Consider the following 57,671-nt stretch of genomic DNA (forward strand, 5'->3'; position numbering starts at 1 on the left):
AACTGCTTGGTTAAAAGAAGCTACTAGAAGCATTTAATAAAGTTACAATTTACAAACTGATTTTAATTTGTTATTTTTTATGTGTAAATAGACATTTTAAAATTTAATTTTATAAAATAGTTAATACTGTAACGGACTGTATATATTTTTGTGTAGAACAAACTTGTATACAGTCCGTTTTATCATAGAAGTAATAAAGGGTGTTACAAATCATAAGATAAAAAATGAGCTATCCCCCTTAAAAATTATTTTCTAAGATAGCATAGTCTATTTTATATTAAGGCACATTCAAAAAAATAACAAGTCAGTATAATAGTATATTTTACTTGTTATTTTCTTTCATGTGCCTAAAATAAATTTTAGTTTATTTTAATGTAAATTTATTTAATCCTTCTCTTACATTATGTGAGACATCCTGAAGATTGTTGGAAAGTTTACTCATATCTGTTATTACATTTTCAAGCTCACTTGCTAAGGAAACTATTTCTTCAGAAGATGCTGATACTTCTTCTGAAACAGCAGATACTTCCTCAACCATTCTAAATATTTCGCTATTTTTATTTTCTATGTCATTGATTTCTACATTTATTGTATCAATTTTGGGAAGTACTGAATTTAAATTATTATTTATTTTCAAAAACATATCAGCACCCTTATTCATATCAGTAATTTGATATTCTATTGTAGAATTAACATCCTCAGACTCTACTGAAATATTTTTCATTAATATCACATTTTCATTTACGATTTTTTCTATTTCATTTGAAGCATTTCTGCTTTCCTCTGCTAACTTTCTAACCTCTTCTGCTACAACTGCAAAGCCTTTTCCTGCTTCTCCTGCTCTAGCCGCCTCTATAGATGCATTTAAAGCTAGAAGATTTGTCTGTTCTGTTATCCCATTTATAAGCTCTATTATTTCTGCAATCTTTAAAATACTTTGTCCTAATGTATTAATCTTAACATTAAAACCTTGCATTTTTAAAGTTACATCATCTGAACTTGAAACTATTCCTTCCATTATTTTTTTATTCTCATCATTGACAGACTTTATTTCTACTGTATCATTATTTAATTCACTTATGTTGTCTACAACTTTGCTAATTCCTTCACTGAAATTACTTAATAATGCATTTATATTCATTAAATTATTCGCCTGCATTCCAGCCCCTTTTGCAACATCCTCTACTGAAATTAAAACTCTATTTGAAGAATCACTAACCACTGAAGATACATTGTTTATGTTCTTAATTTCATCTTCTAAAGTATATGTACTTTCTTTTAACCTATATATCATTCCACTTATTGACTCTTTTGTTTTATATGCACTTTTTGCTATGTCTCCGATCTCATCATTTCTATTTAATAAAGTGTCATCTATATTTACATTTAAATTACCATTACCCATTTCCTCTAAAACATATGTAATACTTAATATTACTTTCTTTATTTTCTTCCCTACAAATCTCCATATAAATATTAATACTAAAGTTGCAATAATAGTTATTAAAGATATTATTAAAATAGTTTTCTTTGCTCCTTGGAACATCTCTTTTTTATTTATCATAGAAACAATTGTAATTGGAAAATTGTTTTTATCAACTTTTTTACTCAATGTTTCATATTTTTCACCATTTCTTGAAATTTGCAAACTACCTGATAAAAGCTTTTCTATGTCTATATCTTTTAAGTCAGTTTCATCTAATTTTTTACTTGTATCATTATTTGAACTGTCTGCTATAATATATCCTTCTTTGCTTATTATAAATACTTCTCCACTGTTTCCTGTTTTATAATCCTCTGCAATTGACACTATTGAATCTAAGGATATTCCTAAATTAAAAACTCCTATTACTTCTCCATTTATCTTAAATGCTTTTGTTGCAGCTAATGATAAACTTCCATTTGTTGTGGTAAATATATTATAAACTACATCACCAGAATTCAAAGCATTTTTATACCAATCTCTAGTTCTTGGATCATAATTATCTTTTCTATCCTCTGATGGATATTGAACATATCCCCCATTTTTTTCTGATGCAAAACTTATAGTTTTTATTGATAGATTAGCTTCTTCAAATGCCTTAAAATAATTATATAAAGAAGCTTCAAATTCTCCATTACTCTCTGGAGTCATTTTAATGGAACCATTCTCCCCTGTTTTATCTACATATGTGGTAATACTATTATCTTTAAGATCTAAAGCATTTTTTGACGGTGTAAGTACATTTAAACTTCCTTCTATAGTCTTAAAGTATTCATTTAAATATGATGACAAATTAGTGCTGTATTTATTTGCATTTTCTGAAAAATTAACATAATTGTCTTTTAAAATCATATAAAAAATTGATACTGCTAGCACACACATACATACTAAAGTTATACCTATGGATAATATTCCTGTCTTTTTTACAACTGATGTATTGTTTTTTTTCATTGTAACACCTCTTCTGCATATACTTTCTGTTCATTAAATATATCGTTACAATTCATAAATTCTTAACATTTTTCTGTAACGATTACATCCTCTATATTTTTAATGCTATATCCTCAAATATAAGCTGTATATATTATACAATCAATATTAGGATATAAATAGAAACTTTTATGAGGTAGATAAACATACTAGCCCTGATAATCCTTTAAATTTAAAAAATTTCCCTACTACAAAATTTAAAACCATGAAATTATTTAAAAATAAATTAATTTCATGATTTTAAAATTTTTAATAGCTATTCTTTTACCCAATATTTACTACAATCATTAGCTCTTTCTAAAAAACCATATTCCACCATAGCTCTTCTTAGAGTAGCATAATCACTATATATTCTTTCTAAAATCCTATTTATTTCTTTTTCAGAATAAGACTTACCTCTTGCGAAATTCTTTGTTATTTCTTCTAAAACTATAATTTTTCTCTTTTCTTTTGATGGATAAGTTTTCAACCCACCATTTTCATCCATATAATTGCTTATAATAGTTTCTTTTTCCTTATCAGTTATATTAAACCTATCGTCTAATGTTGTAGCAGTTTTATGAGCATCACATATTACTTCTTTATCCATTTTATTTATATTCTTCTTTGTACCTTTTGAAAGAAGTTCCATCATGGTTAGAAACAACTTAGCTTGCTTTTCTTTTTCTCTTAATTTATATCTATGGTTTCTTATTGTGGATTGAGCGAGCCCCAACTTACTAGCAATTTCCTTATCACTTATACCATGAGAAAAAAGTGTTATAAGCTGCCTCTGCACATCAGAAACCCCAGTAAAGCTTGAATTCATACTTAGTAAATATTCAAGGATTGAACCATGTTTTTCTTCAATATGGATTTTTGTAGCCATTTTAGCATCATATAAAACTGAATCAGCTTCATATATTTTTCCTATTATAAATTTCTCTTTACATATAAGACACTGAATACATTCCTCATCCTCTATATATCCTTTTTTCACTTCTTCTATAGATGCATCCCAAAACAATTCATTTGATTTACCTTCCATTAATATACCCCTTTCTTTCTATAAATTGCAAAACTCACAAAATCATTTCCATATTCTTATTATATAATCAAATATAATTTTTGTCTATATATACATAAACATATATATTAAAAATCTATATCATCCATAACGCTATATAGATATAACTATTTCACAACTACTACAATATCTTTGTTTTTAATTTAATTGTTTTACATTATTCAATTATTGAACATTATAGGTGTACAATCCCACCTATAATTTTTTTAGGCTATATTCCAACACTATTCTAAAACATATCCTTATTAAAAAATAAAAGCTATGAAATATAGGGCTTTATTCCCTTAATTCCATAGCTTTGTAACTTTATATCCTATTTAATTTTATAGACTAAACCTTTGTATAGCCCTTTTATTTATGCTAGAACTTTTTTTCTCATATACAATCTAAAACTAATTTCTTCAACAAGAGTAAATAAACTGCTTGTTATTTTCTTTCATGTTCTAATCCTTATACTAATTAAAATATTATTTATTTTCTAACTCAGCTTTAATATCTATAATTCTTTTATTAAGTACTGGATGCATTAAATATGGTGATATATTGCTTAATGGCTCAAGCACAAACATTCTTTCCTGAATTCTTGGATGTGGTATTATGGTTTTCTCTGAACCTATAATTAAATCATCATAAAATAATATATCTAAATCTATAGTTCTAGGACCCCATTTTATAATTCTTTCTCTTTTTAAATCTTTCTCACACTGAAGTAAAAAATCCATAAGCTCATCTGGAGTTAAAATTGTTTTAACCATGCAAACTGAATTTAAAAATTCATCTTGATCTGTATAACCCCAAGGTTCTGTTTTTAAAAATGGTGCTACTTTAATAACCTTAGTATGTTCACAATTTATCATTTCTAATGCATTGTTTAAATTTTCTTCTTTATTTCCCATATTAGAACCTAGTGCTATATATGATATATGCCAAGCTCTTTCAATACATACCTCTACATAGTCTAGAGGTCTTCCAATAGGTGCCCAAGGTTTTTTAATTGATACTTTAACTTTATCTATAAAATCATATTCTTTTAATATAAATTCTGCTAAAGCTTCAGTAGCTTCCTCTATTAAATCATAACTTTTCTTTTTAAACTCTTCTTCTACTTTATGACTTAGCTCTCCATAGTGTACTGATTTCGTTAAATCTCCAGTCTTTCCAGCTTCTCTAAGAGATAAAAATAATTCCATAGTTATTAAAAATTTTTGTCCTAATACCTTTTCTTCTTTGAAAACTCCATGATTTGCATATACTTCTAAATCTTTTACTAATATTCTATCTATACCTGCCATTTCTTATCTCCTTACCATAGCATCAGTCATTAAACATACTCTTTTGTTTTCCTTTACATCATGAACCCTTACAAAATCGCACCCCTTCATTATTCCAAGGGTTGTTGTTGCTAAAGTTCCCTCACCCCTTTCCTTAGGTGGTAAATTTAATGTAGTACCTATCATTGATTTTCTTGAGGTTCCAAGAAGCCATGAATAGCCTAGTTCATTTAATTTTTCTAGTTTATTCATTGTCTCTAGATTTTCTTCATAATCTTTTGCAAAACCAATACCTGGATCTAATATAATATTTTCATTTCTAACTCCAGCATTCTTTGCAATTTCTATACTTTCTCTAAGATCATTTAATATATCTTCCATTAAATTCTTATAATTTCTATCTTCTCTATTATGCATTATGCAACAAGGCACATCATATTCAGCTGCAATTTTTGCAATATCCTTATCTTTTTTAAATCCCCAAACATCATTTATCATATTTGCCCCTGCTTCAATTGCTTTTTTTGCAACTTCTGCTTTGTATGTATCTATAGATATTGGTATATGAGGAAACTCTTTTCTTAATGCTTTTATTACAGGCACAACTCTTTTTAATTCTTCTTCCTCATCAACTGGAGTATGAGTAGGTCTTGTAGATTCCCCCCCAACATCTATTATGTCAACGCCCTCATCTATCATTTCCCCTGCATGTTTTACTGCTCTATCTATATTATCAAAATCCCCTCCATCTGAGAATGAATCTGGGGTTACATTTAATATTCCCATGACATAAGTTCTTTCACCTAATATAAACTCTTTTTCCCCTATGTTTAATAATATTTTATCTCTAAACATTTAATCACTCCTAATTAATAAGTTATATAAACATTCTTTTTCTCATCATCCCAATTACATTTTTTAATTGCCTTACAACTAAAACATCCTCTTGACATTTTGTCGCTTCTATAAATTATATTTTCAATAGACGATTCATCTGATATAAAATTTCTATGATTTAATATACCTCTTAATATAATTTCAATTTCCTCTTTATTAAATCCACTTTGTTCTAATATAGGAATAGCTAATTCACAACTTGCCTTATGATGAGGTATACCCTCTTTGTATTGTTTAAACCTTCCTATATCGTGCAATAAACCTATAGCATATATTACGTCCTTGCTATAAGATAATTTTTTTTCTAATGAGATTATATATGCTATCCTAGCAACATCTAAGAAATGTTTAAGGTCATGTGTACAAAACTCTCTATCTTTTTCACAATCCTCTATTTCCTTTAGATAACTTATATAATCTTTATTATTTAATATTAAATTTATTTTGTCCTGTACTTTCATAGACTTTAACTCCCATCCTTATAAAAAAAGCTACGACCTTTTTTAATTGACAATTGAGAATTTAAAATTGACGATTCAGGTTGAAAATCACAGATTTTCTTTAATTACATTTTTTAATTTTAGAAATCTTACTGAGAAGACTTCATCCTTCATTCTCAATTCTTAATCGTCAATTGTAAATTCATTTAAATCTTCCTGAGAAGATTTATCCGCAACTTGTCACTTGCAACTTGTAACTGATTAAAACTCTCTTTAATCCTAGACTTTATCAGTATTTTAAGATTAAATTTTTTATACTCTCCTGTACATTAACAATATGTACAAGTATCATATACCTTACAAAGTCATAAGTTTATATACCTCATCTCGTAAGTCCTTATCCTTTTCAAACTCACCTTTATAACAAAGTGTAACAGTTCTACTTCCAGGTTTTTTTATTCCTCTCATTGTCATACATAGATGTTCCCCTTGTACCATAACCATAACACCTTTAGCATCCAGATGTTCCATTAAAGCCTCTGCTATATCAGTAGTCATCTTTTCTTGAAGTTGAGGCCTTTTAGCATACACATCCACACATCTTGCAAGTTTACTAAGTCCAGCAACTTTACCATTAGGTATGTATGCTATGTGAGCTTTACCAAAGAACGGTAAGAAATGATGTTCACACATTGAATAATAAGTTATATCTTTTTCTATTACAAGATTATCTTCCTTTACCTCAAACGTCTTACTTAAATGAGTTGAAACATCTTCATATAGCCCACTAAAAACCTCTGAGTACATTCTAGCTATTCTATCTGGAGTTTCTTTTAATCCTTCTCTATTTGGATTTTCTCCTATGCCTTCTATTATTAGCTTTACGCCTTCTCTTATTTTATTTTCGTCTATCATAAAAATCCCTACCTCTCTTCAAAGTCTAAATAGGTTTTTAATATTTCATAGGTTTTTTCATACTTTAAATTCAAATCATAGCCTTCTATTTTATTAACTTTCATAATTCCCATCAAAGAGTTTGTTAAAAATATTTCATGGCTAGATTTTAAATCTTCTAATGTATATAATCCTTCATGAACCTTAAAATTATCTATAACCCATTGTCTTAATATTCCATTTAACAAGCCACTACATATTTTAGGTGTATAAATTTCATTATTCTTAATAAAAAATATGTTGGTTGTTGCTCCTTCGGTTATTTCATATCTCTCATTTAAAAATAATGGTTCATCAAATCCTAGTGTAAATGCATTTCTCTTTTCTAGTATATTTTCACCATAATTTAATGTTTTGTGATATGTTAATAGTGATTTTGAATTTCTTCTATACTCACTAAAATATACATTAAATCCTCTTTTATAGTAGTCACTAGTATATGGTATAGATCTAGTAGAAAAAACTATATTTTCACTAGTTACCAAAATTTTAAAAGCAATATTTTTTAAGTTGTTACTAGTTATATATTTATATATTTTGTCTACTGAAATCTCTTTCTTTATATTTAAAGCATTTAAAGTATTTTTTAATCTTTCTATATGTTCTTCCAAAAGTATTGCTTTTCCACCATTAGAAATTTTAATGGTTTCAAATGCACCTAATCCAAAATTCAATCCGTCATCTAATACTAATTCCCCAGTGTTAGACTCATTTATTAATATCATGCGATCATATCCTTATTGCAAAACTTTTATTAAAGCTTTAGCCTTATGAAGTGTTTCTTCGTATTCATCTTCTTTATTGGATTCAAAGGTTATTCCTCCTCCAACTCCAAAATAGGCTGTATCATCTTCTTTAAGTATAGTCCTTATAACAATATTAAAGTCTGAATTTCCTCTATAATCAAAATATCCTATAGCTCCTGTATATATGTTTCTTCTTAGCTCTTCAACTTCTTCTATAACTTCCATAGCCCTTATTTTTGGAGCTCCTGTTATAGATCCACCTGGATAACACTGTTTAATACACTCTATGCTTGATACGTCATCTCTAAGTGTTCCTTCAATTGTAGATACTAAGTGAAATACAGTTGCATATTTTTCTATTACAAACAACTCTGTTACTTTAACTGAGTTATTTTTGCATACTTTACTTAAATCGTTTCTCTCTAAATCAACTATCATTAGAAGCTCAGATTTATCTTTTTCTGAATTTATAAGCTCAATCTTATTTTTTTCATCCTCTAATTTATCTTTTCCTCTTGGTCTTGTCCCTTTTATAGGTCTAGTTTCAACTTTTCTATTATATATCTTCATAAATCTTTCAGGAGAAGAACTTATAACTTCAAAACCCTCAAGTTCCATAAATGCTGCAAAAGGTGCCTTGTTTATAATTCTTAAATCTTTATATATTTCATAAGAAGGCTTATTACAATTACATGAAAATCTCTGTGTTAAATTAGATATATAAATATCTCCACTTCTTATATATTCCCTAAAAGTTTCCACTGCACCCAAATAACTATTTTTAGAAAAATTAGATTTTAAGCACTTTTCTGTTTTATTAATTATTTCTTCATAAACGACCTGTTTACCTTCTTTAATTCTTTGTAATATGTTACAAATCGATTGTTTTTTCGGTTCTTTTACACCTAATGCAGTTACATAATTTTTATTATTTTTGTGATCAAAAATAATTATATTATCATAAAATACAAAATAACTATGAGGAATCTTAACATCCTCTTTTGCCGTAGTTGGGAGTTTTTCTAAAGTTCTTCCCATATCATAAGAAAAATAGCCAATTGCTCCAGATAAAAATGGGATACTATTGTCATTAGTTATTTTATACTTGTTCATTAACTTCTCTAGTGCATTAAATGGTTCTTCTATAGAGAGCTCCCCATTTATCCAAACATTGTTATCATAAGATTTAAAAGTTAGAAAAGGATTTACCCCAATAAATGAATAATCACCTAAATTGTTTTCTCTTAAAGCACTATCTAAAAATATTGAATTTTTCTCTCTAAATAGAGTATATATGCTAAAAGTATCTAAACTACTGCTAAACTCCTCTATTAAAACTTCCATGTTATAACTCCTTACATTCTATTATGAAATTTCTTAATATGTCATGTCCACACTCTGTAAGAACAGCTTCAGGATGAAACTGGACACCTTCTACATGAAATCTTTTGTGCCTTAACCCCATAATAACCTTGTCATTAGTTTCACATGTTATTTCTAGTTCACTTGGTAATGTTTCTCTATCAACAACTAAAGAATGATATCTCGTAACCTTTAGTGGGTTCTTTACGTTTTTAAAAACTCCTTTATTATTGTGAGTTACTTCACTTACCTTTCCATGAACTGGTTTCTCACCCTTAACAACATTGCCACCAAAATAATGTCCTATGCATTGATGTCCTAAACAAATACCAAGTATAGGTATTTTACCTTTAAACCCATCAATAACTTTAAGGCACTCTCCTGCTTCTATAGGATTTTTAGGTCCTGGAGAAATTATTATACCTTTTGGGTTTAATTTTTCTATATATCCATTATCTATTTCATCATTTCTCTTAACAACTATTTCTTCCCCTAATTCTTTAAAATATCTTACCAAATTGTAAACAAAAGAATCATAATTATCAATCATTAAAAACATATATTTCTCACCTTTTTATTCACTATTACTTTACACAATAATAACATAATTTTGCAACATTCGCTATTATGATTTTCATTTATCTAATAATTTTATTATTAATAGTATTTTCTCATACCTCTTTTTTAAAAATTGAAAATTAAAGTTGATTTTTCTGCGAAAAATCTAAAATTCAATTATTACTTTTCCTTATCTGTGAAGAAAAACATTCCTCATTTTCAAATCTTAATTATCGATTTTCAACTAACTAAACATGAAGTTGATTAACCTATTTATTAAAGTTATACTTAAACTAGACTTCATTGAAAGGACGTGATATTGTAATGAAAATTGATTTACATACCCATTCAAATAAATCAGACGGCATTTTATCTCCTAAGGAGCTTGTTCATCTTGCTAAAAATCAAGGAGTTGACATATTAGCTTTAACGGACCATGATACTGTAGCTGGTGTTACAGAAGCTGTTGAAGAAGGTAAAAATATAAATTTAAGAGTAATACCTGGTATAGAACTCTCCACCCAGTACAGAGAAAGCACTGTCCATATATTGGGGTACTTTACAGATGAAAGCTATAAGGATGAGAATCTTATTAATTTTTTAAAAGATTTAGAACTTCACAGAATAAGCCGTGGTAAAAAAATTGTAGAAAACTTAAAAACTTATTTTGACATAGATTTAGATTTTGAAAAAGTGCTAAAGGAAAGTAAGGGTGTCCTTGCTCGTCCTCACATTGCTAAAGCTATAATAGATGCTGGATATAATTATACCTTTGATAAGATTTTTGATAAACTACTTGGAAATAATAGCCCTGCATATGTTCCTAATAAAAAGGTTTCAACTTTAGAAGGTATAAATCTTCTTAAAAAGTATGGATGTGTAACTAGTTTTGCTCATCCTGTGCTTATAAAAAAACATTATTTAGAAGAGATTGCAAATCTTCCATTTGACTGTTTAGAAGGATTTTATTACAAAAACTCTTCAGGAGATGAAAGAAGATTTATAAACCTAAGTAAAAAATCTAATAAAGGACTTACATGTGGTTCTGATTTTCATGGTCATGGAAAAGGTGATACTAAACATGGATATGTAGGATGTATGAATGTTCCTCTTGAATATATTTCTAGCTTTTTAGAAATGTTAGACAAATAAAAAATAAACTTCATCTAAACATGAAAATAGAATGATAACCACTGTAAACAAGCAAATTTCACCTAGCATTCTAAAGTGAAAAAAGCATTACTTCCTAAATTTCAATAACTCACTAGGTTCAAACAATTGAAATTCTTAACGGAAGCACTACTTTTTTCACTAAGAATACTTACGGTTCATCTGATAGTTTACTAATACTTATCATTCTATTTTCATTAAGATAATTTTATATTATAACCAAGTTTTTCTGAACGCAGAAAAAAATCACAGATAATAGGATTCAAAACATTAAATCCTATTGTCTGTGCTTGTTAGTTACTCGTAATTATATTTATTTTATATATTAATGCTTGAAAATATTTACATACTACCTATCATTGTCGCTAGTATGTTTCTTTGCATCATTTGTTATAACTTGATTATCATCTAATTTTTTAGGCTCAACTTTAGTTTCTTGATCTTTAACAATAATATCAGATGTTACTTCTGAAGGCTCATCACCTAAATACCACTTAGCTACAGTTTCAGGGTTACTTATTAATCCTGCCATAACCAGTATTGATAAAAGAGCTGTTACTAATTCAGTGTAATTAGCTGGTAATACCTTTAATCCAAATGCATTTAAAACTAATGGAATAAAAGCAAATATAGAAACCCACAGCCCATAATTTTTCCATCGGTTGTTACTCATTCTTACACCTCCGTAATAATTTCATATTACATAATATGATTTTTATACTTTAAAGTTACAATGATCAAATACAATCCCTTAAATTTAATTTTTTCAAATTAATGCAAAGAAAAAAACAGCTATGATATGTAAGGTTTATCATAACTGCTTTTATTGAATAAGGTTTAAGAGAAATATTGTGTTTTAAATATTTATATAATGTAACGATATACATTTGGATATCGTTTACACAAGGCCGTTTAAAGTAAATAAATTTTTGAATATATCATCTATATTTTCTTCTGTAAGTGTGTTTATTTCTCTATTTGGAATATCTGAATTTAGATACTCTATATAATATATTCCTTCTACTAATTCAATATGAGAAAATACATTAAAATGTTTATTCTTTTTTAAATCTTTTAATTCTAGTTGTACATATTTATCACTATTTTTATTTACTGATATTAATAACTTACTATTTATATCTATATAATTTTCAAAATCACTGTTAATGTCTTTAATATTTTTTATTCCATATTTTTCTTTATAATTATTCATGCTGTGCACAAAATTTTCCATAGCTCTTCCAATAACACTAAAGTCTATACCTGATTCTTTAATTTTAATCATATAATTTTCCTTCCAATCCATATTATTGACCATCCTTTCAAAAGATATATTATACTATACATTATATTATGTTATACTAATATGTTTCATTAAAGCTTATTATTTTATTTAATATTTTAAATAGCCCTTTAGAATACTCTTTATATTATATAAAGTAACACATTGATGGGTTAATTACAACCAAAATATGTTTTTTTATATAAACAACCAAAAACGAATAATAGATATTGTATAATTTTACAATTGCCATTTTTTGTCCCATATGGGCTTTTAAAAAACCCATATGGAATAACAAAAAAAATTCATGTACCATGAAAACACAGGGGTAACCAACACAAACTCACTAGCTACGCATATCATCCTAAGTTATAAAAAAGCATCGCTAGTTAGATTCCAATACCTTACTTCAATTAAAACAAATTGGAATTCTTAACACAATGAATATTTTTGCAAATCATATGTTTAAAACATCTTAATATGGATATAATTTTAACTAAGGTGTTGCAAATAGCCTTTAAGATATATATTCATATTAGTTTTCATTTTTCTCAAATAACTCCTAAAACAATATATATGATAAAAGGATAGTTTTTAAATATAACTATCCTTTTGTTTTTTAATTGTTAAATATTCTAATTAACTTCAGTATTAATATATACCTTTATGACACTCCTTTATATTCATTCTTATACAATAAAAAAAGCCATGCACTTCTCTCATCTGATTTATTCAGAACAGAAATTCACATGGCTTCCTTTAATTAAAAATCATTGTTTCAACTTGATTAATTTATACATTAATTAATGTTGTAAAGCTTTATATTATAAGAGTTTTCTAAGCTTCTAATAAGAATGCATAGTAACCTCTCATTGTTTCATATATATCTGCTTTAGATGCTATTTCCCATGGAGCATGCATGTTGTGTAATGCAACACCACAGTCTATAACTTCCATTCCGTATTCAGCTAATATATAAGCGATTGTACCACCGCCTCCTTGGTCCACTTTTCCAAGCTCAGCTGTTTGCCAAGAAACCTCATGTTTATCCATTATACTTCTTATTTGAGCAACGAATTCAGCATTTGCATCATTACATCCAGATTTTCCTCTAGCTCCAGTATATTTGCAGAATACTATACCTTTACCAAAGTATGCACAGTTCTTCTTTTCCATAACTGCTGGGTAATTTGGATCAAATGCAGCACTAACGTCTGAAGATAACATTTTAGAATTAGCTAATGCTCTTCTAACTTTTAATTCACTGTATTGTCCTAATCTATCCATTATTTCAGCTACTGCATTTTCAAAGAATCTTGATTGCATTCCTGTAGCCCCTATACTTCCTACTTCTTCTTTATCAACAAGTAATGTTACACAAGTTTTATCAGCTTCTTTTAATTTTAACATTGCATCAAAAGATGTGTATGCACATATTCTGTCATCATGTCCATAAGCCATAACCATACTGTTATCTAGACCACAATGTCTAGCTCTTCCAGCTGGAACTACTTCTAATTCTCCTGAAACGAAATCTTCTTCAGTTATTCCGTATTTTTCATTTAATAGTCTTAATATATTAAGTTTAACCCTATTTTTAGCTTCTTTATCTTCTACTGGAATAGATCCGACACATATATTAAGATCTTCTCCTTCTATACCTGTTCCTAATTTCTTTTGCATTTGATCTGCTGATAAATGTATTAATAAATCAGATATTCCAACTACTGGATCTTTATCATCTTCACCAATAACTATCTCTACAAGACTTCCATCTTTTTTAACAATAACTCCATGTATTGCTAGTGGAATTGTAACCCATTGATATTTCTTAACTCCACCATAATAGTGAGTTTCCATCATAGCTAAATCTGTATCTTCATATAATGGATTTTGTTTTAAATCTAATCTTGGAGAGTCTATATGAGCACCTAATATCCTCATACCTTTTTCAAATGGTTCATTTCCTATTAAGAACATTGCCAAACATTTTCCCATATAATTTACATATACTTTATCCCCAACAGATATCTTGTCACCATTTTTTATAATATCATTTAAGTTCTTGTATCCAGCTTTTTCAGCTTCTATAACTAATTCATTTACACATTCTCTTTCAGTTTTGCATTTTGACATGAAATCTATGTATCTGTCAGATAATCCAAAAACTTTCTCTAAATCTTCTTTTGAATACTTTTCCCATGCATATTCATATTTTTTTGTTAAATCTTTTAGTTCCATAACCAATCCCCCATTTTTTCTTTTATAAATTGCTCTACTTATATAGTACATTATTTTTTTTAAAATTTCAAATATTGAAACACCTAATTAAATATGATACAATTTATGGCAAAATCGTTTTTTTCCACATTTATCTCTGGAACAATTTGAAAATTGTATGCTATTGCTACTTTACCACATTTTTCATTTAAAAGTGGTAAAAACCTATCATAGAATCCTCCACCATATCCAATTCTTCCACCATTTAAATCAAATGCAACGCCAGGAATAACGGCCAAATCTATATCATTCTCATTTATAACAATATTTTTTTCACTTATTTCCGGCTCTAAAATTCCTTGAAACCCTTTTCTTAAGTCATCAATACTTTTAATTTCCACAGCAACCATACCTTCAGCTTTAGATATAACCTTAGGCACACAAACTCTCTTGCCCTTGCCTAAAGCATGTCTTATTATCCTATAAGTATCAACTTCACTCTTATAGCTTACATATATAAACATAAGCTTACTTTCTTTGTATTCATCAATAGATATAACTTTATTAAATATTGTATCATTATATTCTTTAAGAGCTAAAGGAGAAACCTCCCCTCTAACCCTTAAAATTTCTTTTCTTATTTCAGATTTAGATAATGTCATCAGCTAAACCTTCCATTCTTCTTTCTATAATATCTACTGGTGATGTTTTTGCTAAAAAGCTATATCTATAGTTTGCTGCAGCCGCCTCAATAATAACTGCTATATTTCTACCTGGTCTTATAGGAACTCTAAGCCTTCTTACTGGAACATTTAAGATATCCATATACTCTTTATCCACTCCTAGCCTATCGTAGTTTCCATCATCTTTCCAATGTTCAAAATGAACTATTAAACTTATAGTCTTGTTTCTTATAATAGAACTCAAACCATATAATGCTGATACATCTATTATTCCCATCCCTCTAACTTCTAGCATTCCAAAAGTTATATCTGGAGACGTACCTTTTAAGAACCCATCTATGGCTTTAATATCAACAGCATCATCAGCTACTAATCTATGTCCTCTTTTTATAAGTTCCAAAGCTGTTTCACTTTTGCCTATACCGCTTTCTCCAGTTATAACTATTCCAATTCCATATACGTCTACTAATACTCCATGTATTCTTGTTTCTGGAGCTAGACATTCTGCTAAAAGATTAGATAATTTATTTATAAATTTAGTAGAGATCTCCTTACTTCTAAGAATCCATCTCTTATTCTTTTCAGCATACTCTATTAATTCTTTATGTGGCTCTTGATCTCTTGTAATGATTATACATGGCATGGTAAAACTCATAAATTTTTTTACTCTTTTTCTTCTAATTTCCACTTGCATATCATCTAAAAAGCTCCACTCAGCTCTTCCTATAATTTGTATTCTTTCATTTGCAAAATAATTATAGAAACCTGAAAGTTGAAGTCCTGGTCTATTTAAATCCGCAGTATTAATTTCTATTTCTCTATCACCCTCAACCAAAACCTCAAGATTCATTTTTTCTATAATATCCATAACTTTAATAGCCATATACACCACTCCTTTTAAAAGCCACTCCTATGACTTTTTACTAACTTGGCTAATTTGTGTTCTAAAATTATTTTTAACTCTATCTATGTAGTCTTTTCTTAATTCTTGTTGTTCTTTCTTTTCCTCTTCAGTTAATCCTTCTTCTTTACTTTTCTTATATAAATAATTTATTCTCGCTGTTAATTCTTCTAATTTCATTTGATTCAATCCTTTCCTCTACTATCACTATAATTTATCAAGTTATTCACTTAATTTTACTTCAAAAATAATACTTTTATCAAGGCTTACTTGTTATTTTTTAAATTTGCATTTTTATAATATAAATTTATGCCTTATGTTTTTCTTATTATATAATAAAAACCAAAGTATTTACAAACCTTATTAAATTATCCACTAATAACACTATTAAATATTTTCATTTTCTAACCTTTAACTTACTACTTACTAATTCACATTTTTAAATCTTACATCTTTTTAAACATCTTCTCACACTTATAGATTTAAATTACGACTAATTTCTACAAATATTTATACATGAACAGTACCTTTATTCAACATACAGTAACACTTTTAACGTTTTACCATTTTTTTCTATTTGCACTTTTGGTTTAGTTTTTTGTACTTTATGTTTCTTTTTGTATATATATGACTAATTTTTTTACTTTATTTATTCTCTATATTTGGTAAAATATTATTAGGATATTTATTTTTATTTTTATTTTTTTATTTTTAGAAGGAGTGATTTTAATATGTTTAATTCTAGCTGCGTTGAAAGTAGGCTAATCGAAAGTAGAATTGAGGACTTACGAAATAAACTTAATTCTTTAACATGTAATAATAGGCTTACAGACGATATAGTAATCCAGTACAGTGAAGAACTGGACGAGCTAATTGTAAAGTACCTAACTTGTACTAAGAAATATACTAACTAAGTTTTCTATGTAAAATTTTAAGAAACTATAGATAAGTAGTAAAATAGGAAGATTTAAAAATCTTCCTATTTTATCTTTATTTATATGTTTAGTGAATCTAAAACATCCTCTATATCATGAGATCCTTCTTCAAAGAATATAGCTACAAATTCAAGATAGTCATACTTTTCCTTATTTAAATCATAACAAATAAATTGTGCTTCTATTTCAAATTCATCCATTATCTCTTCTACTATTTCACCTACATTATCTATAGCTACATCATTAAGATAAGGTAAGAAATACTCATCATACCAAGTATCACTGTTTTCTTCTTCCTCACATTCATCCTTTGAATAAGCTCTAGCTGCTTCCATTTCCTCTTTATCAAAATCATAGAAAAATCTTATTACTTTACACCCATCTTTTTCATTTATCTCTTCAATATCAGTCAAATCATTTTTGCCAAGATATTCTAATACATTTTTTATATCCATATTAAATTCCTCCAATTTTTATCTATCATTGTTATTGTATAAAAGATCTTTATACTGTTTCTTTACAGCTTCAAATTCGTCATCATCTTCAACTAAATTTAATTCTTTATTTCCCTCTGGATAATCAACTCTAAATATAAAAGCATCATCCTCATTACCATCCTCTACAGGTGCTAATATTAAGTATTCTTTTTCATCTTCTGTTTCTTCATTCAAAAATATATGTGCGATTGCTTCAAAAGCAACTTTATTGCCATCTTCATCTTTAAAATACATTATTTCCTTATCTTCCACTACTATCACTCCAATTCAAATAATTTTATTCTACTTAGACTGTTTATCGTTTTAATATAAAATTAAAACAATATTAATTTTTCATAATTAAAACCAACTAAGGAATCTATTGATATTTACAATCATAGCATTTCATGTTTTAATTATCAACAATTTTTCATGAATTTTTTTCACTATACGACATATTAGAAAAGTATCCCATTTATATTTTTAATTTTATTTTAAATGTACTTTATATTTTCACAAATACAACATTTATACTTTTTGTGAAAAAGCAAAAATATATTCATATTTAGCACTTAAAAGATTTATATATTTGTATCTTTTATTTTGCAACAAAAAAAGTAAGGTCAAAATAATGACTTTACTTTAAAAATAATTAACTCTAAAATTTTCATACTAAAGTGAACAGTCTAGACTGTTCACTTCTTAAAATTTAAAATATATTATTTAATCTTTTCAGCTATATCATTTGCCAATTCATCAGCTTTCTTAAAGTCATCAGCTGAAGGTACGAAACAGAATTTCACTCCATCTGAAACCACATTGAATTTTAAGGCCTTTAGTCTATCTGTAAGCATTGGAACTCCTTCTCCACTCCATCCATAAGAACCAAATGCACCAGCAACCTTACCTCTATTAGTTATAGGACATATTTGAGATAATAAATCCCATGCAGGTTTAACTGCATCTTGATTTAATGTTGGCGAACCTACCAATATACCACTAGAATTTTCAACCTTATCGATTAATTGCCCCATATCACATTCTGTAATTTCATGACTTTCAGCAAAAATTCCAAGTTCATTTATTTTCTTTTCTAAATATTTTGCCATAACTTCTGTATTTCCATAAGCAGAAATATAGAATATTTGTATGTTCTTATCTTCTCTTTTGTTTTCTGTAGCCCATTCTTCATATAATTTCAAAGCCTCTTCTACTGTTTTTCCAACATGTATTGGTCCATGGCTTGGTGCTATCATATCAAAGTTTAATGGTTTTATTTTATCTAATGCCATTAAAACAAATCTTTTGAATGGTCCCATTATACAATCAAAGTAATACTTCATTTCTGCTTCATAATCACCAGCAACATCCCCTAGAACTCCATTTTCTGATGCATAATGGCATCCAGTAAAGTCACAAGTAAATAAGATTTTCTTTTCTATTGCATAAGTAAATATTGTATCTGGCCAGTGTAGGTTTGGAGCTGATACAAACTTTAATGTTGTTTTTCCAAGACATAAATCTTCTTTTGCTTCTATTGATTTAAATTCTCTATTCATTATATTTTTTAGATATATTATAGCAGCTCTTGATGCAACTACTGTTGCTTCTGGATAATCTTCTAAAAGTCTTATAACTGAACCACTGTGATCTAATTCAGTATGTTGTACTACTATATAATCTATTTTTTTATCTTGTATAACTTCTTTTATATTCTCTTTAAATTCCTTATAAAACCCATTTTTAACTGAATCTATTATTGCTATCTTTTCATCGTTTATTAGGTAAGAATTGTATGTTGTTCCCCTTTTTGTTTCCATTATTATATCAAATACTCTTAATTCTTTGTCTACTGCTCCAACCCAATATATGTTTTCTTTCATTTTTACAGCGCCCATGTGTAAATACCTCCTAAATGTACAAAGTGATCTATTTAAATTTAAAAATTTATTTACTATTATTTTCTTTATAATGTTATTTTATCACAATTGTTAACCATTTTAAATAGCAATCAATAATAATTATCCATTCAAAACCTTTGTTATTTAACTAGTTCTGAACAAATACCATTAAAAAATATATATTCATAATGAAGTGCCCTAGTTAATACAACATATAATAATTTTTTGTCTAGATTATTGTCTCCATAGTTTATATTATTACAATTATATACTATGGAAGCATCAAACTCCAATCCCTTTGTCATGTAGGATGGTATTATTATATTTTCCATTGATATTATGGAATCATTGTCTTTTATCAAATTCCATGTATGCTTAGAGTTCTTTTTCATGTAATTGTATATTGTCTTACACTCTTTTTGTGTTCTACATATAACGGCTGTTGATTGTTTTCCATTATTCTTTATATTATCTACTATTTTATCTAGCTCAGTAGTAAATTCACTATTGTTTTTAAATTCGTGAATTTCTGGTTCCATACCATGTCTTAAAACTGGCATTGCAGGTTTTAAACTATTTTCTTGTTTAGCTAAAACCTTATTTGCAAAATTTATTATTTCCACAGTAGATCTATAACTTTGAGTTAAAGGCGTATACACAGCATTATTATTAAATACCAGCTCAATTACCTTGCTCCAAGTATCTATTCCCTTATAATAATAAATACCCTGTCCTATGTCTCCAACAATAGTTAAAGATTCACCTTTAGCCATATATTTTAATATTTCCATCTGTATAAAACCATAGTCTTGAGCTTCATCCACTACAAGATGAGAAAATTTATAATTTTCAGGTACCTCCTCTAACTTAAACTTTAAATATAACATAGGTGCTAAATCATCACTATCTACTACTTTACTTTCAATATCATTTTTAAGTTTTTCTTTCATATATTTATATAATTCTTCTGGTATTCTATCATCTGTAGCTATTGAGAACATAGCCTCATCTTCAAAAAACCTTGAGTAAATTGTTTTTGAATCTAAACTTTTCCAAGCTTTAAAATATTCCTCTACAGCCTTTTTACTATTTTTTTTAAGTAATTCCTTTTTCTTATCTCTCTCATCGTAAGTTTTTATTATAATCTTTCTTCTTTCTTCATTATCTACCATTTCTCTTTTAATCTTAAATATCTCGCCATCATACTTCATTTCTAATTTTTCTATAGCATTTTCTATTCTATCTTTTAATCTTAAGGTTATATATCTTTTAATTTCATCTTTTCTTTTGTTAACTGGTAGATGCATTAAATCTTTCAAAAATAATCTTCTTATTTCCTTACCGTCAACAAGTTCTTCATCTTTAACTATTATAGAATCTATTTTAGCTTGCTCTATTTGTATAAGCTTTATATATCTGTCTAACATAGTTTTAAATGCTAATGAATTTTTCACCTTACTTGAAGATGTTATTAATTTTTTTTCTTCTTCATCATTCATTTCCAAAACCTGTGCTAGTTTTTTATCCTTATTAATTACTTTTCCCTTTAACTTTAAAGCCTCTACTGCTATTTCTTCGAAAGTCTTTTGCTTTACTTCCATAGCTCCAAGGGATGGCAACACATCTGATATATAATCTAAGAATACTTTATTTGGTGCTATTACCAAAATATCCTCTGGATTTAATGTTTTATTATATCTATATATAAGATAAGCAAGTCTATGTAGTGCAACTGTTGTTTTTCCTGATCCCGCTGATCCTTGAACTATTATTGGCTGTGTTTTAGGTGCTCTTATTATATCATTTTGTTCCTTTTGTATTGTTGCAACTACATCCTTTAGCTTTGATCCTGTACTTTCCTCTAAAGTTATTTTAAGAAACTCATCAATTAAAGCATTTTCATCCTCTATCCCTGAATTTCTAATTATAATATCGTTTATTCCCTCATCAAAAATATCCTCTATGTCATTTTCCTTATATCTAAACTTTCTTTTTAACGAGAGTTCTCCCTCGATTATTCCTATAGGTGCTCTATATTCAGTCCAACCTTGAGTTCCACTATAATAAAGATCTGCTAAGGGTTCTCTCCAGTCTATAACCTTTTGATCTCCTGTCTCCCAATCACCTATGCTAAACTTTCCTATATAAAAGCTTTCTTTTTCTTTCATATATTCACGGAAATCAATTCTTGCAAAATATGGTTTATCAATTGCCTCTGTATAGTTTTGTATGTTTTTAAGTACTGCATCCTGTCTTATGTTGTTTGCTTGAAGATCATTATGATTTGCCATAACACCACCTTTAGTTAAAGATGCTATTCTGTTTTTGATATTTTCATTTTTATCTTCTAATTTTGGTATTTCCTCTAAAAGCCATTTTTTTGTTTCATGGAGCTTCTCTTTCTCAAAGATTAACTCATTATTTTCCATATAATCACCTCTCTTTAAAACCTGTTAATTATATGATTGTTTGCATAATTTGTCAACTTATTTTGTTTTAAAAAACAGATAATCCAAAATATAGATTATCTTATTTTTATATTATGCACATTCAAAAAAATAACAAGTCAGTATGCTAATATATTTGACTTGTTATTTTCTTTCATGCGCCTTATTAAATTTGTTGGTTTCTTATTATGCCTTTTGTTAGATCTCTTCTCAATGCTTTACTTAAAGACTTTAATAAAACACCTGAAATAAAGCCATCTGCACAATGATGCAACATAGACCCTACAGCCGTTACTACTATTATATAGTATATGTTTAATCCATAGAAAGGTATTACTGCTAATCCTTCTAATATTCCATGAATAGGTGCTGTGATTAAAACTATATTTCTATATTTAAAACCTTTCTTAACTAGCACTGCCCCTATAAATCCTACTATTATATGCATAGCTGCTCTAAATACCACTACTATTGGAAGCCCTCCATATAAAAACCCTAATGTTGATCCAATAGCAACTACAACTGCAGATGCTGGTGATAAATACATTGATAAGAATATAGGAACATGAGATGCTAATGTAGCTGTAAATGGTCCTATTATTATTTTTAAAAACCCAAAGTATATAGGTATTATTATTGCTAATGCCGTAAATAATGCTGTAAATACCATTTTTGTTATCTTATTATCCATTGAAAATCCCCCTTGTTCACCAGTGTATATACACTAGTATATATTCAGAGGTTACTTTTGTAAAGAACAAAGTTGCTACGCCATATTCTAATTGAAAATTCACAATTGACAATTGAGGTTAGAAGTCACAGATTTTCTTTAATAATATCTTTCTATTTTAGAAATCTTCCTAGGAAGATTTCATCCTTCATTGTTAATTGTAAATTATCAATTCTCAATTCAAAAACTCTACACTTTCAACTAAAAAAAGAGAGCAATGGTTGCTCTCTTTTTGTGCATATCTATATGCCATATTTTAAAATCCTAAACAGCTTTATTATTAATTAGTAGCTGCTTCTCTATTTTGTTGCTCTTGCATCATTGACTTAACTTTCATAAGTCTTGTTAAGTTACCTCTTTCATTTTCATCAAGCTTCATAATTATATATTTTATAGTCTCTTGAAGTTGAGGTATTGTCATATATTCAAGTGCATTAACTCTTCTTCTTGTTTTCTCTATTTCATCAGCCATAAGTTGAGTGCTTTTTTCGACCTCTGCAAGCTCTAAAAGCTTTGGAAGTATTCCGTATAGCTTTTCTATAGCTCCATCAAGTTCTGCTGAAGTCTGAGCAAATCCATATGGATATATACTTCCTTCATCACCTTCTAAACTTCTTTTGAAGTTCATTATAGGCACATTAACACTCATTATATTTTTATGGCTTAATTCAAGAGAAATCTTTTCCTTTGGATAAGCAATAGCTTCCTCAAGCATTTCTGAACTCATAACAGCACTTGCCATTAAAAATTCCTTAAATGAACCTCCAAGCTCTTCTTCAACTTGTTTTCTAAGTTCATTATTGTATTTTATAAGTTCTATAAATCTTCTCATAAGTTCATCTTGCTTATCCTTTAAAAGCTTATGTCCTCTTGTTGCTGTAGAAAGCCTTTGTTTAAGCTTTGTAAGCTCCATACGAGTTGGATTTACATTTAACTTCATAATTACTCATCCTCTCTATTAGACAAGTACTTCTCAATATATTCATCTCTAATTCTCTTAAGCTCACCTTTTGGAAGTATAGATAATAATTCCCAACCAAGCTTTAAAGTATCTTCAATTGATCTATTTGTATTAAATCCTTGAGAAACATATTCTTCTTCAAATCTTTCTGCAAACTTAGCAAATTTCTTATCTGCTTCTGATAATGCTGATTCTCCTAAGATTACTGCAAGCTCTTTTGCTTGCTTACCTTGTGCATAACAAGCAAACATTTGGTTCATTGTATCCGCATGGTCTTCTCTAGTTTTACCTTTACCTATACCTTTATCCTTAAGTCTTGATAATGATGGTAAAACATCTATTGGAGGCATTATTCCTTTTTTATAAAGTTCTCTTGATAAGATTATTTGCCCCTCAGTTATATATCCAGTTAAGTCTGGTATTGGGTGAGTCTTATCATCTTCTGGCATTGTAAGTATTGGAATTTGAGTTATAGATCCTTCTCTACCTTTTAATCTACCAGCTCTTTCATACAATGTAGAAAGGTCAGTATATAGGTATCCTGGATATCCTCTTCTTCCTGGAACTTCTTTTCTTGCTGCTGATACTTCTCTTAGAGCCTCACAGTAGTTAGTCATATCTGTTAATATAACTAGTACGTGCATTCCTTTTTCATAAGCTAAGTACTCAGCTGTTGTTAATGCCATTCTTGGTGTAGATATTCTTTCTATGGCTGGGTCATTGGCAAGATTTATAAATAGAACAGCTCTATCTATAGCTCCTGTTTTTGTAAAGTCATCTATGAAGAATTGAGCTTCTTCAAATGTAACTCCCATAGCACCAAATACAACAGCGAACTTAGAATCAGAGTTTAGAACCTTTGCCTGTCTTGCTATTTGAGTTGCAAGCTCAGCATGTGGAAGTCCTGATCCTGAGAACACTGGAAGTTTTTGTCCTCTAACTAAAGTATTTAAGTGGTCTATTGCAGATATTCCTGTTTGAATAAATTCTGATGGAAAATCTCTAGATACAGGATTTATTGGTGTTCCATTTATATCTAGCTTTTTCTCTGGAATAATCTTAGGACCTCCGTCCTTCGGTCTTCCAAGTCCATCAAAGACTCTTCCAAGCATATCTTCTGAAACTCCTATTTCAAGTGGTTTACCAAGAAATCTTACTTTAGTTTCTTTTAAGTTAATACCAGCTGATCCTTCAAATAACTGAACCATAGCTTTGTTTCCATTAACTTCAAGTACCTTACCACGTCTAAGCTCTCCAGTGTGTAATTCTATTTCAACTAATTCATCAAAGTTAACACCTTCAACTCCATCAACAAGCATTAAGGGTCCTACAACTTCTCTTACAGTTTTGTATTCTTTAAGCATTATATAACCCCTCCTTCGCTTATTAATGTATCCATAGCAGTAGTGAGTTCTTCACTTATACCATCTATCTTGTTTATTTCTTCTGTAGCAATATATTTAGCTCTTGCTATTTTTTCTCTTACTTCTAAATCAAGAATCTTATTTAAATAAACTCCTGCTTTCATAGCTTTTTCAGCTTCATCTTGGAATTTAAGAATAAGTTTCAACATTTTATACTGCTTATCAAGTGGTGAATAAGTATCAACATCATGGAAAGCATTTTGCATTAAGTAGTCTTCTCTTAAAGACTTAGCAACTTCTAACTTTAATTGATCAGCTTCTGATAAAGAATCCTTACCAACAAGTCTAACTATTTCATCAAGTTTAGCTTCTTCTTGAAGAAGTGCCATAGATCTTGTTCTTAATGAACTCCAATCAGATGCAATTTCTTCATCCATCCAAACGCCTATTTTTTCTAGGTATAAAGAGTAAGAATTTAACCAGTTTATAGCTGGGAAGTGTCTCTTATAAGCAAGCTGTGAGTCTAGTCCCCAGAAAACTTTAACTATTCTTAGTGTAGCTTGAGTAACTGGTTCTGATAAGTCTCCTCCTGGAGGTGAAACTGCTCCTATTGCAGTTAAAGCTCCAACTCTCTCATCTGAACCTAAACATACGACTTTACCAGCTCTTTCGTAGAAATCTGCAAGTCTTGATCCAAGGTATGCTGGGTATCCTTCTTCACCAGGCATTTCCTCAAGTCTTCCTGACATCTCTCTTAATGCCTCTGCCCATCTAGATGTAGAATCTCCCATTAATGCAACTGAATATCCCATATCTCTGAAGTACTCAGCTATAGTCATTCCTGTGTATATAGAGGCTTCTCTAGCTGCAACTGGCATATTAGATGTATTAGCTATAAGAACTGTTCTTTTCATTAGAGATTCACCTGTTTTAGGGTCTATTATCTCTGGGAATTCCATAAGAACATCTGTCATTTCATTTCCACGTTCTCCACAACCTACATATACAACTATTTCAGCATCTGCCCATTTAGCAAGCTGATGTTGAACAACTGTTTTACCACTTCCGAATGGTCCTGGTACACAAGCTGTTCCTCCCTTAGTTACTGGGAAGAATGTATCTATTACTCTTTGACCTGTAACTAGTGGCTCAACTGGATTTAATTTTTGAGAGTACTTTCTACCCCTTCTTACTGGCCACTTTTGCATCATGATTAACTCATGAATTCCTTTTGAAGTTTCAATTTCACCTATTTTTTCAACTACAGTGAAATCACCTTCATTTATGCTTTTTAAAGTACCTTCAATACCGTAAGGTACCATTATTTTATGCTCTACAACTGAAGTCTCTTGAACTACTCCAACTATATCTCCAGCTTTTACATAATCCCCTACCTTTTTAGTTGCAGTGAAATTCCATTTTTTATCTCTATCAAGACATGGAACTTCTATTCCTCTTTCAAGGAAGTCTCCAGCTATCTTTTGGTAAGCTTCAAGAGGTCTTTGTATCCCATCAAACATTGCCTCTAAAAGTCCTGGTCCAAGTTCAACACTTAAAGGTTCTCCCATAGTGTAAACTGGTGCTCCAACTCCAACTCCTGAAGTTTCTTCATAAACCTGAATAGAGGCTTTATCTCCTCTCATTTCTATGATCTCGCCTATAAGACGCTTATCACTAACTTTAACAACGTCATATACATTAGCTTCTTCCATTCCTTCAGCAACAACTAAAGGTCCAGATACTTTTATAATTCTTCCAACCTTCAAGCTCCTTACCTCGCTTCCTATAAAATATTAACACCAACTGCTTTTTCAACGTTCTCCTGAACCTTACTTAGACCTATGTTTAAAGAACCTTGATTGCTTGGAATTAATATGATGGCTGGAACCATAGATTTATTATATCTATCTATAGTTTCTTCTAAATCCTTCGCCACCTGCTCCGTTACAAATATAACGGCATATTTTTCCATAGCCATTTTGTCTATAGTCTTTCTAGCTTCTTCAATTTCAACAACTGGATAAACATCTATTCCAATTGCTTTAAAAGCTAAAACTGAATCTTTATCTCCAACAACACCTATCTTATACATAGACATCACGCAGCCTTTCTCTTATGGCATCAGGTGATAAGTTATTTATTTTTCCAACCATTATTATTCTAAGAACCTTGATTTCAGTTTCTTTAGCTATAACATATGAAACTATTGGCTCAGGTCCAAAGTTAACGTACTTTGCCTTTTTAGCTTCTTTCATGATATAGTCTTCTGTAACTTTTTCAAAGGAACTTAACTTTCCTGTTACCACATAATCTTCTAAGCCCTTCTTTATAAAGTCATAAGCCTTTAAAAATGATAATTTGGGAATAAAGTTTTCTACAGAATCTTCATAATTTTTCACAAATACTTCTTCCTTTATATTACCACTTTCAAGGAATACTACCTTAAAGAATTTAACACCCTTTTGCTGCTTTTTAAGTCTAATATAGGTTCTTATATTAGTAAAATCTATATTATCTTTAACATAATCCTTCATAAAATCGAACTCTGTTTCTATTGATCTATTTAACATGTCTTTATAAAGATACTTATCAAGAATTATATCTATTACCTGAGGGTCTTTAGACTCCTCAAAAGCTCTTTGCGCTTCCATTAAAGCTTCTCTCATTAGTTGGTTAAGCTCCTTATATTCCTCTGTAGTGATAAAAAGCTTTAACTTCTCAGCTGAGATTGTGCCCACCTCCATAAGAAGGTGGTCTAAATCCCCTTTTAATGCTTTAGCTTTAAGAAGAACTTTTAAATTATGATAATCATACTTTAAGCTCATTATATCTACAAAGGACTTTTCAGGAGTTATCTCATAGGCTAAAGAGAATATTCTCTTTAACTCCTCACTTAATAAATTATCATAGTCCTCAGCTCTTTTTACATTTCCCATAAGGCTTCCATATTCCGTTTCTTGAAGAACCTTTAGAGCCTCTAGAGCAGAGGTAGAATCTATCATTCTTTCTATCTTAATTTTATTAAGGAGTCTAGTTTCTAAAACTCTAAGCCTAGCCACTGCTTGAGTGAAATTCATTCTATCCATAATGGCTAATCCTCCTTAAAACTAGTTGAATAAAGTCTTTGCTATTTCCTGCTCTAGCTCATCCTTCTTATAGGATAGCAAGCTTTCAAATGTTATATTTGAATATATACCATTTTTTGAAACTATAAAACCACTAGATATTTCTTTCTCACCCTGGTAAAGTTTTAATTCACCTTTTTTGCCTTTAGCTTTAAGAGAGTTATTTACTTCACCTAATATATTTTCTATAGTTTTTTTATAATTTCTTGGAACTATAACTTCTTCATCTCCACATATATCTATGTTATTAATGAAATCCTTAAAGATTTTTTCATATTTATCAACTTCAAGATTTTTCAATTCATCTAAAGCCATTTTAAATACTTTTTCTATGATTTCACCTTTAGCTCTTAAGCCTTCATTTCTGCTTTTAAGTTCTGCAGAAGATATTATTCTTTCACTTCTAACTATAGCTTCTCTTTCAGCTTTAATTAGCATATCTTCCTTGACTTTATTAGCTTCCGAAATCTTTTTTTTAATCAATTTTTTTTCTTCTTTTCTTGCTTCCTCTAAAATCTCATCTGCTTTTAACTTCGCATCTTCTATTATCTTAGAAGTGATATTGTTTAAATTTGACATATATTCACATCCTTAAATAACTTTTTACTAGAACTTAAATACTAATAATAGAGATATAACGAATGCTAATAATGCGTAAGTCTCAACCATTGCAGAGTAGATTATACCCTTTGTGTTGTGCTCTGGATTCTTAGCAAGTATAGCTATACCAGATGCTGCAACTCTAGCCTGAGATACAGCTGATTTCCAACCAACAAATGCTATTGGAAGACACGCGAAGAAGTAATACGCTCCCATATCAAAAGGAAGACCTGCTTCAAGCTTTAAGAAAACCATAAGACCTATAACAAAACCATATAATCCTTGTGTACCTGGTAACAATTGAAGTACTAATGATTTACCAAACTTTTCTGGTTCTTCTGTCATTAATCCTGAAGCAGCCTCACCAACTATACCAACACCTCTAGCTGAACCTATTCCTGGCATTATTACTGCTAACGCCATACCTAGAGTGGCCATTATTACCCCTCCGTTATTTATTAAAAAATCAAAAAATACTGACATAAATTTTCCTCCTATTCATCTTTCTTAAGATTTAAATATTTACTATTTGATTTAAATGGAGTGAATGGCTTTCCACCACCCTCGTAGAATTTCCCAAAATATTCAACATATTGAAGCCTACATGTATGCACATATGCACTAAGTGCTCCAAGTAAAAGGTTGAATATATGACCTGCAACAAATATTAGTGATCCTGCAAGAATTTTCGCTATAGGATTTCCAAGCATTCCTATCATTAAGTTAAATGCTGAACCTATAAACCCTCCAGCAAGACCTAAAGCCATAAGTCTTGAGTATGAAACTAAATCTCCAACATATCCACTTATATTGTATAGAGCATATAGTCCTCCTCCAAGTTTTGCACCAACACTTTTGTTTGCTCTTCCTTGGGTTAATACTATCATAACCATACCGACTATCATAATCCATTTGAATATTGCAACAATTGAAGCCGGAACTCCTAGAAAACTTCCTCCTAAAAGTACAAGACCTCCAGTTAATGTTAAATACCAAGACCCTGTATCATATATGGCATCTTTAACCAATCCATCTCTTAAAAGCATATATGCTTTTATGCCTAAACCAGTATAAATTTGCACTATACCTAACACTAAGGAAGCTGCCATTATTGTTATAACATCTTCTCCCGGATTAACTAGCCCTGGGATTCCAAGAATATCTCCGAAATAAGAACCATATAAAGCTCCAACCACCATTGTTGGTAAACTTAAGTATAAGAAAAACCTTGCAAATCCTTGTTGCTTTTCATCTAACTTAAATTTCTTTAGAGCATATAAAGCTGCTATAAACATTAAAATTCCGTATCCTACATCTGCAACCATCATTCCAAAGAATACTAAATAGAATGGTGTCAAATATGGAGTTGGATCTATTTCATTGTACCTTGGAGTGCTAAACATAGAAGTTATTGACTCGAAAGCCGAAACAACTTTTCCATTTTTAAGCATTACTGGAACTTCTGGATCATCAACTTTTGCTTCCTTAACCTCTAGATAATATTGATCTTTTGAAACTGATTTAATTTTCTTTTCAAACTTTTCAACTTCAGAAGTTGGAACCCATCCATTGATGACAACTAAATTTTCACTACTCAAGAAATTATCTTCTGCTTTTAACAAAAGGTCATTATCACTTAAATATTCATATACAATTTGCAAATCTTCATTATATTTTGCTTGTTCCTTTATTTCATCTTTTATTTTACTTTCTGTAATTTTTAACTCTTTTAAATTTTTATTAAAATTACGTATGGCATCTGATGGTTTTTCATCATAGCTAACATTAACTTTTGCAAAACTATTAGCCTTTAAAAGTTCGCTAGCCAATTCTAATTCATTGTTATGAGCTACAACAAGAATATAGGCTTCACCCTTAATCTCGTTTAATACCTCAACATAAGAATTTTGAACATTTTCATTAAGTTCTTGTAAGAACTTATCTTTAAACATTTTAGGAATTGTTCCAATAAAGTATCCACATTGATTTAAACTCTTTAAATCACCAAAAGATACATCTAAATTCCCCCATGGAGATAATACTTCTAACTCTGAATAAATCTTACTTACTTCGTTTTTTATCTCGTTTAAAGTATCCTCCTTTTCTTTAAGACCTTGATAAATTTCTTGCCAATTAATAGCATTTACTCTTTTAATAAGTTCATTATCTGATAATGTTAACTTACCCTTTTTCAAAGCCTCAATTGCACCTTCCTTAGGTACAAATTCCTTTAACATATCTAGGGAGAACTTAACCTTAGCCAAATCTGCTTGTATTTGAGAAAGATTTTCTCCATCTCTATTGAAAGTCAAAAAGCTTAATTCTTCATCTTCCTTCTCCTTCAAATCGATGAATTGTACATTTTCAAATCTTTGCAATCTTTGTAAAAGCTCTTCCTTCTGTGACTTAAAGGCCAATAATGTGAATTTACTCATCTTAACTATTGCCATTAATATTCACTATCCTCTCAATCACTAAATTCACAGCCTTTTTTAAGCTTTCATCACCTAAGTTTAGAATGCCTTGTCTTGCTTTTTCACCTTTTTCTAATATAGGTAGTGCCTCCATATTGCCTTTTTCCTCTGCTTTTCTGAAGATATTTTTACTTTCTTCACTTGCAGATGATAATATTTTTTCATACTCAGAAGATGCCTTGGATTCTGCGTCTTTGAGTATTTCCTTAGCTTTCAAAGAAGCTTCTTTTATTAAATTCATGCCTTCTTCCTCAGCTTTTTTTATATCTTTTATTGCTTCTAATGCCAAATTATCACCACCTTTACTTCAAAATTATTTGAATACATATATTAATACTTTATATAGTATTAATTACAGTTTATTCAGTTATTAAATATTATACTATATTTTTATATAATTTCAACAAAAAAATAAATATATTTTATTATATGTATCTAAACTATACATGTTTTTTCTTTAAATATCTACAATTTATCTTATCTTTTTTAACAAAATTTTATTCACTTATATAAAAAAAGACAGAGAAAATCTTCTCTGTCTTGATAAAAACATCTGTTTATTCTTGCAAATCTAAGTATGTAGGTTCCTTTTTTTCGTTAAAAATAATATAAATATTTTTTTTAGATACATTATTTTTACTCTTTAATTTAGCTATATCTATATTAAACTTTTCTACATGACTACTATTTTCTAATTTTTGTCCTTTTTCACGTAAAATATCCTTTATAGCTCTTTCCTCATCTTTTGACATATCCCCTCTTAAAAATTCAGGTATCCCCCTCTTTTTATTTACACATAAATATTCATATCTCAAAATCTCTCTTATAATATCAGTGTTACTCTTTAATATGTCTTTGTTGAAATCCAAGAAAAATTTATAGTAATCATTGTTTGATATACTTCTCTTAAAATATCCATGATTTTCAAAGTAATTGGCTAATGATTCATAAAATTCAAATGGGTTATCAAAACATTTTCTTAAATATTTTATTGTTAAATTAAACTTTCCACTATTATAGTACTTATCGACCATATTTTCAACTTTTTTTAATGAAAGTAATTCGTCATAACTTATATCTTTTGTTTTTAATATTTCATATGGGGCATAAGGAGATGCTACCATTCCCCATTGGTTAGCCTCTTTTCTCATAGATGTACCCTTTATTAATTTTAAAAATCCTAACTGTATCTCTTCTGGTTCAATACTATAAACATCGTTAAATGATTTTTTAAATGATTCTAAATCTTCTCCAGGTAGCCCTGCTATAAGATCTAAATGCTGTTTTATATTGTCATGCTTTTGGACATATTGAATGTTTTCTTTTATATGATCAAATTTAACATATCTATTTATGTTTTTTAATACTTCATCATTTGTTGTTTGAACTCCAACCTCAAATTGAAATTTCCCCTTAGGAGCTTTACTTAAAAGTTCTAATTCCTCTTTTTTAAATATATCTGCAGAAATTTCAAAATGGAATGTTGTATCACAAGGATAGTTCATTAAAAACTCCCATAGTTCCATTGCAAATTTACCATCGCAATTAAAAGTTCTATCTACAAATTTTATTAACTTAACGTTCTTTTCTATTAAATACGTTAAATCCTTTTTAACTCTCTCAACATTTAAAAATCTAACATTAGTTAAAACCGATGAAAGGCAGTATTTACATCTAAAAGGACAACCCCTTGAAGCCTCATAATAAACTATTTTATTTTGCAAATCATCTTCTTCATTATATGGAAATACTATTTTGTTCATGTCCATTACAGGTCTTTTACCGTTATAAACTATAGTAGTTTCTTGGTTATCACCACTTACTTTATAATATATTCCTTTTATATCACTTATTTTTCCTTTTCCAAGTTTATATTCTACTAATTCTCTAAATGTTTCTTCCCCTTCTCCTTCAATAATATATTCGCCTACATTATTTCTTAAGAAATTTTCTCCATCGTAAGTAACCTCAGGTCCACCATAAATGATTTCCACTGAATTGTCTATAAGCTTTATAGTTTTTGCAACTTTTCTTACATACTCGCTATTCCATATATAAGTAGAAAAAGCTACAACTTGAGGTTTTTCTTCCATAATTGCTTCAACTATGTTGTCCAAGCAGTCATTTATAGAAAACTCCATTATTTTACCTTCATGATTTAAATCCTTTGTAAATTCTCTTAAATATCTTATAGCCAGGTTGCTGTGAATATATTTTGAGTTTATCCCCACTAGTAATATCTTCATATGTCTTTCTTCCCTTCTTTTTAGCTTTTATAAAAAATATCTCATCATTATGCTGTAAATCTAAAATATCAAAGTCTGAATTCATAGCATTTAATATATCTCTTTCATCTAAAGCTTTTATTAAATTAGAATCTTTTATTAAAAATTCCTTATTTGTTTCTTCTGATATTATACAAATTATTTTACCATAAAAATTCTCTCTATATCTTTTATTATAATCCCATATATATATTTCACCATCATTATATAGACTATCTGAGATTTCCTTTAACAGTTCTTTTCTTCCCCTGGATGACTTTATTGTACTAAACTTAAAAAATAGAGCTGCATTATTGTATAATTCTTTTTCACACTTTTCCTCTTGGCTTTCTACATAATCAACACTAACTTCATCATAATTTGCCTTTAATAGACTATATATTATACCATAGTTGTCTCCTGAAATGTCCAAAAGGTTATCATTAAATTTTATTTTTCTTAAATCTAAAGTATATTCTTTAATCTCCTTCATAACATCACCCCTTATTATTTATTCAATATAAAAAGGATAATTCCTTTATTTGGAATTATCCTTTTTGTTAATTATTTCATCATAGAAATCTAACAAGAAACCTGCCGTAGTTTTTTGTGCTTCCCCTAATATTTCTTTTGATATTTTACTATATCTCTTATATTCATCTTCAATATCTTGATATCTATAATAAATTTGTCTAGCTGTATTAGCATTATTTTTTATATAATCATCTATATTTCCATAACGCTTACTTCCATCATGCACAGAATATTTTTCGCTGTTTTGCGATATTTCTTTTACTATCCATATTTCAAAGGGTCTATGTTTTTTTAAAAGTCTATTGTCTACATGGTGCGGTACCGTTACATCTTGGATTAGGTGACAACAAGCACCTAAAAAAAACATACTTTCATTTATATTTTTTTCATTATATTCTTCTATTGATTTATTATAATATTTAATACATTCTGTTAAGGCATTTGAAAATCCATAAAGCCCTCTTTCTTTTGTAATATGATAAAAATGATTTGTACTTTTAAAATCCTGATCTATCCAATGTGCACCTTGATTTAATTTATCAATATAATTTCTATAAAAATCATATTGTTTGTCATACCCTTCATTATTTAATATATTTAATGCTTCTACATTTATATATTTATGAACATTACAGTGGGTATTAAGCATTTTTTTCTTAACAGGATTAACAGCTTTCATTACATTAGTAACAGCCTTTCCATATGTCTTTTCAATGGTTTTTTTCAATTCTATCCCCTCTTTTTATCTATTAACTACCTTCCAAGCCATGCCTACTATAGCTACACCTAGTACTGCAAGAACTACATAAATAGCCTTTTTATCTAATGGATTCACTGGTGTTTTATTTTTAATATTATTAACCTCAAAAATTATTCCTTGTTCTCCATTTAAAACAGCAAGAGATTTTCCTGTAAATTTCAAAGAAATATTTTTAGATTTATTAAATTCTATTTCAGTTTTTATTACAGATGACTTTTCTAAACTATATATGGTATTATCGTCATTATCATAAAAATATATACAATCTTTGCTTCCTAATATACTCTCTTTATCCACTGCCAAGCTCTCTATAGTTGACAGAGACTTATGTTGATAAATTGGAGCCATTGGATTACTTGTTGGATGATTTTCTAATACAAATTCAACCTTTGTATTGTTTTTACCTATAAATCTAGGAGATGTTACCGGATCTCCCCCACTATAATCTGGCCATCCATACCAAGCATTTTCTTTAATCTCATATATATAATCCTTGTCTCCTTTAATAGGCCTAGCTCCTCTATTTTCCATACCACCTACTGCACCAATTACTTTACCTTCACTATTAAAGTCCATTCCCTTTATGTTTCTTATTCCCCAACAAAATAAATTACCTTTATTTTGTTCTAAATCATATTTAACCACAGAACTGTTTCCTGGAAAAGTTCCTTCTATTAACTCACCTTTTATGTTTTTAGTATTAAAAGGAACAAATGTTCCTGTTCCACTATATTGATTTCCTCTTAATGTAACAGATTTAGGTGTTATATCATGGATAATAGGCTCGTCATTAAGCCACTGATTATCTTCACCAACCACTCCTGAATTAGTAGCTGCACCTATAGATATATATAAGTTATTCCTATTTATTAGTAGTTTACATTTATTATAATCTCCAACACTTGGTATAGTGTTCATAATTAATCTTGTTTTATTGTCATCTAAATTATATGAATATAAGTTATTATCACTACAAAAATACAAGTTATTATTATGATAAGCAATAGAGTTTATATTAAAAATATTTTTTTCTATTAAATTTATAGCTTTTCCGTTTTTATCAATCTTTTGTATTTTATTTTCATAAGCTATATAGTAATTATCATCCTTATCTATTGTAAAATCCCTTGTGTCTTTTAGTCCCTTTACTTTAATATCATAACTTAAATTCTTATTTTTAATTTTCATATTGCAATCTACTGTTACACCTGAAATTAAAAATGCTATTAAAGTTATAATTATTAAGGCAGCTACCAATATAATTGATTTTTTCCCTAGAATTTTCATACCTCTCCCTCTTAAATTAATTAATATACTATTTATATATATTTATGTATATCAGTTATAATTACAAAAGTTAGAAGTACCTGTTATTTAAATTGAAAATTCAAAATTAACATTTTACAATTAAGGTTTATTTTATCACAAAAAATTTAAAATTAAAACTTAGTTATTAGTTTTTAAACAAGGTGGTACCTCTTGCAAGTGACAGGTTAAATTGAATGGTTAACTATATATTTATACTCTGTAAACTATCCCACCATAAACTCCAACTTTCCACTCATAGATTGTCACTAATCTAAGTTCTCAATTTGTTCTTTTATTTCGATGTAGGCATTTTTTATTTTTTTGAAGATGCAAGATATATATGATCTTCTTCAACCTTAGATAATATTTTAAATATTGTTCTTACCTCATCATTACATACCTTATCATAATATCGTTTATAATAATTAATTGCATGTTCTTCTCTTTTTAATGCTTCATCTAAAAGCAACTCATCCTTCCCTCTAAATTTTTCATAATTTAAAGATGTTAAGGAAGGTGTTCTTTTTTCTTTACACAATCTTCTATGAACCTGAGCATGAGTATATTCTATATTAGATAAAGATTTAAAAAAACTTTTATTTTCTTTATTTAAGCATAACTCACTAGCTTCTTTATAAAAATCTCCATTAAACACTTCTAATTTCATTGCATGGTTTATTATTTTTAATGTTTCATCATTTAATTCTAATTTATCTCCTAATAATCTATCATCACTTTCTACAAGCCACTTCTCATCTACTCCACAGAATGGGCAATACTTAATATTTTGTTTTGAATTTGCAAATGGTATTGCTTCTTTATTTTTATCTGCTATTTCTTCTCTTATTATGTACCCACATATTAAACACTTAATCATCTTTTATACTCCCCTAAATTTATTATTTCTTAACGTCTTAAAGAACAAAGTAGCAATTTTGCAGTTACAAGTGTCAAGTTCAGATTGGTTTTTCAAAGCAACATCAAGAAAAACATCATCAACTTGCCACTTGTAACTTTCAACTTTTACCTTGTGTTTTCTATACAATAAAATATACTCCAATTATATGAAAATTTCAATGAGATTTACCTTTAGGCACATTCAAAAAATAACAAGTCAGTATGCTAGTATATTTGACTTGTTATTTTCTTTCATGTGCCTTAAAAGAAATTTTAGTAATATGCTTAACAGTTCAAGAATAATATTTAAAAGCAAGTAATTTAAATAAGGAGGATTATATGTCAAATAAAAGCTTCTATAAAAATTCTTTTATGCTTATTTTGTCAAATCTAACAACTGGAGTATTAGGTTTTTTATTTTCAATAATACTATCTAGAAGCTTAGGTGCAGAAGGCATGGGACTTTATGGACTTGTAATGCCTATTTATAATTTATTTATCTGCTTAATATGCGGCGGAATAGTTACTGCAATATCAAAAATTTCTGCTATATATATAGATAATAAAGATTTTGGAAATGTAAAAAAAACTATAAAAACAATTTTTACATTTAATATTATGTGGGGAATTATCATTGCTTTTATAGTATTTCTATTAGCTCCAAACATATCTTCAGTAATAATAAAAGATTCAAGAACAGCTTTGGCTCTCAGAATAACGTGTCCTGCTATGGTTTTTATAGCTGCATCTAACATATTAAAAGGATATTTTTATGGAACAGCTGAAATTATGGTTCCTGCAATTATAGACATATTTGAAAAATCGGTAAGAATTACAGTTATACTTATTTTATCCAACATGTTAAAATCAAAATCGGTAACTTCCTTAGTTACTGTGGCTTATGTAGCCTTATGTATTGGAGAATTTATAAGCCTTATTCTTTTATATATATATTATAAAAAAAGCACCAAAAAATTTCCTGTTACACCTAAAACCTTAGACAGTAAAATACAATTACTATTTAATGTTTTAGTCATATCAATTCCACTTTGTCTTAATGGTTTTTTAACAACAGCTCTTGATAGCGTGTGTACCTTAATGCTTCCTAGGAGACTAGTTAAAGCTGGTATAGAATATACAAGTGGACTTTCTGTAATAGGTAAATTTACTGGTATGTCTATGACTATAGTATTTTTTCCAATGATAATTATAGGCTCAATATCAACACTACTTATACCTGATTTATCTCAAACCATTAACAAAAAAAATTATTGTGCTGCCTGTATTAGAATAAAAGAAGTGTTAAAAATAGCAATTCTGCTTGGTCTATGCACAACCGCTATTTGTAATACAATCCCTACAGAACTAGGGTATATGTTTTATAATAGATATGATTTAGGAAGCTTTATTAGATTTGCTTCAATATGTGCTCCTTTTGTATATTGTCTTGGAAGTACCTATGGAATATTAAATGGTATAAGTAAACAAAGTATTATATTAAGGAATTCTTTAATAGGAGCTGTAATTGAAACAAGCTGTTTATATGTTTTGACCGGTATTCCTTCAATAAATATTTTTGGTTACAGTATAAGTGTTGTATTATCTTCAATAATTGTTTTATTTCTTAATATAAAAGAAATAAAAAGACACATTAATTTTAGATTTGATTTTTTTCAAATAATATTAATTTTTCTATTAAGTATTCTTTGCTTTTTAACATTAAGACTTACTAATGGTTTATTATTAGATGTTCATTCTACATTTAAAAATATCTTCATAATATTATTAGGTTTTTCATTTTTCTTTATAGGATTAATATTTAAGTCACCTAAAAATGAATATTATTAAAAGATGATTTTCTTTCATGTGCCTTATCATTCTTTTAGACTTAAAAATTTCTATACTTTCCTACAAATAAAAAAATCCCTAAAATAGGGATTTTTTTATCTTAATTTTCTTTTCATAAATCCTGGCATAATTCTTTCTATCTTAGGTGATACCGATAATACATCTTTTCTTGTAACACCACCTGTTAATATCATTCCATATCCATAAACTATCATTCCAACGAGTATAGATATTAATGTTGGTAAAGCATTTGAAAATAATTTATTACTGCTTATAAGTGTTAATGCAGATACACAAATTACTCTACATAAGATTACCGCTGCTGCCATTAATATAGATGCTAATGTTGGTTTTACAGCATATTTTAACAATCCAATATTCATTTTTAAAGTTCTCTTCATTATTATATTATTAATAATCATAGGAATTAATGAACTTAAAGTAGTACCTATTATTGCACCTTTTACTCCGATTCCAGGTATAGCGACTAATATGTAGTTTGTAATTATTTTTATTATGATACCGGTTCCCAATGATATAAGTACTAAATATAACTTATTCATACATTGTAAAATTATTGTTTGAATTTGAACTATAGACATAAATATAAGAGCCACAGCTCCAAGTTGCATCATATCATAGCCTTTTGTCTTTAGTATAAGTTCATATATAGGTTTACTTAGGATTGCTAACCCTACTGCTGATGGTATAGATACCAGATAACTCATTTTAAAAGCAAATCCTATTTTTTCTTTTATTGTTTTTCTATCATTAACTACTACTGCTCTTGATATCGATGGTATAATAGCTGCACATAATGCCGCTATTAGAGCTAAAGGAACTCCTACAAGTGTTGTATATTTACTTAATAATGCAAAGTTTATATCTACCTGTTCTGTAGATAACCCTGAAACTATAAGTCTCCTTCTTACAACTATCATATCAATTGTAACTCCAAGGTTTTGAAGAGTTGCACTTAATGTTATAGGTATACCATATTTAAATAACTTTCTTACAATTTCTCCATTACTAAGTCTTTTAGGCTCAAGTAAGTCAACACTTTTAGGTGTTTTAATTATCCTTGATTTTCTATACATCCATATAAGATATACAGCTGCAAATAAGCCACTTAAAACTGTTCCTATAGTACCTCCTGCTGCACCATATCCAACGCCTCTTGAAACTAAAATTGCAGCAAATAACACAGTAAAAATTGCATTAAATAATTGCTCAATAACTTGAGATACTGCCGTAGGAGTCATTATACTTCTTCCTTGGAAATATCCTCTATAAGCTGCTAATACTGATGTTACAACTATTGCAGGTGCTAATGTTATTAGTGCAAGCAATCCCTTTTCATTTTCAATGCCACGTGCTATTGGTACAGAAAATTGTAAAATTATCATACAAATAAACATACTTAAAGCAAATAATATACTTCTAGCTATTTTAAATGTCTTTACAGCATCTTTATGATTATTTAATGCTATAAGCTCTGATACTTGTTTACTTATAGCTGTCTGCATACCTGTATTAGTAATTACATACGCTAGTGCAAATATCTGATATACAGACGTATATACTCCATACCCCTCTTCCCCTAATATATTAATTAAAAGAGGCACATATAGAAGAGATATAACCTTAGCCATTATTCCTGCAAAAGAAAGTATGGCAAATCCTTTTGTAGTAGATTGTTCCTTCATGATTCTCTCCTCAAAATTACATTAGAATTTAAATACATCCTTCTTTATCTTTTTAAATATTGGTGGAAGTGATTCTGCTATTGTTTTATTTTTTAGATTCTCAAGCTTTTCTGGACATTCCTTGAAAATAACTTTATATGCATATAAGAATTGATAATCAAGTTCAAATTTATTGAAGAAAAAGCTATTCATCTTTTTGTTTCCGTATTTTTCATCTCCTATAATTGGATTACCTAGAGATGCTAAATGAGCTCTAAGTTGATGACTTCTACCAGTTATTAAAGTAAGCTCTATAAATGAGAATAACCCATTACTTTGTATAGTTTTAACTTCCATAGCTATTTCTTTAGAATTGGCTACTTTATCTTTAAATACTCTTGAAAGATTACTTCTCTCATCTTTAACTATATGACCCTTATATATTCCATCTTTTATTCTTCCCTGTACTAAGGCTACATAATATTTCTCAACGCCTCTTTCTCTTACCATCTCATTAAGATCTTTTAACGCCTTAAAATTCTTTCCGAACATTACAATACCTGATGTGTTTCTATCTAATCTATTACATGATGCAGGTGTAAATGTAATTTCTTTTTCTGGAGTATACTCTCCTTTTTCATGTAGATATGCTAAAACATGATCTGTTAAAGTAGGTTCTCCATTCTTTTTATCAGAGTGAACTAATATTCCTGGCCATTTTTCAATTAGTAAAATATTCTCGTCTTCATATGTTACTTTAAAATTTGTTTTTAAGCCCTGAAGCTTTTTCAGTTCTTTTTTCTTTTCTTCTTTGTTGTCAGATGTTTTTATGTCTCTTATTTCAACCTCATCGCCTTCACAAAGGGAGTATTTTTCTTTAGCTTTTTTTCCGTTTATTTTTACATCTCCCTTTCTTATTGTTTTATATATAGCACTTAAAGGTACATCCTTTAATAATTTTCTAAGGAATTTGTCTAATCTTTGGCTTGCTTCGTTTGGTCCGATTAATATCTTCAAGTAAACCACTCCTATTTCTTCTGTTTTAGGTGATATGTAGACACACAAAACCCATTATATAAGCATAATATTATTTTAGTTTCTTGTCAAATATTGAAATGCCGCTTCACATTGTATTGAAATACCTAAAGCTAAGCTTTTTTCATCAATATCAAATAAACACCCATGGGCTGGGTTTACTATTCCTCTTTCCTTATTTTTTACTCCTAAGAAATAAAATGCACTTGGTCTTTCATTTGAAAAATATGCAAAACTTTCAACTCCCATACTTGGATGTTGTAAAATCTCTATATTATTATTGCCTATTATTTTTTCTGCACTAAGCTTTAAATGATTTACCATATGGTCATTATTATAAAGACATGGATAACTTTCTTCTATATCTATTTCACATTTTCCTCTCATTGCAGTGCATATTCCTTCTGTTATCTCTACAAGTCTATTTTTTACTAATTCTCTATGTTCACTTGTTAAAGTTCTCATTATACCTTTTATCTCAACTTCAGATGGTATAATATTTTGGGCTGTTCCACCATGAATTGCTCCAACAGTAATAACCCCTGGATAAACAGGCGGTATTTCTCTAGATATAATTGTTTGTAAAGATAATATAACTTGAGAAGCTATTATAATAGGGTCTATTGTATCCTCTGGGTGAGCTCCATGTCCGCCCTTACCTTTAATTTTTATTGTAAATGGGTTTGATGCTGCATTAAACACTCCATACTTTATTCCTATTTTACCTACTTCTATTTGTTCTGCTACATGAAGTCCAAATATAGCATCTACATTTGGGTTTTCTAAAACACCTTCTTTTATCATATATCTAGCACCTCCAACGGTTTCCTCCGCTGGTTCAAATAAAAATTTTACATTTCCTTTAAATTTATCTTTATTTTTATTAAGTAATTTTGCCGCTCCCATTAAAATAGCACTATGAGCATCATGTCCACATCCATGCATTTTTCCTTGTATTTTTGATTTATATGATACGTCTTTCTTATCTTCAAGAGGAAGTGCATCCATATCACCTCTTAATGCAACTGTTTTTCCATGTTCAATACCCTTAATAATTGCACATATCCCTGTTTTAGATACTTCCTTATAAGGTATTCCTTCTTTTTTTAAGAATTCCTTTATTTTTTCACTTGTTCTTACTTCCTCAAACCCTAGTTCTGGATGTTCATGAAAATCTCTTCTAATAGCTACTATCTCATCTTCTATTTCTAATGCTTGTTTATAAAAATCTATATTAAAATTCATACTCAACACCTCGTTACTCCCAATATATTTTAACTACATCACCTTCATGCAATTCATCATAATAGCTTGCATCTTTATCATTTCTTTTTAATACTATATTTCCTTTTGGAATGGTTAAATCAAAGTCTATAAAATCAAATATATCAACAAATATATAAGCTTTTTTTCCATGTAATTTTATAGAATCTTCATTTACTATAACGTTAACAATCTCCTCTTCTAAAGTCTTCTCTACATTAATAGATTTAGTTATATCTTTATTGATATTCTCCTTTAGAATTACATCATTAATTTTGCTATCTTTATTAGTTTCATCTTTACTCAAAGATTCTTCATCATCTTCTAATTTATCTATAATAAACTCTAAAGTATCATCATCTTTTATTATGTAATCATCTCTTAAAATATTATTTTCTATACAGATCTCTTTCTTATCTTGTATATAGTATTTTTTCAGATCTTTAATAGTTTCAGGGTAAACAATTTCTATATCATCATCTCTTTGTATATCATAATCCAATGATATATTATCTCCATTTAAATATGCCTTAGGGCACATCTCTAGTTCTTCGTCGTTTAATTTAAATTTTACGCTATATATTTCTTTTACATACTCTTTTATTTTTCCTACTCCATCAATACCGTCTATAGCTGGTATAAGCTCTATTTTGTCTCCTTCTTTAACTTCATCCTCCATAGTAGCTTCTTTTCCGTTAAGCTCTATTTTAGCATTAGTTCCTAGGGTACCGAATGCTATCCTACTTATTCCATTTATTTTAAATTTTAAGTTTTTACCTCTTTTACATATTAAAATCTTAGGGTTAATCCCTGATTGTAGTAATACATCTATTACTTTATTTTTATGTGAATTAAAAAGACTTACTACATTACCATTTAAAATTACATCCATAAACTCATGTCCTAAGTTTCTAATAGCAACAAGAGCTATTCCAAGAACAGTTACTCCTATACTTCCTAAAGAATTGTCTTCTACAACACATTCTTCTATAGTATCTCTTCCCTTTATACCAATTCTTTGTTCCGGTAATGAAAGTTCTTTACTTAACGATTCCTTTATCCCTGGTGTATATGCTCCTCCACCAACTAAAAATATTGCATTGGGAGACTTTCCACCATTTAATTCTATTACCTTTGAAGAAATTTCATAAGCAATTTTATTAACAACTGGATCAATAACCTTTAAGATTTCTTCCCTGGTAACAGTGTTTTCAAGTCCCAATACATCTTTATATTCTATAATCTCCTTATTTACGCACTGTTTCTTCATTTCTTCAGCCATATTAAAATCTACAAGATAACTTTGAGCCACTATCTCTGTAATTTCATCTCCAGCCATAGGAACCATTCCATAAGCACTTATTGTGTTAGAATTAGCTATAGCTATATCTGATGTTCCTGCACCAATATCAACTAAAGCAAGATTTAAAAGTCTAAGTTTTTGTGGTATAACAGCCTCAATTGCTGCAATGGGCTCTAACGTAAGACTTACCACATCTAATCCAACCTTGTCCATTACTGCGTATAAAGAATCTATTACAGATCTAGGTAGAAATGTTGCAATAACATCTGTTGCTGCAATCTCTCCCTTATGTGAAAGAAGATTTGATATAAGATACCCATTTAAGTAGTAGCTCTTCACTGAATATCCTACACAATAAAGTTTCCCCTCTGATGTTTTAAAAATATCTTCTTCTGCCTTTTTTACTGCTGTAAGTTCTAGACTTCTAATTAAATCTTTATCTATCTCACTATTTTCTTCTAATTTTAATTCTGATTTACCTAAAGCAGTTCTTAAAAATCTACCTGCTGCTGCAATTGCAACTTTAGTTAAATCAAAACCTAGCTTTTCTTCCAAGTTATTTTTAACATATTGTACAGACTGAGCTACTAACTTTATATCATGAATTTGTCCATCTATCATAGCTCGTTCTTCATGTTCTTTGTAACATTCATGTAGAACATGAAATTTGCTATTTTTAATTATTCCAACAGTACCTATTATCGATCTAGTACCTATATCTAAAGAAAATATAACATCACCCATATTAATTCATTCCTTCTAAAAACTATAATTTTAAAGGCTCATATTCGATTTTGAATATGAGCCTTTAATACGATTATATAACACTAATTCTTATTATTCAATAATTCTATCCTATTAATGTAAGTTCATTACTATTTTCAGATACATAAGGTAAATGCTTAACTATATCATAAACATAGTTCATATATCTACCCTTTTCTCTGTTCATCTGTTCCCTAGATATTTTGTTATAATATAATATATTACACCAAAAATCCACAAAATGATCTTTGGTTATAAATACAGTTTCATTGTCTTCCTTTATTACAAAGCCACTATTAAATACATTTATTACTTCTAATTCAACATCTTTATTTGCCATTAAAGAATTTACATCTTCCCACATCTTCTTAAATGCAACTGTTACCATAACCCTCTCATCCTTTCACTATTTAAACCTCTTTTAAATGCTTTTCTTCGTAAGTAGTGTAACACATTAAATATATTTTTTCAATTAGCATATTCTTTTGTTTTGTTTATTTTTAGAAATGTATTATATATATATCTTATTAAAGCTTTAATTTATTCTGTTTATCAATTTATTATTTATTAAAACTGTAAAGTTAAACGTTCTCTCAACATCATCAAAACTTATTTTTATTATGTTTTCTTTTATTTCTTTTATTATTCCTTTTCCATAAGCTCTATGCATAACTTCTTCGTTCTCTTCATAGCCACAATAATCAATCTTTTCTTCTATACTGCATTCAGTTACAAATGGAGATATATTTAAAATATCTCCCTTTATCCTTTTAGGAGCATATACATATAAATTATCTATGGCTCTGGTTACCCCTACATAAAATAATCTTCTCTCTTCTTCTAAATTTTCACTATTTTCAATTGAACGTTTATGAGGTATATATTCATTACAACAATTTATAATATGAACATTTTTAAATTCCATACCTTTTACTCCATGTATAGTTGAAAGTATAACTCTATCTTCATTAGGTTTATTTCTGCTACCTTTAGCCATTTCTTCCTCAACATTTTGTACATGAACTAAAAATGTTATTATTGACTTAAATCCCTCTAATGAACTTCTAAATTCATTTATTATTTCTTCAAATTCATCTATAGAACTTTTAAATTTCGAAGCATATTCTTTTAAATAATCCATGTAACCCAGATCATTTAAAATTAAATCCACAGTTCCACTTAAAGATATCTTATTTAAATAATTTATGTCTTTTCTAACTCTATCTAAATTATTAAGCTGAAAGGACTTCATATCTTGATATCTTTCAATAATATTAAATGCACTTTCATCTATAGAATGATTTTTTATTTTTTCTAATGTACTCTTGCTTATGTACCTAAAAGGCTTGTTTATGATTCTTACAAAGCTGTCTTTGTCCCCTTCATTAACAGAAAGACTTAAATAAGCTATTAAATCTCTACATATAAAATGATGAAAAAAGTTATATTCCTTATCTAAAAGAAAAAATGGAATCTTTTTTCTTATAAATGAGTCTATTAAACTTCTACTTTCTAAATTGGTTCTATAAAGCACTGCATGATTTTTATAATAAACTCCATTTAAGTTTTTGTCGTCTTTTATTTTATCAGCAATTTCATTGCATTGTAGATTCTCATCAAATGGTATAATTTTTTTTATTATACCTTCCTCTTCATTAAAAGGCTTAATTTCTTTTTCATTTCTAAGTTTATTATTCTTTATTAACTTTTCAGATGTGTTTACTATATTTTTCTTACTTCTATAATTTAGATGTAAATATATCTTTTCTCCATTTTCAAAGTATTTATTAAAATCCATCATACATTCTGGTTTTGATCCTCTAAATGTATAAATACATTGATCTTCATCACCTACCGCAAAAGTATTTGAAGTTTCATTTAACATTTGAAGAAGCTTTATTTGTATTAAATCACAATCTTGAAATTCATCCACAAGTATATGCTTAAATAATCTTTTATAAGAATTTAATAACTCTATATTTTTCTCAAATATATTTTTCACTTCTATTTGAAGATCATCAAAATCAAATAATCCCTTTGATGTTTTATACTCCTCATAATTGTTGTAACATTTTTCAAACACTTCCTTATCTATAGATGATTTAAACTCCTCCATAGCTAAAAAACTGCATTTGTAAAGAGAAATATTATTAATAGCCTCTTTTATTTTTTCATCACCAATATAATCAGCAAACTGACTTAATGTCCTTGATACTATTCTAAAGGTGTCATTACTATTAATTATATTGATTTGACCATAATATCTAGAAAGTATTTTATAACACAAACCATGAAAAGTTCCAAAAAAAGGACTTTCTTCTTCACCATATAGTCTTTTATATCTTTCTTTCATATTTATTGCAGCTGCCTTTGTAAAAGTTATAACTATTATATTTCTAGGCTTCACCCTATTTTCTTCTATTAGATATTTTACTCTATTTATTATAACCGTTGTTTTTCCTGACCCAGGTGCCGCAACAACTAAAGTATTTTTATATTTACTATTAACTGCTTCAACTTGATATCTATCTAAACTCATGTAATCCCTCTTTCTAAATCCTTTAATCTCTAAATGTAATTATACCCCTTATTATACTTTAAAAATCATAACAATGCATAAAACGAATATTTATTAACCAATTAACTGACTATTATATATTGTAATAATTCTTTTTAGGTATTACAATATGATTAGTTATTAAACCTTAAAGAGGAGATATGATATGAAAACTAGCTTTAATGTACGAAATGAAAGAAATCTAACAATGCTTGTTGATTTTTATGAGCTTACTATGGGAAATGGTTATTTTAACAACAATGTATACGATAAAATTGCATACTTTGATATGTTTTTTAGACGTGTTCCCGATGGTGGTGGATACTGCGTAATGGCAGGAGTAGAACAATTAATTCAGTATTTATCTGAACTTAAATTTTCTGAAGATGATATAAGTTACCTTAGAAGCAAAAATATTTTTTCTGAGGAATTCTTAACTTACTTGGAAAACTTTGAGTTTTGTTGCGACGTCTGGGCTGTACCTGAAGGAAATCCTGTATTTCCAAATGAACCCCTTGTTGTAGTACGTGGTCCTATAATCCAAGCACAATTTATAGAAACTATGATACTACTTACTATAAATCACCAAACACTTATAGCTACTAAAGCTAACAGAATATGTAGAGCAGCCAATGGAAGAAGTGTTATGGAATTTGGTTCAAGACGTGCTCAAGGATATGATGGAGCTATTTATGGCGCAAGAGCTTCTGTAATAGGTGGTTGTGACTCAACTGCATGTACAATTGCAGATGAAATGTTTAATATACCTTCATCTGGAACTATGGCTCATAGTTGGGTTCAATTATTTCCAACTGAACTTGAAGCTTTTAAAGCATGGGCTCATACTTATCCTGATAATTGTGTTCTACTTGTAGATACTTATAATGTTATAAAATCTGGTATTCCAAATTCTATTAAAACTTTTGATGAAGTTCTAAAGCCTAGAGGTCTTAGACCAAAAGCTATAAGAATAGACAGTGGAGATATTACTTATTTAACTAAAAAGTGTAGATCCATGTTAGATGAAGCTGGGTATGAAGATTGTAAAATAATAGTATCAAATTCCTTAGATGAGCACATAATTTCTGATGTTTTATCTCAAGGTGCAAAGATTGATTCTTTTGGAGTTGGCGAAAGATTAATAACCGCTAAATCAGAACCTGTTTTTGGTGGAGTTTATAAATTAGTTGCCATAGAGGAAGATGATTTAATACTTCCCAAAATCAAAATAAGCGAAAATGAAGAAAAAATTACAAATCCAGGTTTCAAAAAAATCTATAGGATATTTGATAAAAAGAAGCATATGGCTATAGCAGATTTATTAACCCTTAATTATGAATCTATAGACCTTACAGACTCTTTAGAAATTTTTAATCCTATCTATACCTGGAAAAAGAAAAAAATTAAAGATTTTTATGTAAAAGAACTATTAGTTAAAATATTTGATAAAGGAAATCTTGTTTATAGTCCTCCTAGTGTTATGGATATTAGAGAGTTTTCAAAACAAGAATGTGCTAAGCTTTGGCCTGAAGTTCTAAGATTTGAAAATCCTCATACTTATTATGTAGATTTATCTTCAGATCTTTGGAATCTCAAACAAAATCTACTTCATAAATATTCTAGTGATTATGAAGAATAGAATCAATCTTCATTTAATTTAAAAGTAACAAGGCTTGTAGTTTAAAAACTACAAGCCTTGTTACTTTTATCTACCAAAGAATTTTGTCTTGAGAAACTTCATGAGTACTACTAATATTCAGCCCCAGACAATCGTTTTCATAATGAATTTTAAAGGGACATTCCTCGTTTTCCTTATTAAATGGACAAGTATTAAAACATTTAATTTCCTCGTTCATTGTAGATAAAAATGGGCAATGATTTTGTGTCACAATACTCCCCCCTTATAAAACATCAATCCATATATTATATTATATTCTAAATTTTCCAAATTTCAAGTCTTATTCATAAATTTTATACATATAAATACTATATTTACACTAATAGTAAATATAGTTTTACTTTTTAACAAATATTAAGCAGACTGAATATGTCAGTCTGCTTGGTTTATCTCTTTTGATTATGATTTCTATAAACAGTTATATCTATTAATTCATTTTGAAAGGCTTTCAATAAAGCTTTTTCCAATACCTTTTCAGTATCAAAATTTTTTATATCCTTGCAACATGCAAATACCTTATTTATTTCCCCAAATGCGTTTTTATATGTCAATGTAACATTAGGCTTATCATACTGAACATCTACTATTTTTACACCCCATGAAAGCTGAGCATAATCCCCATTTATTTTTAACTGGCTTAACTCTTTAAGCTTTCCATTTTCTTCATCAGCATTCTCTATTATTATTAATTCATCCCCAACCTTGTATTTACTCATCTTAATTCCTCCCTATTTGTTAATTCATTAACAATGTTCCATTTGATTGTAACACAATTCTGAATTTTAGTAAACATCTAATTTTAAATTTTATCTATATAATTAAGTTTTCCAATAAGTCCTTTAATGATTCATGAATATTTAAACTTTTATATTGAAAATATTATTTATATGTTATAATCTTTATGTAATATTTTTATACAATTTAATCACTTAATAAACAAAGGAGATAAATATGTTTGGTTATGTTACTCCGTATAAGCCTGAACTAAAAATTAAAGACTATGAATTATTCAAGGCCTATTATTGTGGCTTATGCCATAGTATAAAAGAGCTTTACGGAAATATTCCTAGAATGAGTCTTAATTATGATATGACTTTTCTAGCAATACTATTAAGCGGTTTAGAGGAACAAAAAGATGATTTCATACCTTTTAAATGTGGAATACATCCTTTAAAGAAAAGGGCTAGGATATTAGATTGCAACGCATTAAGTTACAGTGCTCACATGAATGTAGCATTAACATACTATAAATATATAGACGATAAAAACGATGATAAAACATTAAAATCTTATATAGGCAGCACTGTTTTTAATAAATATTTAAATAAATATATGTTTAGGTACAATGAACTGTATCTCGATATATTTTATCATTTAAAAGAACTAGATAATTTAGAAGGTGATGCCTCTATACTGTCTATGGATGAACTTTCTCATAATTTTAATATTATAATAGCAAAAATAATGAGTTTTTACTCTTCAAATTCTTCTGAAAAAGAGGTACTCTATAGTTTAGGATATAATCTTGGTAAATGGATATATATATTGGATGCCTTGGATGATTTAAAAAAGGATATGGAAAACCAAAAATTTAATGCTTTAAATTTCTTATATAATAAAGATAATAAATCTTATGAAGAATTCTTTTTACAAATTAAAGAAAAAGCAGAATTTCTTTTACTTTCATGTAGTTCTCAATGTGTCCTTTCTTTAAACAAACTAAATTTAAAGAAGAATAAAGAACTCATATATAATGTAATTGAGTTTGGATTAATGGATAAAATGCAAAATGTTTTAAAGGGAGTTGAGATTAATGACAAATCCATATGAGGTTTTAGGAGTTAAAGAGGGTGCTTCTCAAGAAGAAATAAAAAAGGCTTATAAAGAACTTGCTAAAAAATATCACCCAGATCAATACGGCAATAATCCACTTAGGGACTTAGCTGAAGAAAAAATGAGAGAGTTAAATGAAGCCTATGACTATCTTGTGAAGAACAATCAAAATAGCTCTTATTCTAATACAAATTCTAGTTATGATAATAATATATACATATCTATAAGACAAGATATTCAAAGTGGAGATTTATTTAGTGCTGAAAGCAAACTAAATTCAGTACAAAACAAAACTGCTGAATGGTATTATTTGACTGGAGTTGTTCAACTTAGAAAAGGATGGCATGAGGGTGCTTATAATAACATCTCTACCGCCTGCAGAATGGATCCAAATAACTTGGAATATAGGCAAGCTCTTAATGCCTTAAAGCAAAGAAATAATGGATACCGAGAAAATTATTATGGAAGGAAAAGTTCTAGCGACGATATATGTGACACTTGCTTAAAACTTTGGTGTCTTGATACTATATGTGAATGTATGGGATGCGACTGTATACCTTGTATTTAGACATAATGTGAGGTGGTAATATTATGAATAATAAATCTTTAGTTATATCAAGGGGCGGTTTATTTACTGCCCTCTCTGTTATTTTTCTTTATCTTTCTTCCATACTTATTACCAATCGTTTAGGATTTATGATTTTGACATCTATAGTTCTAGTAGCTTCTATTATATCTATAAAATTTAAATACAGTTTTCTAGTATATATTTCAACATCAATAATATGCTTTATGATTGGTTTAAGAGGAGTTACTTTTGCATATTTAATACTTTTTGGCCTATATCCTTTTGTAAAATATAAGATTGAATCATTAAGAAAAACCATTCTGGAGTTTTTTCTTAAATTTATTTTTATAAATGTAACATTCTTCTTATCTTATTATTTATATAGCTATCTTTTCCTTGATTTAAATTCATTAATAAAATTTCCTATGTTTATATTTATAATAGGTATTGAGATTTGTTTTTTAATTTATGATTATATACTAACTTTAATAAGCCAATATATAATAAAAAGATTTAAATTTCTATAAAATTTATGTGTGAAACTAGCTCCTTATCAATTTTTTCTTATTAAAAATCAAGAAATAAAAGCCATGAAATTAGAGGGTAACACCCTAAATTCATGGCTTTTAGAATTTATAAAATTGTGATTTTAAGTTTAAAACTAAGTAATTCACATCCTCAGTTAAGCAATAAGTTTTAATTTTTAATCTATACTTACCTACGTATAACAACTGTTATTAAATCTTTATTTGCAAAATATAGTGGTATTACATATCTATTAATCCACTATAAATATTTTTACTTTAAAATCTTTAATAATTCTTTTTCTATTAAGTTATTATACATACCTTTTCTGTAATCACTTATAATTAATCTTTTTTCTTCTAAATTAGATTTTTCAACCTTTTCCTTAAGCTCTTCTGGAAATTCTACATAAGCTCCCAAAGGTTCCATATTTCCATCAAACACTAAAACTGTAGGAATCTTTGCTTCTCCTAAAGCTTCATCTAAAAAAGCCTCATTTCCCTCTCTTGGATATATTGTTAATTCTATATTTTCATTTTCTTGTACAAGTTTCTCAATAAATGGAATTGATACTGTACAATCTTTACAATATCCTTCTGAAAATGCTAATACAACTCTTTTTTCTTTTAAACTTTTTATTTTATTTTTAGTTTCATTACTTACTTCTGTTTTATTAAAAACCTCAATATGTTCATCTGTCTTATTTTTCATATATTCTTTAAAAGAAGTTCCATTTTTAAGATCAAACATGATATTTCCTCCAATACTATATAACTTAATTATATTATAAATAAAATATCTTTATAGTCAATAAATCTTTATAATTTTCTTAAAAAATAAAAAAGAGCAATTAAATTGCTCTTTTTTGAGTAAAAACATAAATCAATGTTAATTTCTTAACAGCCCTTAATATACATTTTATCAGAATTAACATAAAATTCAATAGTTTTTTTCATATATCTAGATTTTTTTTATATTGATATAATTTTTATAATTTATTGTTTACTTGTTAATTAAATGATATAATTTATTCTAGTGTTTACAAAATACATATGAATATTTCTTAATATTTTTTGACTTGTAATAATATTTATTATATAATAATGGTACAAATATATTTAGGGGTGAACTTTATGGATAATATAACCAGTATTTTCAGAGAAAAAAAATTGAAATTAACACCTCAAAGAATTGCTGTATACAAATATCTTGAATCTACGAAAGAACATCCTTCTGCTGAAACTATATATAAAGCTCTTCAACCAGCTTATCCGACTATGAGTTTAGCTACAGTTTATAAAGCTTTAAAAACTCTAGTTGAAGTAGACTTAATTCAAGAGTTAAATGTTGGAGAAGGTAATTTTAGATACGATGGAAACGTATCTATGCATCCCCACATACAATGTATATGTTGTGGTAAGGTAGATGATATTGAAGGTTTAGATTTTTCTAATCTTAATTCCGAGGTACAAAAGCATACTGATTATGAAATTTTGACAAACAAACTTTATTTCTATGGAGTCTGCCTTAGTTGTAAAAATTTAAAATAAAAAAAGGTGGATAATCTCCACCTTTTTTTATTTTAAATTTTTTATCATATTCTGAGCATCTCCAAAATAATTTATATATATAAGTTATAATATGCATGCCCTAAAACTCAAAGCAAATTTTTTCAGCTTTATGTTTATGGCAAAGATATATATCCAGTTATTCATATAAATTATTGGAGGTGATAACTCAAATGAAAATTCGAGTAGTTATTCTAAAAAAGAGACAAATAATACTTTCTTTAATAATTATCTTATTTATTATATTAACCTTCTCTCTCCTATCATACTTTATGAAAAATAGTACCACTGAAGCTATTACTTTAATAAATGATAATAAAGTAATTAAAGAAGATTTAAATGGTGATGGATCTAAAGATACACTCTATATAAATAATAAAGATAATAAATATTACATGGAAATATCTACAGGTTCCGAAGTTCAACATATATCATGTAATAAAAAACTAGATACATTAGGTTCTTTCAACCCTTGTTGGCCTATGAGACTTGAAATTAAAGATATATCTAGAAATAGAACACCTGAAATTTTTATACAAAGTTCTGAAAATTCTTTACCTGTTCAACACGTGTTTACTTATAATAATAACAAATTCAATGATATATTTTGTTCTAATGGAAATTTTCTAGGTTTTCTAGATTCTAATAATTCTAGAACACCCAAGTTTTTATCTGGAGATATTAAAAATGGAACTCTTGATATTGGGTACTATATACTTAATAATAATGAACTTAAAAACTATAGTTTTGATAAAACTGTTTTTCCTGGAGCAAAATCAATAGTTGATTTTGTTTCCTATATGGAGAGTCTTCCATATGGAGAAGAATTTAAACCTGATGTTTTTTATGATGGACTTAGCGGTAATGCTCTTTATGCTATCGGAAAAATTTCTGCTGAATGTTCAGAAGTTACTTTTCTTGATGGGTATTTTGTTGATACAGCCTGGGGGAACGATGGAAACATATTGGGTCTTGAGTGTTTTTTTAATTTTAAAGGGTCCTTAAAAGATAGTACTAATTTTACTGCATATTCTTTAAAAGTTATCTTGAAACCTGATCCTACCTGTAATAATGAGTTTAAAATATATTCTATAACTATTTAATACTTAAAATTAGTAGAAACAAATTAGGTTTTAAACATATAATCTCTAGATTCTATCTGATACCTCCCTCTCTTAAATAACGATTCGTTCTATATATTAAAAAAGAATATGATAATGCTGAATTATTTAAGCACATTTAAAAGGGTCGCAATATTGCGACCCTAAGGGGGATGGGGGGTTTTATTATAGCTAATATATTAGCTATTAGGAGATTGAACTCCTATTACATTTAATATTATTACCCATTCTAATAATCTTATACAGATTATTAGAATTATTTTATTATCTTTAGATATAATTACCCTTATATCTAACTTTTTAGAATATGAGGGTATTATTACATATATTATAGGATCAAACACAAGATAAGAGTTTCATTTAGAAACTCTTATTCTTCAAATTCTTCATTTACATACATATCTATTATTTTATCTATTATTTGTGACTTCTTTGGTGGTAAAAATGGTTTTATAGAATTTAATAGTTGCACTGTATTATCTGAATTGTCAACATTTTCTGAATTTACCTTACTATCAAATTCATCCTTTTCCTTTCCATTTTTCTCATTACTATTACTGCTATTGTTATTATTATTATTGTTATTGCTATTGCCATTGTTATTATTTTTACGATTTTGCATTGATCTATTATTATTATTGTTATTAGACATACCCATATTATTTAATAGCGTACCTATTTGATTTATGTCTACACCATTTAACATATTCATAAGAGGATTTCCATTTCCATTTCCCATTTTCCCCTGAAGCTGTTGAGCTATCGGTAGCATATTTGCTACATTAGGCGGTAGCATATTTGCTATATTAGGCGGTATATTCATATTTTGATTTGCATTTTGATTCATGTTATTATTCATATTGTTATTCATATTTTGATTCATGTTATTATTCATATTTTGATTCATATTAGGTGGCATACCTTGATTCATATTGGGTTGGGACATATTAGGATTCATATTCATATTAGGCGCCATGTTAGAATTCATGTCAGGTGGTACATTCATATTAGGCACCATGTTAGGGTTCATATTCATATTAGGTGGCATATTCATATTGTTAAACCCCTGACCTTGTTGGTTAAAATCACCTCTATTTTTATCTCTTCTATGTTTTGCCATTTATGTTATTTCCCTCCTTTACAAGATATTTTTTTGGAGGGTCCTTACTTAGACCCTCCAAACTTAACTTCTATTTTATAAATAGATAGTTAGTAAATATTAGTATCCACATCCGCTATTTCCGCATCCACCGCCAAAGCCATTTCCACAGAAGCAAAGTAATATTATAATCCAGATCCAGCTACCACCAAATCCACAGCTGTTATTTCCGCCGCATCCGCCGCCGCATCCACAATCATCTATATCTCTGTTTCCGCATCCGCAACTATTATTTCCGCATCCTCCGCCAAAACCATTTCCACAGAAGCAGCAAAGTAATATTATAATCCAGATCCAACTTCCTCCAAATCCACAGCTGTTGTTTCCACAGCTCTGATTTCCCATACTATTGTATTGAGGATTCATCATTATTGGCATTGCTCCACCACAGTTTTGTACTGGTGTTACTTGAACAGCTGGATTAGCTTGGAATAATTGTCCACAGCCACAGCCCATTGGTATACAACAAGATTCTTTACATTTGCATTTTGACATAATATTTTCCTCCTTTAATTTTGTTAATTTTAAATTTTGCTTTAGGTTTTTAATATGCTTAAGCCTATATATAAATTTACTTAAGCCAAATTTTAAAAATGTGATTCACTATAAGAATGGATTTGTTATAATTTTATTTGTTTCCATCCCCTTTCTCTCCTTTTGGTAAACACTTGTTTTTATTGTTTCTATTATTAAAAAACACTAAAATCAAAATCCACCAAAAGTTGTTGTATGAATCTCCACAGAAGCTATTATTTCTATAGTGAGGAGCACATGGTCGGTATCCACATTGAGGAATATAATACATACCATTATTGCAACAATATCTGCTATCCTTTATACAAGGATCATAGTAGCTATAATGTCCCCCGTAAGTTATACCAAAACAATTACTGTCACATCTATCACGATTTGATAATAACCATAGTATTAATATCCATTGATTATTAAAGAAGAAATCTTCAGTAAAAATAAAATCAGCAAATCTTCCACACATTCTAGTTCCAAAGTCGTGATAAATCTCCCTTTTACCCATTTTAGGTACTCCTTTCTATATTTGTTTTCTTTTTCTTTAGCTTCATAGTATATACTATTCTCTTTGTAATTTTTTGATACAAAAAAATAACTATGTTTTTTAAAAACATAGTTATTTTTATTTATCTGATGGATATCACCTGTAACACCGCCATCCTCTTACAAGATGGTGTTTAACATGTGATACATCCCTAGGCATTCAGATGGTAGAAAGAATATCACCTTAATGAAGATTTATTCTATTTTTTTTCTATATCTCCAAAGACTTCATCTATAAGCTCATCTTTTCCTTTTTTATTTAAAGATGAGAAGAATAAAAGCTTCTCTTCTTTTCCTAATTTTAAGGCTTCCCTTATTATTTTCGTACTTTTAACTCTTTCATTATTAGTTAGTTTATCACTCTTAGTTGCTATAACTAAAACCTCATAACCATAATGTTTTATCCAATCATACATCATAATATCATCTGCTGTTGGCTTATGTCTACTATCAACTAGTAATACAACTTTTTTTAAAGGCTCTCTCATATAAAGATAATCCTCTATTATTTTTCCCCAACTCTCTTTTTCTTTTTTTGAAACTTTAGCATATCCATATCCAGGAAGGTCAACTAAATAAAAATCATTATTTACTAAAAAGTAATTAACTAATCTTGTTCTACCTGGTGTACGACTTACTTTAGCTAATTTTCTTCTATTTGTTAATGAATTTATAAGAGATGACTTTCCAACATTTGACCTTCCAACAAAAGCCACTTCATTTCTTATCTCTTCTGGATACTGGTCTCTCTTTACAGCTGATGTTACGAATTCTGAAGTGTTTATTTTCATATTAATCCTCTCCAATTAAAGCGTTATTTAATACTTGATCTATTTCTGTAGCTACTATAAACTTCATCTTATTTTTTAAAGCTGATGGTAATTTTTCCAAAT

General features: G+C 28.5%; 59 protein-coding genes (2 of these 59 cut by a window edge). 9 read left to right on the forward strand and 50 right to left on the reverse strand.

What is annotated here, in order from left to right; genetic code table 11:
• Positions 1-37: the 3' portion of an aminopeptidase P family protein gene (locus BM119_RS04970; protein ID WP_090039434.1), read on the forward strand. 1,742 nt of this gene lie to the left of the window's left edge; the window shows 37 of its 1,779 coding nt (coding positions 1,743-1,779); its start codon lies beyond the left edge, outside the window; the stop codon is at positions 35-37.
• Positions 38-364: 327 nt separating this feature from the next.
• Here the strand turns inward: BM119_RS04970 and BM119_RS04975 are convergent, their stop codons facing one another.
• From BM119_RS04975 to BM119_RS05015, 9 genes are all read right to left on the reverse strand, one after another.
• Positions 365-2,434: a methyl-accepting chemotaxis protein gene (locus BM119_RS04975; protein WP_090039436.1), complete on the reverse strand. Its 2,070-nt coding sequence runs from the start codon at positions 2,432-2,434 to the stop codon at positions 365-367.
• 295 nt (positions 2,435-2,729) lie between these two features.
• Complete coding sequence (locus BM119_RS04980) at positions 2,730-3,500, reverse strand: DUF2087 domain-containing protein (RefSeq protein WP_090039437.1); 771 nt, start codon at positions 3,498-3,500, stop codon at positions 2,730-2,732.
• Between the two features lie 506 nt (positions 3,501-4,006).
• Positions 4,007-4,822 (reverse strand): 2-amino-4-hydroxy-6-hydroxymethyldihydropteridine diphosphokinase, encoded by an 816-nt coding sequence (gene folK / locus BM119_RS04985; RefSeq protein WP_090039639.1) that lies wholly within the window; start codon positions 4,820-4,822, stop codon positions 4,007-4,009.
• Positions 4,823-4,834: 12 nt separating this feature from the next.
• Positions 4,835-5,665: a dihydropteroate synthase gene (gene folP, locus BM119_RS04990; RefSeq protein ID WP_090039439.1), complete on the reverse strand. Its 831-nt coding sequence runs from the start codon at positions 5,663-5,665 to the stop codon at positions 4,835-4,837.
• A 14-nt stretch (positions 5,666-5,679) separates the two neighbouring features.
• Positions 5,680-6,168: an HD domain-containing protein gene (locus BM119_RS04995; RefSeq protein WP_090039441.1), complete on the reverse strand. Its 489-nt coding sequence runs from the start codon at positions 6,166-6,168 to the stop codon at positions 5,680-5,682.
• A gap of 336 nt (positions 6,169-6,504) precedes the next feature.
• Positions 6,505-7,059, reverse strand: a complete 555-nt coding sequence (gene folE, locus BM119_RS05000) for a GTP cyclohydrolase I FolE (protein ID WP_341465746.1) — start codon at positions 7,057-7,059, stop codon at positions 6,505-6,507.
• Positions 7,060-7,070: 11 nt separating this feature from the next.
• Positions 7,071-7,826 (reverse strand): aminotransferase class IV, encoded by a 756-nt coding sequence (locus tag BM119_RS05005; RefSeq protein ID WP_090039444.1) that lies wholly within the window; start codon positions 7,824-7,826, stop codon positions 7,071-7,073.
• Positions 7,827-7,838: 12 nt separating this feature from the next.
• The gene (pabB, locus tag BM119_RS05010) at positions 7,839-9,191 is read right to left on the reverse strand and encodes an aminodeoxychorismate synthase component I (RefSeq protein WP_090039446.1); all 1,353 of its coding nucleotides are present in this window, start codon (positions 9,189-9,191) and stop codon (positions 7,839-7,841) included.
• Position 9,192: 1 nt separating this feature from the next.
• On the reverse strand, positions 9,193-9,768 hold the full coding sequence (locus tag BM119_RS05015) for an anthranilate synthase component II (RefSeq protein WP_090039448.1): 576 nt from the start codon (positions 9,766-9,768) through the stop codon (positions 9,193-9,195).
• A gap of 323 nt (positions 9,769-10,091) precedes the next feature.
• Here BM119_RS05015 and BM119_RS05020 point away from each other — a divergent pair, with 323 nt between their 5' ends.
• On the forward strand, positions 10,092-10,919 hold the full coding sequence (locus tag BM119_RS05020) for a PHP domain-containing protein (RefSeq protein WP_341465744.1): 828 nt from the start codon (positions 10,092-10,094) through the stop codon (positions 10,917-10,919).
• 367 nt (positions 10,920-11,286) lie between these two features.
• Here BM119_RS05020 and BM119_RS20490 read toward each other — a convergent pair whose 3' ends face one another.
• The 6 genes from BM119_RS20490 to BM119_RS05050 all read right to left on the reverse strand — a co-directional run bounded on the left by BM119_RS20490 (position 11,287) and on the right by BM119_RS05050 (position 16,203).
• Positions 11,287-11,610: a holin gene (locus BM119_RS20490; RefSeq protein WP_341465745.1), complete on the reverse strand. Its 324-nt coding sequence runs from the start codon at positions 11,608-11,610 to the stop codon at positions 11,287-11,289.
• A 225-nt stretch (positions 11,611-11,835) separates the two neighbouring features.
• A complete protein-coding gene (locus BM119_RS05030; RefSeq protein ID WP_090039449.1) occupies positions 11,836-12,243 on the reverse strand; it encodes a hypothetical protein in 408 nt (135 codons plus the stop codon).
• Between the two features lie 813 nt (positions 12,244-13,056).
• The gene (locus BM119_RS05035; RefSeq protein ID WP_090039451.1) at positions 13,057-14,460 is read right to left on the reverse strand and encodes an aminopeptidase; all 1,404 of its coding nucleotides are present in this window, start codon (positions 14,458-14,460) and stop codon (positions 13,057-13,059) included.
• 83 nt (positions 14,461-14,543) lie between these two features.
• Positions 14,544-15,101, reverse strand: coding sequence for a 5-formyltetrahydrofolate cyclo-ligase (locus tag BM119_RS05040; protein ID WP_090039452.1), 558 nt, complete (start codon positions 15,099-15,101; stop codon positions 14,544-14,546).
• Positions 15,088-16,005 (reverse strand): HPr(Ser) kinase/phosphatase, encoded by a 918-nt coding sequence (hprK, locus tag BM119_RS05045; protein ID WP_090039454.1) that lies wholly within the window; start codon positions 16,003-16,005, stop codon positions 15,088-15,090. Before hprK ends, BM119_RS05040 begins: the two co-directional genes overlap by 14 nt.
• 27 nt (positions 16,006-16,032) lie before the next feature.
• Positions 16,033-16,203, reverse strand: coding sequence for a DUF896 domain-containing protein (locus BM119_RS05050; protein ID WP_090039456.1), 171 nt, complete (start codon positions 16,201-16,203; stop codon positions 16,033-16,035).
• 551 nt (positions 16,204-16,754) lie between these two features.
• On the opposite strand from BM119_RS05050, the gene BM119_RS05055 reads away from it, so the two are divergent.
• Positions 16,755-16,937, forward strand: a complete 183-nt coding sequence (locus tag BM119_RS05055) for an aspartyl-phosphate phosphatase Spo0E family protein (RefSeq protein ID WP_090039458.1) — start codon at positions 16,755-16,757, stop codon at positions 16,935-16,937.
• 80 nt (positions 16,938-17,017) lie between these two features.
• Here BM119_RS05055 and BM119_RS05060 read toward each other — a convergent pair whose 3' ends face one another.
• The 20 genes from BM119_RS05060 to BM119_RS19760 all read right to left on the reverse strand — a co-directional run bounded on the left by BM119_RS05060 (position 17,018) and on the right by BM119_RS19760 (position 36,947).
• Positions 17,018-17,413 carry a hypothetical protein gene (locus BM119_RS05060; RefSeq protein WP_090039459.1) on the reverse strand — a complete coding sequence of 132 codons (396 nt, stop codon included), beginning with the start codon at positions 17,411-17,413 and terminating at the stop codon, positions 17,018-17,020.
• Between the two features lie 18 nt (positions 17,414-17,431).
• Positions 17,432-17,707 carry a DUF1292 domain-containing protein gene (locus BM119_RS05065; RefSeq protein WP_090039461.1) on the reverse strand — a complete coding sequence of 92 codons (276 nt, stop codon included), beginning with the start codon at positions 17,705-17,707 and terminating at the stop codon, positions 17,432-17,434.
• A gap of 446 nt (positions 17,708-18,153) precedes the next feature.
• A complete protein-coding gene (locus BM119_RS05070) occupies positions 18,154-19,332 on the reverse strand; it encodes an FprA family A-type flavoprotein (RefSeq protein WP_090039462.1) in 1,179 nt (392 codons plus the stop codon).
• Positions 19,333-19,475: 143 nt separating this feature from the next.
• Positions 19,476-21,764 (reverse strand): RNA polymerase recycling motor HelD, encoded by a 2,289-nt coding sequence (helD, locus tag BM119_RS05075; protein WP_090039464.1) that lies wholly within the window; start codon positions 21,762-21,764, stop codon positions 19,476-19,478.
• Positions 21,765-21,948: 184 nt separating this feature from the next.
• On the reverse strand, positions 21,949-22,473 hold the full coding sequence (locus tag BM119_RS05080; protein WP_090039465.1) for an ECF transporter S component: 525 nt from the start codon (positions 22,471-22,473) through the stop codon (positions 21,949-21,951).
• A gap of 319 nt (positions 22,474-22,792) precedes the next feature.
• Positions 22,793-23,452, reverse strand: a complete 660-nt coding sequence (locus BM119_RS05085; RefSeq protein WP_090039468.1) for a V-type ATP synthase subunit D — start codon at positions 23,450-23,452, stop codon at positions 22,793-22,795.
• Positions 23,453-23,454: 2 nt separating this feature from the next.
• Positions 23,455-24,837, reverse strand: coding sequence for a V-type ATP synthase subunit B (locus tag BM119_RS05090; RefSeq protein ID WP_090039470.1), 1,383 nt, complete (start codon positions 24,835-24,837; stop codon positions 23,455-23,457).
• Positions 24,837-26,603 (reverse strand): V-type ATP synthase subunit A, encoded by a 1,767-nt coding sequence (locus tag BM119_RS05095; protein ID WP_090039471.1) that lies wholly within the window; start codon positions 26,601-26,603, stop codon positions 24,837-24,839. The genes BM119_RS05090 and BM119_RS05095 overlap by 1 nt, the downstream gene beginning before the upstream one ends.
• A 17-nt stretch (positions 26,604-26,620) precedes the next feature.
• On the reverse strand, positions 26,621-26,935 hold the full coding sequence (locus BM119_RS05100; protein WP_177199318.1) for a V-type ATP synthase subunit F: 315 nt from the start codon (positions 26,933-26,935) through the stop codon (positions 26,621-26,623).
• Entirely contained in the window at positions 26,922-27,923 is a 1,002-nt protein-coding gene (locus BM119_RS05105; RefSeq protein ID WP_090039472.1) for a V-type ATP synthase subunit C, read from the reverse strand. Before BM119_RS05105 ends, BM119_RS05100 begins: the two co-directional genes overlap by 14 nt.
• Positions 27,924-27,944: 21 nt before the next feature.
• Entirely contained in the window at positions 27,945-28,541 is a 597-nt protein-coding gene (locus BM119_RS05110) for a V-type ATP synthase subunit E (RefSeq protein ID WP_090039474.1), read from the reverse strand.
• Positions 28,542-28,568: 27 nt separating this feature from the next.
• Positions 28,569-29,045, reverse strand: coding sequence for a V-type ATP synthase subunit K (locus tag BM119_RS05115; protein WP_090039475.1), 477 nt, complete (start codon positions 29,043-29,045; stop codon positions 28,569-28,571).
• 11 nt (positions 29,046-29,056) lie between these two features.
• Positions 29,057-31,012 carry a V-type ATP synthase subunit I gene (locus tag BM119_RS05120; RefSeq protein WP_090039476.1) on the reverse strand — a complete coding sequence of 652 codons (1,956 nt, stop codon included), beginning with the start codon at positions 31,010-31,012 and terminating at the stop codon, positions 29,057-29,059.
• Positions 30,999-31,325: an ATPase gene (locus BM119_RS05125; protein ID WP_090039478.1), complete on the reverse strand. Its 327-nt coding sequence runs from the start codon at positions 31,323-31,325 to the stop codon at positions 30,999-31,001. The genes BM119_RS05120 and BM119_RS05125 overlap by 14 nt, the downstream gene beginning before the upstream one ends.
• A 268-nt stretch (positions 31,326-31,593) precedes the next feature.
• Positions 31,594-33,282: a B12-binding domain-containing radical SAM protein gene (locus tag BM119_RS05130; protein ID WP_090039479.1), complete on the reverse strand. Its 1,689-nt coding sequence runs from the start codon at positions 33,280-33,282 to the stop codon at positions 31,594-31,596.
• Positions 33,188-33,793 (reverse strand): hypothetical protein, encoded by a 606-nt coding sequence (locus tag BM119_RS05135; protein ID WP_090039481.1) that lies wholly within the window; start codon positions 33,791-33,793, stop codon positions 33,188-33,190. The genes BM119_RS05130 and BM119_RS05135 overlap by 95 nt, the downstream gene beginning before the upstream one ends.
• 45 nt (positions 33,794-33,838) lie before the next feature.
• A complete protein-coding gene (locus BM119_RS05140) occupies positions 33,839-34,561 on the reverse strand; it encodes a zinc dependent phospholipase C family protein (protein WP_090039483.1) in 723 nt (240 codons plus the stop codon).
• Positions 34,562-34,576: 15 nt separating this feature from the next.
• Positions 34,577-35,881 (reverse strand): PQQ-dependent sugar dehydrogenase family protein, encoded by a 1,305-nt coding sequence (locus tag BM119_RS05145; RefSeq protein WP_090039485.1) that lies wholly within the window; start codon positions 35,879-35,881, stop codon positions 34,577-34,579.
• A 334-nt stretch (positions 35,882-36,215) separates the two neighbouring features.
• Positions 36,216-36,779, reverse strand: a complete 564-nt coding sequence (locus BM119_RS05150) for a hypothetical protein (RefSeq protein ID WP_090039487.1) — start codon at positions 36,777-36,779, stop codon at positions 36,216-36,218.
• 3 nt (positions 36,780-36,782) lie between these two features.
• On the reverse strand, positions 36,783-36,947 hold the full coding sequence (locus BM119_RS19760) for a hypothetical protein (protein ID WP_177199319.1): 165 nt from the start codon (positions 36,945-36,947) through the stop codon (positions 36,783-36,785).
• Positions 36,948-37,138: 191 nt separating this feature from the next.
• On the opposite strand from BM119_RS19760, the gene spoVB reads away from it, so the two are divergent.
• Positions 37,139-38,647 (forward strand): stage V sporulation protein B, encoded by a 1,509-nt coding sequence (gene spoVB, locus BM119_RS05155; RefSeq protein ID WP_090039489.1) that lies wholly within the window; start codon positions 37,139-37,141, stop codon positions 38,645-38,647.
• A 95-nt stretch (positions 38,648-38,742) separates the two neighbouring features.
• On the opposite strand, the gene BM119_RS05160 is transcribed toward spoVB, so the two are convergent.
• From BM119_RS05160 to BM119_RS05185, 6 genes are all read right to left on the reverse strand, one after another.
• On the reverse strand, positions 38,743-40,353 hold the full coding sequence (locus BM119_RS05160; RefSeq protein ID WP_090039491.1) for a putative polysaccharide biosynthesis protein: 1,611 nt from the start codon (positions 40,351-40,353) through the stop codon (positions 38,743-38,745).
• Between the two features lie 21 nt (positions 40,354-40,374).
• Positions 40,375-41,349: an RluA family pseudouridine synthase gene (locus BM119_RS05165; RefSeq protein ID WP_090039493.1), complete on the reverse strand. Its 975-nt coding sequence runs from the start codon at positions 41,347-41,349 to the stop codon at positions 40,375-40,377.
• A 75-nt stretch (positions 41,350-41,424) separates the two neighbouring features.
• Positions 41,425-42,612: a M20 metallopeptidase family protein gene (locus tag BM119_RS05170; protein WP_090039495.1), complete on the reverse strand. Its 1,188-nt coding sequence runs from the start codon at positions 42,610-42,612 to the stop codon at positions 41,425-41,427.
• A 13-nt stretch (positions 42,613-42,625) separates the two neighbouring features.
• Positions 42,626-44,677, reverse strand: coding sequence for a cell division protein FtsA (locus BM119_RS05175; RefSeq protein ID WP_090039497.1), 2,052 nt, complete (start codon positions 44,675-44,677; stop codon positions 42,626-42,628).
• Between the two features lie 106 nt (positions 44,678-44,783).
• Positions 44,784-45,086: a hypothetical protein gene (locus BM119_RS05180; protein WP_090039498.1), complete on the reverse strand. Its 303-nt coding sequence runs from the start codon at positions 45,084-45,086 to the stop codon at positions 44,784-44,786.
• Positions 45,087-45,233: 147 nt separating this feature from the next.
• Positions 45,234-47,237, reverse strand: a complete 2,004-nt coding sequence (locus tag BM119_RS05185) for an ATP-dependent helicase (protein WP_090039500.1) — start codon at positions 47,235-47,237, stop codon at positions 45,234-45,236.
• Positions 47,238-47,421: 184 nt separating this feature from the next.
• Between BM119_RS05185 and BM119_RS05190 the strand changes: the two genes are divergently transcribed.
• Complete coding sequence (locus tag BM119_RS05190) at positions 47,422-48,894, forward strand: nicotinate phosphoribosyltransferase (protein WP_090039501.1); 1,473 nt, start codon at positions 47,422-47,424, stop codon at positions 48,892-48,894.
• 70 nt (positions 48,895-48,964) lie between these two features.
• Here the strand turns inward: BM119_RS05190 and BM119_RS05195 are convergent, their stop codons facing one another.
• Both BM119_RS05195 and BM119_RS05200 read right to left on the reverse strand, forming a co-directional pair.
• Entirely contained in the window at positions 48,965-49,144 is a 180-nt protein-coding gene (locus BM119_RS05195; protein ID WP_090039503.1) for a hypothetical protein, read from the reverse strand.
• A gap of 175 nt (positions 49,145-49,319) precedes the next feature.
• Positions 49,320-49,649, reverse strand: a complete 330-nt coding sequence (locus BM119_RS05200; RefSeq protein ID WP_090039505.1) for a hypothetical protein — start codon at positions 49,647-49,649, stop codon at positions 49,320-49,322.
• Between the two features lie 235 nt (positions 49,650-49,884).
• On the opposite strand from BM119_RS05200, the gene BM119_RS05205 reads away from it, so the two are divergent.
• Positions 49,885-50,763 (forward strand): DUF5685 family protein, encoded by an 879-nt coding sequence (locus tag BM119_RS05205; protein ID WP_090039506.1) that lies wholly within the window; start codon positions 49,885-49,887, stop codon positions 50,761-50,763.
• Complete coding sequence (locus tag BM119_RS05210; RefSeq protein WP_090039508.1) at positions 50,747-51,334, forward strand: J domain-containing protein; 588 nt, start codon at positions 50,747-50,749, stop codon at positions 51,332-51,334. Before BM119_RS05205 ends, BM119_RS05210 begins: the two co-directional genes overlap by 17 nt.
• A gap of 88 nt (positions 51,335-51,422) precedes the next feature.
• On the opposite strand, the gene BM119_RS19550 is transcribed toward BM119_RS05210, so the two are convergent.
• Positions 51,423-51,653, reverse strand: coding sequence for a hypothetical protein (locus BM119_RS19550; RefSeq protein ID WP_143087291.1), 231 nt, complete (start codon positions 51,651-51,653; stop codon positions 51,423-51,425).
• A 479-nt stretch (positions 51,654-52,132) separates the two neighbouring features.
• Entirely contained in the window at positions 52,133-52,609 is a 477-nt protein-coding gene (locus BM119_RS05220; RefSeq protein WP_090039511.1) for a thioredoxin family protein, read from the reverse strand.
• A 383-nt stretch (positions 52,610-52,992) separates the two neighbouring features.
• On the opposite strand from BM119_RS05220, the gene perR reads away from it, so the two are divergent.
• Both perR and BM119_RS05230 read left to right on the forward strand, forming a co-directional pair.
• On the forward strand, positions 52,993-53,409 hold the full coding sequence (gene perR / locus BM119_RS05225) for a transcriptional regulator PerR (RefSeq protein WP_090039512.1): 417 nt from the start codon (positions 52,993-52,995) through the stop codon (positions 53,407-53,409).
• Positions 53,410-53,699: 290 nt separating this feature from the next.
• A complete protein-coding gene (locus tag BM119_RS05230; protein WP_143087292.1) occupies positions 53,700-54,530 on the forward strand; it encodes a VCBS repeat-containing protein in 831 nt (276 codons plus the stop codon).
• A gap of 388 nt (positions 54,531-54,918) precedes the next feature.
• Here BM119_RS05230 and BM119_RS19765 read toward each other — a convergent pair whose 3' ends face one another.
• From BM119_RS19765 to lon, 5 genes are all read right to left on the reverse strand, one after another.
• Entirely contained in the window at positions 54,919-55,668 is a 750-nt protein-coding gene (locus BM119_RS19765) for a hypothetical protein (RefSeq protein WP_090039515.1), read from the reverse strand.
• A 99-nt stretch (positions 55,669-55,767) separates the two neighbouring features.
• The gene (locus BM119_RS20180) at positions 55,768-56,202 is read right to left on the reverse strand and encodes a hypothetical protein (RefSeq protein ID WP_242948322.1); all 435 of its coding nucleotides are present in this window, start codon (positions 56,200-56,202) and stop codon (positions 55,768-55,770) included.
• A gap of 133 nt (positions 56,203-56,335) precedes the next feature.
• A complete protein-coding gene (locus BM119_RS05245) occupies positions 56,336-56,740 on the reverse strand; it encodes a hypothetical protein (protein WP_090039517.1) in 405 nt (134 codons plus the stop codon).
• 238 nt (positions 56,741-56,978) lie between these two features.
• Positions 56,979-57,569: a ribosome biogenesis GTP-binding protein YihA/YsxC gene (gene yihA, locus BM119_RS05250; RefSeq protein WP_090039519.1), complete on the reverse strand. Its 591-nt coding sequence runs from the start codon at positions 57,567-57,569 to the stop codon at positions 56,979-56,981.
• Position 57,570: 1 nt separating this feature from the next.
• Positions 57,571-57,671 carry the 3' portion of an endopeptidase La gene (gene lon, locus BM119_RS05255; protein WP_090039521.1) on the reverse strand. 2,218 nt of this gene lie beyond the right edge of the window, so the window shows 101 of its 2,319 coding nt (coding positions 2,219-2,319); its start codon lies off the right edge, out of view; the stop codon is at positions 57,571-57,573.

It is taken from the genome of Clostridium frigidicarnis (assembly GCF_900111985.1).
GTDB classification, from domain to species: domain Bacteria; phylum Bacillota; class Clostridia; order Clostridiales; family Clostridiaceae; genus Clostridium_Z; species Clostridium_Z frigidicarnis.

What these genes read in the sequence shown, in the direction of transcription:
- BM119_RS04975 (WP_090039436.1), bottom strand. Translation starts at nt 2,434, where the DNA reads ATGAAAAAAAACAATACATCAGTTGTAAAAAAGACAGGAATATTATCC.
- BM119_RS04980 (WP_090039437.1), bottom strand. Translation starts at nt 3,500, where the DNA reads ATGGAAGGTAAATCAAATGAATTGTTTTGGGATGCATCTATAGAAGAA.
- folP (WP_090039439.1), bottom strand. Translation starts at nt 5,665, where the DNA reads ATGTTTAGAGATAAAATATTATTAAACATAGGGGAAAAAGAGTTTATA.
- BM119_RS04995 (WP_090039441.1), bottom strand. Translation starts at nt 6,168, where the DNA reads ATGAAAGTACAGGACAAAATAAATTTAATATTAAATAATAAAGATTAT.
- BM119_RS05005 (WP_090039444.1), bottom strand. Translation starts at nt 7,826, where the DNA reads ATGATATTAATAAATGAGTCTAACACTGGGGAATTAGTATTAGATGAC.
- pabB (WP_090039446.1), bottom strand. Translation starts at nt 9,191, where the DNA reads ATGGAAGTTTTAATAGAGGAGTTTAGCAGTAGTTTAGATACTTTTAGC.
- BM119_RS05015 (WP_090039448.1), bottom strand. Translation starts at nt 9,768, where the DNA reads ATGTTTTTAATGATTGATAATTATGATTCTTTTGTTTACAATTTGGTA.
- BM119_RS05020 (WP_341465744.1), top strand. Translation starts at nt 10,092, where the DNA reads ATGAAAATTGATTTACATACCCATTCAAATAAATCAGACGGCATTTTA.
- BM119_RS20490 (WP_341465745.1), bottom strand. Translation starts at nt 11,610, where the DNA reads ATGAGTAACAACCGATGGAAAAATTATGGGCTGTGGGTTTCTATATTT.
- BM119_RS05030 (WP_090039449.1), bottom strand. Translation starts at nt 12,243, where the DNA reads ATGGATTGGAAGGAAAATTATATGATTAAAATTAAAGAATCAGGTATA.
- BM119_RS05035 (WP_090039451.1), bottom strand. Translation starts at nt 14,460, where the DNA reads ATGGAACTAAAAGATTTAACAAAAAAATATGAATATGCATGGGAAAAG.
- BM119_RS05040 (WP_090039452.1), bottom strand. Translation starts at nt 15,101, where the DNA reads ATGACATTATCTAAATCTGAAATAAGAAAAGAAATTTTAAGGGTTAGA.
- hprK (WP_090039454.1), bottom strand. Translation starts at nt 16,005, where the DNA reads ATGGCTATTAAAGTTATGGATATTATAGAAAAAATGAATCTTGAGGTT.
- BM119_RS05050 (WP_090039456.1), bottom strand. Translation starts at nt 16,203, where the DNA reads ATGAAATTAGAAGAATTAACAGCGAGAATAAATTATTTATATAAGAAA.
- BM119_RS05055 (WP_090039458.1), top strand. Translation starts at nt 16,755, where the DNA reads ATGTTTAATTCTAGCTGCGTTGAAAGTAGGCTAATCGAAAGTAGAATT.
- BM119_RS05060 (WP_090039459.1), bottom strand. Translation starts at nt 17,413, where the DNA reads ATGGATATAAAAAATGTATTAGAATATCTTGGCAAAAATGATTTGACT.
- BM119_RS05070 (WP_090039462.1), bottom strand. Translation starts at nt 19,332, where the DNA reads ATGGGCGCTGTAAAAATGAAAGAAAACATATATTGGGTTGGAGCAGTA.
- helD (WP_090039464.1), bottom strand. Translation starts at nt 21,764, where the DNA reads ATGGAAAATAATGAGTTAATCTTTGAGAAAGAGAAGCTCCATGAAACA.
- BM119_RS05080 (WP_090039465.1), bottom strand. Translation starts at nt 22,473, where the DNA reads ATGGATAATAAGATAACAAAAATGGTATTTACAGCATTATTTACGGCA.
- BM119_RS05085 (WP_090039468.1), bottom strand. Translation starts at nt 23,452, where the DNA reads ATGAAGTTAAATGTAAATCCAACTCGTATGGAGCTTACAAAGCTTAAA.
- BM119_RS05090 (WP_090039470.1), bottom strand. Translation starts at nt 24,837, where the DNA reads ATGCTTAAAGAATACAAAACTGTAAGAGAAGTTGTAGGACCCTTAATG.
- BM119_RS05100 (WP_177199318.1), bottom strand. Translation starts at nt 26,935, where the DNA reads ATGTCTATGTATAAGATAGGTGTTGTTGGAGATAAAGATTCAGTTTTA.
- BM119_RS05105 (WP_090039472.1), bottom strand. Translation starts at nt 27,923, where the DNA reads ATGGATAGAATGAATTTCACTCAAGCAGTGGCTAGGCTTAGAGTTTTA.
- BM119_RS05110 (WP_090039474.1), bottom strand. Translation starts at nt 28,541, where the DNA reads ATGTCAAATTTAAACAATATCACTTCTAAGATAATAGAAGATGCGAAG.
- BM119_RS05115 (WP_090039475.1), bottom strand. Translation starts at nt 29,045, where the DNA reads ATGTCAGTATTTTTTGATTTTTTAATAAATAACGGAGGGGTAATAATG.
- BM119_RS05120 (WP_090039476.1), bottom strand. Translation starts at nt 31,012, where the DNA reads ATGGCAATAGTTAAGATGAGTAAATTCACATTATTGGCCTTTAAGTCA.
- BM119_RS05130 (WP_090039479.1), bottom strand. Translation starts at nt 33,282, where the DNA reads ATGAAGATATTACTAGTGGGGATAAACTCAAAATATATTCACAGCAAC.
- BM119_RS05135 (WP_090039481.1), bottom strand. Translation starts at nt 33,793, where the DNA reads ATGAAGGAGATTAAAGAATATACTTTAGATTTAAGAAAAATAAAATTT.
- BM119_RS05145 (WP_090039485.1), bottom strand. Translation starts at nt 35,881, where the DNA reads ATGAAAATTCTAGGGAAAAAATCAATTATATTGGTAGCTGCCTTAATA.
- BM119_RS05150 (WP_090039487.1), bottom strand. Translation starts at nt 36,779, where the DNA reads ATGATTAAGTGTTTAATATGTGGGTACATAATAAGAGAAGAAATAGCA.
- spoVB (WP_090039489.1), top strand. Translation starts at nt 37,139, where the DNA reads ATGTCAAATAAAAGCTTCTATAAAAATTCTTTTATGCTTATTTTGTCA.
- BM119_RS05160 (WP_090039491.1), bottom strand. Translation starts at nt 40,353, where the DNA reads ATGAAGGAACAATCTACTACAAAAGGATTTGCCATACTTTCTTTTGCA.
- BM119_RS05170 (WP_090039495.1), bottom strand. Translation starts at nt 42,612, where the DNA reads ATGAATTTTAATATAGATTTTTATAAACAAGCATTAGAAATAGAAGAT.
- BM119_RS05175 (WP_090039497.1), bottom strand. Translation starts at nt 44,677, where the DNA reads ATGGGTGATGTTATATTTTCTTTAGATATAGGTACTAGATCGATAATA.
- BM119_RS05180 (WP_090039498.1), bottom strand. Translation starts at nt 45,086, where the DNA reads ATGGTAACAGTTGCATTTAAGAAGATGTGGGAAGATGTAAATTCTTTA.
- BM119_RS05185 (WP_090039500.1), bottom strand. Translation starts at nt 47,237, where the DNA reads ATGAGTTTAGATAGATATCAAGTTGAAGCAGTTAATAGTAAATATAAA.
- BM119_RS05190 (WP_090039501.1), top strand. Translation starts at nt 47,422, where the DNA reads ATGAAAACTAGCTTTAATGTACGAAATGAAAGAAATCTAACAATGCTT.
- BM119_RS05200 (WP_090039505.1), bottom strand. Translation starts at nt 49,649, where the DNA reads ATGAGTAAATACAAGGTTGGGGATGAATTAATAATAATAGAGAATGCT.
- BM119_RS05205 (WP_090039506.1), top strand. Translation starts at nt 49,885, where the DNA reads ATGTTTGGTTATGTTACTCCGTATAAGCCTGAACTAAAAATTAAAGAC.
- BM119_RS05210 (WP_090039508.1), top strand. Translation starts at nt 50,747, where the DNA reads ATGACAAATCCATATGAGGTTTTAGGAGTTAAAGAGGGTGCTTCTCAA.
- BM119_RS19550 (WP_143087291.1), bottom strand. Translation starts at nt 51,653, where the DNA reads ATGGTTTTTCTTAATGATTCAATCTTATATTTTACAAAAGGATATAGG.
- BM119_RS05220 (WP_090039511.1), bottom strand. Translation starts at nt 52,609, where the DNA reads ATGTTTGATCTTAAAAATGGAACTTCTTTTAAAGAATATATGAAAAAT.
- perR (WP_090039512.1), top strand. Translation starts at nt 52,993, where the DNA reads ATGGATAATATAACCAGTATTTTCAGAGAAAAAAAATTGAAATTAACA.
- BM119_RS05230 (WP_143087292.1), top strand. Translation starts at nt 53,700, where the DNA reads ATGAAAAATAGTACCACTGAAGCTATTACTTTAATAAATGATAATAAA.
- BM119_RS19765 (WP_090039515.1), bottom strand. Translation starts at nt 55,668, where the DNA reads ATGGCAAAACATAGAAGAGATAAAAATAGAGGTGATTTTAACCAACAA.
- BM119_RS20180 (WP_242948322.1), bottom strand. Translation starts at nt 56,202, where the DNA reads ATGTCAAAATGCAAATGTAAAGAATCTTGTTGTATACCAATGGGCTGT.
- BM119_RS05245 (WP_090039517.1), bottom strand. Translation starts at nt 56,740, where the DNA reads ATGGGTAAAAGGGAGATTTATCACGACTTTGGAACTAGAATGTGTGGA.
- yihA (WP_090039519.1), bottom strand. Translation starts at nt 57,569, where the DNA reads ATGAAAATAAACACTTCAGAATTCGTAACATCAGCTGTAAAGAGAGAC.